Here is a 54,062-nt window from a genome sequence, read left to right as displayed (position 1 = left end):
CGTGGAAGTACCTCATGGCGCTGTTCAGCTCCAAGGTCGACGAATACGCCGATCCGAAGGTGCAGATCCAGCAGGCCATCGAAGAAGCGCAGCGCCAGCATCAGGCGCTGACCCAGCAGGCGGCCCAGGTGATCGGCAATCAACGTCAGCTGGAGATGCGGCTGAACCGTCAGCTTGCCGACATCGAGAAGTTGCAGGCCAACGTGCGGCAGGCGCTGACGCTGGCTGATCAGGCCGTCGCGGCCGGTGACGCCAACAAGGCCACCGAGTACAACAACGCCGCCGAGGCGTTCGCCGCGCAGCTGGTCACCGGTGAGCAGAGCGTCGAAGACCTCAAGACGCTGCATGACCAGGCGCTGCAGGCCGCTTCGCAGGCCAAGAAGGCCGTCGAGCAGAACGCGATGGTGCTGCAGCAGAAGATCGCCGAGCGCACGAAGCTGCTCAGCCAGCTCGAGCAGGCGAAGATGCAGGAACAGGTCAGTGCGTCATTGCGCTCGATGACCGAGATCGCCGCGCCCGGCAACACCCCCAGCCTCGACGAGATCCGCGACAAGATCGAGCGGCGGTACGCCAACGCGATGGGTTCGGCCGAGCTGGCGCAGAACTCGGTACAGGGCCGCATGATGGAGGTCCAGCAGGCCAGCGTGCAGATGGCCGGGCATTCCCGGCTGGAGCAGATCCGGGCGTCGATGCGCGGCGAGCAGCTGCCCTCCGGCGGCACCACGGCCCCCGGCCAGGCCGCCCCCAGTCAGACGCCGGCCACCCCGGCCGCCCCTCCGAATCCGGCACCGGAAAATCCGTTGTCGCAGTAACCCGCACAGGACCGAACAGTGGCTACACACGCCGGCAAACGCCATCCGGGACGCTCGCTGACCCAGCGCGGAATCGACACCGCGGCGGAGTGGTCGGGCCTGCTGGCCGACAAGCTCAACGCCGTGGCCGACCCACGCGCCAAGCTGCTGCGCAAACGCCGTTGGGCACTGCGGTTGGGCGTGTTCTTCGCGCTGTCGTCGGTGTTCTGGATCGGCGTCACCGCTCTGTTGGCGTCCTGGAGCACCCCGGTATGGGCGCTGTTCATCCCGTCGCCGATCGCGGTCGGCGCCGCGTTCCTGGCCACCCTGGCCCTGCTGCGCTATCGGTTTCTGCGTGGCGAACCGCTACCGCCGGCACGCACGAACGCCGCGCGCCGGCTGCCGCCCTGGGGTTCAGCGGCCCGCCAGCCTATGATGTCGCTCGCCGAATCGCAGCGGGGGTTGTACTCGCTGCTCGGCGTGCTCGAACGGGGCCGGATGCTGCCCGCTGACGAGCTGTGGGAGATCCGGGCGGCGGCCGAACAGACCGCGGCGACGATGGCCGCCACGGCTTCGGAGGTGGCCTCGATGGAGCGCACGGTCAAGGCCACCCCGCAGTCGCGTCCGCACCTGGCCCCGACGATCGCCGCGTTCGCCGCGCAACTGGACCGCGGCGCCCGCCAGTACACCGAGATGGTCTCTGCCGCTGCCCAATTGGTCTCGGCGACCAACTCCGGGGCATTGTCCAGCTCGCCGATGTCGCAGCGCCGCTACCGCGAACAACTCACCTCGGCCACCGACCGGTTGAGCGGCTGGGCGCAGGCCTTCGACGAGCTGGGCCGGCTCCGCGGCGCGTAACCCCGCGTTCTAGAAGGTGGGGCGCAGCGACGGGAAGACCGTTGCCGCGAGCGCCCGCAGCGGCGCCTTGACCAAGCAGTCGACGAGGTCGAAATAGTCTCGCCACAGCGTGATCTGGCCGTCGTGCACCTCGAACCGCCCGCACACCCAGAACTGCAGCCGCAGGGGACCGAACACGATGGCGTCGGTGCGTTCGGTCAACACCGTCTCACCCTCGGCGGCGATGCTGTGGAACTTCACCGCGAACCCCATGCGCCCTTCGGAGCGGCGCAGCAGTTTCATGATCCGGACGCGTCCGCGCAGCGACGGCAGGCCGACGTTCTGCCACAGCAGATCCGGCGCCGCCAGCGACTCGAACGTGTCGAGATCCGAGTCGGCGAGCGCGAACAAAAACGATTGGACGATGTCGGCGTTGTCGGATACCGCCACCGACGCAGCGGAGGGAGCCGGTGCGGGCGGATGGGAAGCCTGGTCGGTCATATCGCGTCAGCCTAGTGCCGCGGGCTGTGGCAGGGTAGCCCGCATGCGTGTAGCCGTGGTGGCGGGTCCCGACCCCGGACACGCGTTTCCGGCCCTGGCGCTGTGTGTGAAGTTCGCCGGCGCCGGGGACACTCCGACCCTGCTCACCGGCACTCGCTGGCTGGACCTCGCGCACGAGCACGGCGTCGATGCGGTGGAGCTGGCCGGCCTGGACCCGACCGCAGTCGACGACGACGCCGACGCCGGGGCCAAGATCCATCAGCGCGCAGCCCGGATGGCGCAGCTGAACCGGCAGGCCGTCGCCGACCTGCGTCCCGACCTGGTGGTGTCGGACTCGATCACGGTGTGCGGGGGACTGACCGCTGACCTGCTCGGAGTGCCCTGGGTCGAGTTGAACACCCATCCGCTGTACCGGCCGTCGAAAGGGTTGCCGCCGATCGGCAGTGGGCTGGCGCCGGGCAGGGGAGTGCGGGGCCGGTTACGCGACGCGGTGCTGCGGACGCTCAGCGCCCGCTCATGGCGCAAAGGACTGCGCCAGCGCGCCGAGGCGCGCGTGCAGATCGGGCTGCCGGCCCATGACCCAGGGCCGCTGCGCCGCCTGATCGCGACGTTGCCGGCGCTGGAGGTGCCGCGCCCGGACTGGCCCGCCGAGGCGGTGGTGGTCGGTCCGCTGCACTTCGAGCCGACCACCTCGGTGCTCGAGCTGCCGGCCGGTGAGGGACCGGTGGTGGTGGTGGCGCCGTCGACGGCCACCACCGGGGCCGGCGGGCTCGCCGAGTTGGCGTTGCGGACGCTGGTGCCGGGTCGGGTGTTGCCGGCCGGGTCGCGGGTGGTGGTCTCGCAGCTGGACGGGCTGGACGGCGAGGTGCCGTCATGGGCGGTGGTCGGTCTGGGCCGGCAGGACGAACTGCTGGCGGTGGCGGACCTGCTGATCTGTGGCGGTGGTCACGGCACGGTGGCCAAGGCGCTGCTTGCCGGGGTGCCGATGGTGGTGGTGCCCGGCGGCGGCGACCAGTGGGAGATCGCCAATCGTGTTGTGCGGCAAGGAAGTGCTGAACTCGTCAGGCCCTTGAGCGCCGATGCGCTGGCCGGTGCCGCGCGCAAGGTGCTGGGATCGCCGCGCTATCGGGCCGCCGCGCGCCGGGCCGGCGCGACGGTGGCCGAGGTCGCTGATCCGGTACGGGTGTGCCATGACGCCCTGCGCGGCACAGCGTAGTTTCGGGGCTGTGCGGCTGACGGAATTCCACGAACTGGTGGAGGGGCAGTTCGGCGCTATGCGGGCGTCGTCGATACTGGTCGACCACGTGCTCACCGACCTCGGCGGGCGGACGGCGGCGCAGGCGATCGAGGACGGAGTCGAACCCCGGCAGGTCTGGCGGGCGCTGTGCGCGGACTTCGACGTCCCGCGTGCGCAGTGGTGAGGACGGTCACGCGGGTCGCGGTACGGCCGCCAGCGTCGATTGACCGATCCACGTCGGCAACGCCCGCCGCACCTCGGTCGGCGCGTTGATCGTCACGGCCCCCTCGCGCAAGGCCTCGGACCAGGACACGTCGCCGCGCCAGATCTCGGTCAGCGTGCGCAAGCTCGTCGCGACGGTGGCCGTGGTGTCGAACCCCGGGTCGAAGTCGCAGACATCGGCCTGCCCGTCGGCGACGACGAGCCACCACGACGATGCCTTCGGGGGCGTTCCGGTCAATCTGAAATTCAGGACCGTGCGCGCCCGGGGCCACTCGTCGACCGGCACGGTGCGGCGCATGTCCCACAGCAGCAGGTGCGGATCGAGGTCGCGGTCACCGAGTTCGCCGATCCAGCGGACGCCCCACGCGCCCAGTGCATCCACCACATCGGCGAGCTCACGGCCGCACTCGGTCAGCGAGTAGGAGCTCCGGCCGCCGACGTCCCTGCGCTCGACGACGCCGGCACGCGTCAGCGTCTGCAGCCGCTTCGACAGCAAGGCAGGCGACATCTTCGGTACCCCGCGGCGAAGATCGTTGAAATGTCTACTGCCCAGGAGGAGTTCGCGCACCACCAGCATAGTCCAGCGTTCGTCGAGCAACTCCATGGCCTTGGCCACCGGACAGAACTGCTGATACGAGGACACCGCGGCGCTCCTTCCCGAGTCCTATTACACCGCTGAGCAGCCGATTTGACCAGTACACATGCAGAACTGCCGGCGGTACACATCTGTGACTGGATGGCAGCGCCCGGCGCGGAGGACCGTGTCTTGCAGCGCACCGCAAAGGAGAACGACATGAGCAGTGACACCGCCACCATCGACACCACGCTGGCCGCCAAGCACCGCGCGGTGTGGGCATCGGGTGACTATCCGGCGATCGCCGCCGACCTCGTCGCACCGCTGGGACCCCTCCTGGTGGAGGCGACCGGTATCGGACCCGGCGATCGGGTCCTCGACGTCGCCGCCGGAACCGGCAACGTGGCCATCCCGGCGGCGCAGACCGGAGCGTCCGTCGTGGCCAGCGACCTGACACCCGAACTGCTGGCGGCCGGTCAGCGGATCGCCGCCGACCGGGGCGTGGTCCTGGACTGGCGACAAGCCAACGCCGAAGAACTGCCGTTCGCGGACAACGAGTTCGACGTCGTAACCTCCGCCATCGGCGTGATGTTCGCGCCGCACCACCAGGCGGCGGCCGACGAACTCCTGCGGGTCTGCCGACCGGGCGGCCGCGTCGGACTCCTCAGCTGGACGCCGGAAGGGCTGGTCGGGCAGATGTTCGCGGCCATGAAGCCGTTCGTTGCCCAGCCGCCACCGGGCGTGCAGCCACCGCCGCTGTGGGGACGGGAGGACCATGTCCGTGAGCTGTTCGCCGGCCGGGTGCACGGCTTCGCCGCCCGCCGGGGAACGCTGGATGTCGACCGGTTCCGCAGCGGCGCCGCCTTCCGCGACTACTTCAAGAGCACCTACGGGCCGACGATCTCGGCCTACCGCGCCATCGCCGGCGACCCGGACCGGGTCGCCGCGCTGGACACCGCACTCGCCGAGCTCGGCGACCGGTTCCTGACCCGGCCGTCGGTGATGGCGTGGGAATACCTGATCATCACGGCCGTCAAATCCGAGCCCGGGACACGGCATGACCGTTCCTGAGTCGACGACGCCCCGGCGACGTGGACGCGCCCGGCACACCGTGTTCGGTGCGGCGGCAATCGCTGTGATACTGGGCGGGCTCGCGCAGCCGGCGATCGCGAATGCGCTGTGGGACATCGGGAAGTACGACTCCTGTCAGCGGGTGGCGGACGAGCTGCTTTCGCGCGGCAAAGCGTCCCCCGCGGAACATCTCGCCGACAGCTTGGTCTGCTGCGCGGAATCGGGCGGGGAGTGGAGCGCGGCCGCCGAGAAGTGCACGGCGCCTCCGCTGACCGGTCCGCCGGCGCAAAGCCCGGTCATCCAGGCGCCCGGGACCGGCACCGCGACGCAGAGTTCACCGGTCGGCGAGGCCCAGACGCCCGGGACGGGCGGGATGCCGCCGGCTCCGGTGGCACCGCAGCCGGCGGCCGACGCCCACCCGGCGCCTGCCTGCCGGTGGGGGATCTGCGGCCTCTGACCGGGTCACGACGGGCCGTCCGCGAGCTGCGGACCGAGCACACGGCGCAGGAATGCGACCTGGTCGGCCTTGGCGCGGGGGTCGTGGTAGATGTCGAAATGACCGTACGGGTAGCGGCGCAGTTGGCCGTGCGGCGCCCGGTGGACCGCCGTCACCGAGGGGCCCGGCGGGGTGACGACGTCCTCGTCGCAGACGCACAGCAACACCGGCATGTGGAGTTTCGCGGTTTTGCGTCCGGGGCGGTAGAACGGGAACCGGAGCATCAGGCGGGCGGCGAACTCATTGCGCCACAGGGAATTCGGCCCAAGAATCGCTTCGAATCCGACCTTGGCGTCGGGGGAGGTCATGGCGGCGACGGTGCCGGGTGCGCCGACGGCGGCCACGGTGCGGGGCGGCCGGCCGCGCCAGGCGCCGGCCTGGTCGCGCACGGCCGCGGCGAGGATGCGCGGGACGGTTCGCAGCGGTACCTCGCGCAGGCTGGCGACGGCGTCGGTGAACGGCGCCTGGGCGATGACCGCCGCGATCCGCGGATCCTGGGCCGCCACGGCGAGCACGTGCCCGCCGCTGAACGACGAACCCCACACCACGATCCGGTCCGGGTCGATGCCGTCGAGCCGGCGGGCCCACGCGATCACCGCGTGATAGTCGCGGTGCTGCTCGGCGATGTCGAGCAGTTGGCGCGGCTCGCCGGATGACGCGCCGAAGCACCGGTAGTCGAACAGCACGACGGCGCAGCCGGCCTCGCAGAATGCCTCGGCGTACTCGGCCAGCCCGTCGTCGCGGGTGCCGGTGAAGCCGTGCGCCATCACCACGCATGGCACGTCACCGCCGCTGACCTGCGGGCGGTACAGATAGGCGGCGATCTGCTCCCCGTGGGCGGGGATGCGGAGGTCTTGCCGGGTCATGCGGGAAAAGGTAGTCCGTCGGCGTGTCCACTTGTATCGAACACCTGTTCGTCTACTGTGGGTGGAGTTCGACCCATTGACTTGTCAGCCCGAACTTGTCGTAGCCCTGATCTAGCGTCGCGGCCAACCGACCGAGAACCGGTCAACAACGACTACCGGAAGAGGTATCACCATGGCACCACAGGCCCCTGATCGCGAGAAGGCCCTCGAGCTGGCGCTCGCGCAGATCGACAAGAACTTCGGCAAGGGCTCGGTGATGCGGCTCGGCGAAGAGGTGCGCCAGCCGATCTCGGTCATCCCCACCGGTTCGATCGCCCTCGACGTCGCTCTCGGTATCGGCGGGCTGCCGCGCGGCCGCGTCATCGAGATCTACGGCCCGGAGTCGTCGGGTAAGACCACCGTCGCGCTGCACGCGGTCGCCAACGCCCAGGCCGCGGGCGGCATCGCGGCGTTCATCGACGCCGAGCACGCGCTGGACCCGGAGTACGCCAAGAAGTTGGGTGTCGACACCGACGCGCTGCTGGTCTCCCAACCCGACACCGGTGAGCAGGCGCTCGAGATCGCCGACATGCTGATCCGCTCCGGCGCGCTCGACATCCTGGTCATCGATTCGGTGGCCGCACTCGTGCCGCGCGCCGAGATCGAAGGCGAGATGGGCGACAGCCACGTCGGCCTGCAGGCCCGCCTGATGAGCCAGGCGCTGCGCAAGATGACCGGCGCGCTGAGCAACTCGGGCACCACGGCGATCTTCATCAACCAGCTGCGCGAAAAAATCGGAGTGATGTTCGGCTCGCCCGAAACGACCACCGGTGGAAAGGCATTGAAGTTCTATGCCTCGGTGCGCATGGACGTACGCCGGATCGAGACCCTCAAGGACGGCACCGACGCCGTCGGCAACCGCACCCGCGTCAAGATCGTCAAGAACAAGGTGTCGCCGCCGTTCAAGCAGGCCGAGTTCGACATCCTCTACGGCCGGGGCATCAGCCGGGAAGGATCCCTCATCGACATGGGTGTCGAGCACGGCTTCATCCGCAAGTCCGGCTCGTGGTTCACCTACGAAGGGGAGCAGTTGGGGCAGGGCAAGGAGAACGCCCGCAACTTCCTGCTCGAGAACGTCGACGTGGCCAACGAGATCGAGAAGAAGATCAAAGAAAAGCTCGGTATCGGTGCCGTCGTGACGGACAACGATGACGTCCTTCCCGCTCCCGTCGACTTCTAGTGGCACGGGCTCGCCGGACGACCCCGTCCGGCGAGCCGAGCAGGCGCGGGCCGTGTGTCTGCGCCTGCTCACCGCCCGGGCGCGCACGAGAGCCGAATTGGAAGCGCAGCTGGCCAAACGCGGCTATCCCGACGACATCAGCACACCGGTTTTGGACCGGCTGACCGACGTCGGGCTGATCGACGACGAGGACTTCGCCGAGCAGTGGGTCCGGTCCCGGCGCGCCAATGCCGGAAAGGGTAAGCGCGCGCTGGCTGCCGAACTGCGCAACAAAGGCGTCGACGGCGAGGTCATCGACGCGGCACTGGCCGACATCGATGCCGGCGCCGAACGGGTCCGTGCCGAGCAGCTGGTCCGCGACAAATTGCGGCGCGAGAAACTCGGCGATCCGCAGGACCGTGATGCTCAGAACAAGGTCACACGCCGGCTGGTCGGGATGCTGGCCCGACGCGGCTACAGCCAGTCGCTCGCTGTGGACGTAGTGACGTCGGAGTTGGCGAACGAAAGGGAGCGACGCCGGGTCTGACGGGGGACCTAGCCGGACGTCCCGGTGGCCCGCGAGGCCGCCGTCATATCGGCGGTGAGACGGCCGGCCAGCAGATGCCGCAGCCCGATCAGAGCGGCCACACCGAGCAGCGCCGCCCACGACAGATCGGCGGTGAGGTGCAGCAGACCTGCCGCGGTGAAGAAGTCGAGCATCACGCGCAGTGCCAGAGTCGGCCGCAGGAACGTCGCCCATGCTGCCAGGGCCAGCAGGATGCCGGCCATCACCAGGCACCAGGCTGCGGCGTCGACCGGGCTCACGGCGCCCGCGACCTCCGCGCGGCTTCGATCTCGCGCTGCTCCTGAGCGATCTCCCGGTTGAGGAAGTAGTTCAGCAGCGTCCGGATCGCGGCGATCGCCGCGAGCTTGCCGATCTCCTCGAAGGACGGCGAGATCGCCGTGCGCAGCACGTCGGCGGCCAACTGGAATTCCAGCCCCAGCACCAGGAACCGGGCCAGCGTCAGCCGCACCGAGGAGAACGCCGCGATGTCGCGCCGTACCAACGCCACGGCGAATTTGACGGTGGCCACGACCGCGCCCACCATGATGACGACCGCGCCGCAGCCCTCGATGAGCCGGACCATCAGATCCACCATGCTGCGCAGCGCGGACTCCGACAGCAGCTCGAAGGCCAGTGTCGACTCCGTCATCGGTCTGCGTCGACCATGTCGATCAGGTGCCTCTGCTCTGGTCCCCGGCGGCTTCCATCGCCGCTTCGGCCGTGGGGTCCTCCCGACCCTTGCGGGACTGCCGGAGCCGGCGTTCGAGCCAGGTGGCAAACCACGACAAGGTGAAGTTCAGGCTGATCATCAGGAGCGCGATGACCATCAGTGCCGGGATGTAGTTGCCATAGGCCGAGCCGACCGCAGTGCCCTGACGCACCATCTCCACAAAGGTGATCTGGTAGCCGATTGCGGTGTCCTTGAGCACCACGACCAGCTGTGAGATCAACACCGGCAGCATCGAGGTGACCGCCTGCGGCAACAGGATCGCGCGCATCGTCTGTCCCCAGGTCAGGCCCAGCGCCGAGGCGGCCTCGGTCTGGCCGCGGGGCAGGGCCTTCACGCCGGCGCGCACGATCTCGGCGATCACCGCGCCGTTGTACAGCGTCAAGCCGGTGATCACGCCGGCAAGTGCCAACTGCCCGGACGGGAACACCGCGTAGAACGCGTAGAGGAAGTAGGCGAAGATCATCATGATCAGCACCGGCACGGCGCGGAAGAACTCGACGATCACCCCACACGGCCACCTGATGGCGGTGTGCGCCGACAAGCGCCCCACCCCGAGGACGAACCCGAGGATCAGCGCCAGCACGATCGACACCGCGGCCGCGGTCAGCGTGCCCTTCACGCCCGGAAGTACGTAGGTGGTCCACAGATTCGACGTCAGGAACGGCTCCCACTTGGCCGCGGTGAGTTGTCCGCGTTCCTGCAGTTTGCCGATCACCACCCAGGCCGCCAGCAGGACCACGACCACCGTGGCCGCCGAGATAAGCCGGTTGCGGACCCGCGCGCGGGGACCCGGGGCGTCGAACAGAACCGAGGATCCGGCGCTCACTACCGCACCACCGCCAATCTCTTGCCCAGCCAGCCGAAGAACAACCCTGTCGGCAGGGTGAGGATGACGAACCCGAGGGCGAAGATGCCGCCGACGACCATCACCGCCGCGGTGTCCTCGATCATCTCCTTCATCAGCAACGCCGCCTCGAAGACACCGATCGCCGAGGCGATGGTGGTGTTCTTCGTCAGTGCGATCAGCACCGAACCCAGCGGAATGATCACCGCGCGAAAGGCCTGCGGCAGCAGCACGATTCGCAGGTTCTGCGAGAAGGTCAACCCCAGCGACCGGGCCGCCTCGGCCTGACCCAGCGGCACCGTGTTGACTCCCGAGCGCACGGTCTCGCACACGAAAGCCGCGGTATAGACGGTCAAACCGAGGGCGGCCAGACGAAAGTTGCTGTCCTCGATGAACGTCGGGGACTGCCGGCCCGCCAGCGTGATGCCCAGCGTCTGGGACAACCCCAACGAGCAGAAGATGATGATCAGCGTCAACGGGGTGTTGCGCACGACGTTGACGTAGCTGGTGCCCAGCCAGTTCATCATCGGCACCGGTGAGAGCCGCATCGCCGCCAGCACCGTGCCCAGGATCAGCGCACCGACGCCGGAGAACACCGTCAGCTGAATCGTCGTCCAGAACGCCTCGAAGATCTGGTCCCGATACTCGCTGAAAATCTCCACGGGGCGCGCCTGTCTACCTGTCTAGTTGTCCAGCGGCGGCGGGCTGGGCGCGGTGATGCCGGCCGGGCCGAGGTTCTTGTCGAAGGCCTCTTTCCACGCACCGCTCTCCTGCATCTTGAGCAGCGCGTCGTTGATCTGGCTGCGCAGTTCGCTGTTGCCCTTCTCCAGGCCGATTCCGTAGCGCTCTTCGGAGAACTGCTCGCCGACGATCTTGAAGGCGCCGGGGTCTTGCGCGGCGTACCCGGCGAGAATGACCTCGTCGGTGGTGACGGCATCGACGGCCCCGTTCTTGAGGGCTTCGATGCACGCCGAATAGGTGTCGTACTGCTGCAGCTGCACCGCGTCGTACTCGTCCTTGATCTTCTGCGCCGGGGTCGAACCCGACACCGAGCACAGGATCTTGTTGTTCTGCAGGTCGGCGGGGCCGTTGATGTCATTGCTGTCCGAGCGCACCAGCAGACTCTGCCCGGTGATCAGGTAGGGGCCGGCGAAGTCCACCTTCTCCTTACGGGAGTCGGTGATCGAATACGTCGCGGCGATGAACTCCACCTGCCCGTTCTGGATCAGCGTCTCGCGCTGTGCCGACGGAGCTTCCTTCCACTCGATCTGCTCCGGTGTGTAGCCGAGTTCACCGGCGACATAGGTCGCGACGTCGACGTCGAATCCGCTCATCGTGCCGTCGGGATTGCGCATGCCCAGACCGGGCTGGTCGAACTTGGTGCCGATGACGATGCCGTCACCGCCACCGCCACCGCCACCGCCGCACGCGGTGGCGGCGAGAGGGAGTGCGGCGGCCAAGGCGACAGCGCCGAGGACACGCTTGGACAGCGAGGTCGAGAACATGACGGTGGTTTCCTTTCAGAGGCTCTGCGGATGGTCGGATCAGTGGTGAAGAATCTTGCCCAGGAATTCCTTGGCTCGGTCGGATCGCGGGTTGTCGAAGAACTCGACGGGCGGGGCGTCCTCGACGATCGCCCCGTCGGACATGAACACCACCCGGTTGGCGGCGCGACGGGCGAATCCCATCTCGTGGGTGACCACCACCATCGTCATGCCCTCACCGGCCAGCGACGCCATCACCGCCAATACCTCGTTGATCATCTCGGGGTCCAGCGCGCTGGTCGGTTCATCGAACAGCATCACCTTGGGGTTCATCGCCAGCGACCGGGCGATGGCGACGCGCTGCTGCTGCCCGCCGGAGAGCTGAGCGGGGTACTTGTCGGCCTGATTGGCCACGCCGACGCGGTCGAGCAGGGCCATCGCCTTCTCGCGGGCCGCCGCCTTCGACAGCTTGCGCACCTTCATCGGTGCCAGCGTGACGTTGTCCACGATCGTCTTGTGGGCGAACAAGTTGAACGACTGGAAGACCATCCCGACGTCGGACCGCAGCTGCGCCAGCCGGCGGCCCTCTTCCGGCAGCACCTCGCCGTCGATGGTGATGGTGCCCGAATCGATGGGCTCCAACCGGTTGATGGTGCGGCACAAGGTGGACTTGCCTGACCCGGACGGCCCCAGAACGACAACGACTTGGCCCTTGCCGACCTCGAGGTTGATGTCGCGGAGGACGTGGAGATCGCCGAAGTGCTTGTTGACCGCCTTCATCGAGATCATCGGCACATCAGGGGACTCCCTGGGGCTGTCCATGCGTGATGACCTTACCCAGGGAACGCCCAGCGTGCCGGGAACTGAGCAATCCGCGCAGATCACCCGGCCAAACCACGCGTTTCGGCCCGGATCGGCACGTCCGTAGGATGGGGCCGGTGACTTCCATGGTGACGCAGCAGACGTACGGGGCCGACCCCGCGCGCGACACGCGCACCTTCCAGGTCAGAACCTACGGCTGTCAGATGAACGTGCACGACTCCGAACGGCTTGCGGGCCTGTTGGAGGCGGCCGGTTACCGTCGCGCCGATGACGGCGCCGACGCCGACGTCGTGGTGTTCAACACCTGCGCGGTGCGGGAGAACGCTGACAACAAGTTGTACGGGAACCTCAGCCATCTGGCTCCGCGCAAGCAATCCGACCCGCGGATGCAGATCGCGGTCGGCGGGTGTCTTGCGCAGAAGGACCGGGACGCGGTCCTGAAGAAAGCGCCGTGGGTCGACGTGGTGTTCGGCACGCACAACATCGGCTCACTGCCCGCGTTGCTCGAACGCGCCCGGCACAATCGCGTCGCGCAGGTCGAAATCGCCGAGGCATTGCGGGAATTCCCGTCTGCGCTTCCTGCCAGTCGCGAATCATCTTATGCCGCCTGGGTTTCCATTTCGGTCGGCTGCAACAACACCTGTACGTTCTGCATCGTCCCGTCGTTGCGCGGTAAAGAGGTGGACCGCCGTCCGACCGATGTGCTGGCCGAGGTGCGGTCGCTCGTCGAGCAGGGGGTGTTGGAGGTCACCCTCCTGGGCCAGAACGTCAACGCCTACGGCGTCTCCTTCGCCGACGGGGATCAGCCGCGGGACCGGGGTGCGTTCGCGAAACTGCTGCGCGCCTGTGGCGACATCGACGGCCTCGAACGGCTGCGGTTCACCTCGCCGCATCCGGCGGAGTTCACCGATGACGTGATCGAGGCGATGGCCGATACGCCGAATGTGTGCCCGACCCTGCACATGCCGCTGCAGTCGGGCTCGGACCGCATCCTGCGGGCCATGCGGCGGTCCTACCGCGCCGACCGCTTCCTGGGCATCATCGACCGAGTGCGGGCGGCGATTCCGCACGCCGCCATCACCACCGACCTGATCGTCGGGTTTCCCGGCGAGACCGAAGCCGACTTCCAGGCGACACTCGACGTGGTGGCCGCGGCGCGATTCGCGAGCGCGTTCACCTTCCAATACTCGAAGCGGCCCGGCACCCCCGCGGCCGAGCTCGACGATCAGATCCCCAAATCCGTTGTCAGCGAACGTTATCAACGATTGATCGCACTACAGGAGAAGATCTCGCTGGACGAGAACGAGGCCCAGGTGGGCCGCACCGTGGAAGTGCTGGTCGCCACCGGGGAAGGCCGTAAGGACGCCAGCACCGCCCGGCTGTCCGGCCGCGCCCGAGACGGCAGGCTGGTGCACTTCGCGCCCGACGACCTGCGCGAGCAGATCCGGCCGGGCGACATCCTCACCACCACCGTCACCGGCGCCGCACCGCACCATCTGATCGCCGACGCCGGCGTCCTCAGCCACCGGCGCACCCGGGCAGGGGACGCGCACGCCGCCGGGCAGCGGCCGCGTACCGGCGTCGGTCTGGGTATGCCGGGAATCGGAGCGCCCGCACCGGCGGAGCCGGCGGCACCGGGGTGTGGGCTGTGAGCACCCCGAACGAACACGACGACTTCGAGTCCTACAAGGGCGACATCGAAGACGTCGAGCGCCGGGTCGCCGGGGAGTTCGACGCCGGCATCCGGGCGTTGGTCGTCGCGGTGCTGGTGTTCATCGTGTTGCTGTCGTTCCTGCTTCCGCACACCGGTGGGGCCAGGGGCTTCGACGTCCTGGCCTTCACCGAGGCGGCTGACCGCGAGGGCGTTGCGCTGCCCTCGCGGGTGTTCGCCGTCCTGGCCATCGTGTTCTCGGTCGGGTTCTCGATCCTCGCGCTGCTCACCCGCCGCTGGGCGGTGGCCTGGGTGGCGCTGGCGGGGTCGGCGGTGGCGTGTGTGATCGGGATGCTGGCCGTGTGGTCACGCCAGACCGCCGCCGAGCCGTATCCGGGGCCCGGCATCGGGCTCGTGATCGGCTGGCTGGCGGTGATTCTGCTGACCTTCCACTGGGCCCGCGTGGTGTGGACGCGGACCGCGCTGCAGATGGCCGCCGAAGAAGAGCGTCGCCAACGGGCGCGCGAAAACCAGGGCAAAGGGCTGCTGGATCTGGGCAAGGACGACCGTCCCGAGGATCCGGACCGGCCGGCCGGCTGATCCGGGCGGTCCGTCAGTTGCGTCGCTTACCCAGCGCCTCGACGGCGGCCTCGGCCCACTGACGCCACTGCTGGGCGCTCGCGCGCGCCTCCTCGGCGTCTTTCGTCCGGCCCGCGGCGTCGGCTTTGGCGGCCTGGCGTTCGAACTGCTCGGCACGGGCGCGGAACTGGTCGGCACGCGCCTGCGCCTCCGGGTCCACACCGCCGGTGGGGGCGTCGCGGATCTTCTTCTCCACGGCGCGCAGCCGGCGCTCGAGGTCGGCGGCGCGTTCGCGCGGCACCTTACCGATCGCATCCCACTTGTCGCCGATGGTGCGCAACGCGGCGCGCGCCGCGTCCAGGTCGGAGCTGTCGATCTTCTCGGCCTCGGCCAGCAGCGCCTCCTTGGCTGCGGCGTTGGCGCGGAACTCGGCGTCGCGTTCGGCTGACGCGGCGTTGCGGGCGGAGAAGAACGTGTCCTGGGCGGCCTTGAACCGCTGCCAGAGTGCATCGTCGACATCCTTGGCGGCGCGGCCGGCGGCCTTCCACTCGGCCAGCAGCTCCCGGAACAGCGCCGAGGTGGGCCCCCACTCGGTGGAGTCGCACAGCTCCTCAGCGCGCACGCACAGCGCCTCCTTGGCCTGCTTGGCGCCGGCGCGCTCCCGGTCGAGTTCGGCGAAATGCGATCCGCGCCGCCGGTTGAAGGTGTCGCGGGCCGCCGAATAGCGCTTCCACAGCGCGTCGTCGGTCTTGCGGTCCAGCCCGGTGATCGTCTTCCACTCGTCGAGGATCGCGCGCAGCCGGTCACCGGCGGCCTTCCACTGCGTGGAGTTGGCACCCAGCTCCTCGGCCTCGGCGGCCAGCGCCTCCTTGCGGGCGGTCTGGGCGGCGCGCTGCTCTTCGCGGCGCGCCTTCTCCTGCGCGCTGGCATGGTCGGCCCGTTCGACGATGTCGGCCAGCCGCGCCGCCAGTGCGTCGACATCGCCGAGCACGTGCGCGTCGGGCAGGCTCTCGGCCAGCGCCTTGGCCGCCGACCGGATCTTGCGGGCATCCCCGGACCCCGAGTCCAGACGGTTTTCCAGCAGCACCACCTCGGTGTGCAGGTCGTCGAAACGGCGGCCGAAGTGCGCGAACGCGGCCTCCGGGTCGCCGGCCTGCCACGACCCGATGCTGCGTTCACCTGCGGCGGTGATCAGCCACACGGTGCCGTCGGGATCGACGCGGCCGAAGCGGTGCGGGTCGCTGGACGGGACGGTGACCACCGGTGCCTTGGCCGCGGCAGGCCGCGGCATGGGCTTGGCGGCAGGCCGCGGGATGGGCCTGGCGGTGGGTCGCGGGATGGGCCTGGCGGCGGGCGGCGGGATGGGCTCGGCGTGCTGGTCGGCCTGCTGGTCGCCTTCGTGTGCTCCGCCCGGTTCGGTGGTCGTCATCTCCGTCACCTCATGCCCTTTCGCGCGATATCGCGCACGTGCCGCGCAGCGCGGCGCCCTACAGCCGTTCGTCCGCTATTGAAACAGGTACTCCGGCACTGCGCCCACGGCTTCGGCAGGCCCGCTCTCTAGGCTTCGGTGCGACAACCGGGAGGAGGCCGATGGCCACGGCCGATATCGCAGCGCTGCTCGCGCTCGCCGCCGCGTTCTTCGTCGCCGTCGGAGACGTCATCCACCAGAGGTCCGCGCAACAGGTCACCGACGAACCGGTCGGCCACGTGGCGCTGTTCGCCCAGCTCCTGCGTGACCGGCGCTGGTGGGTCGGCAGCGCGGTCGCCGCAGGAGGCTTCGCGTTGCAGGCCGCGGCGCTGGGGCTGGGGTCGGTGCTGCTGGTACAGGCGTTGCTGGTCACCTCGCTGCTGTTCGCGCTGCCTCTGCACGCCCGGCTCGACGACCGCCGGGTGTCGCGCTGGGAATGGGCGTGGGCCGCACTGCTGGCCGCCGCCGTGGGCGTGGTGGTGACGGTGGGCAATCCCACCGCCGGCCAGACGCGGGCGTCGGTGGAGGCCTGGCTGGAAGTGGCGGCGGTGCTGGGCCCGGTGCTGGTCCTGTGCCTGCTCGGGGCTCGGTGCGCGTCGGGGCCGGTCAGCGCGGTGCTGCTGGGGGTGGCCGCCGGAGCGCTGTGGGGGGTGTTCGCGGTGCTGACCAAAACGGTGGTGCACCGGCTCGATGTGACCAGCTGGGACGGGGTGGCCACGCTGCTGGCCACGCCCGAGCTCTACGCGTGGGTGCTGGTGGCCGTCGGCGGCACCATCCTGCAGCAGGCGGCGTTCCGGGCCGGCGCGCTGACCGCCTCGCTGCCGGCGATGACGATCACCGAGCCGATCGTGGCGTGCGGGCTGGGGGTCGCGGTGCTCTCCGAAACGTTGCGTCCCGGCGAGGCGGGCTGGTTCACGCTGGTCGTGGCGGTGGCCGTGATGGTCGTGGCGACCACCGCGTTGGCCCGCGGGGAGGCCGCCACCCACCAGCCGGCATGAACGGCTGCGGTTAACTGGTGACGTGCTGAGCGCCATCGCGATCGTCCCGTCGGCACCGGTCATGGTCGCCGAGCTGGCCGGAGCGGCCGCCGCGGAGACCGCCGACCTGCGGGATGCTGCGACTGCCGCCGCGGCGACGCTGGGCCGGCGCTGGATCGCGGTCGGCGCCGGCGAGGGCGACGGAGGGTACGGTCCGGCATCGCGCGGCACGTTCGCCGGGTACGGCGTGGACCTCCCGGTTGCCCTGTCACCGGCTCCGGTGGGTGGTGCGCCGACACCCCTGCCGCTGTGTGCGCTGATCGCCGGGTGGCTGCGCGGTGTGGCGGTTCCCGACGCCGAGGTCGAGGCCCACGTGCTGCGTGCCGATCAGGAGTGTGACGCCGCGCGCCGGCACGGGCAGGCGCTCCGCGCCGACCTCGACGGCCATCCCGAACCTGTCGGTGTACTGGTGGTCGCCGACGGCGCGAACACCCTCACACCCGCTGCGCCGGGCGGTCACGACCCGGATTCGATCTCGGTGCAGGCGGCCCTGGACGACGCGCTGGCCGCCGGCGACACGGCGGCGCTGCTGCGGCTGCCGAGCTCGATCGTCGGCCGGGTCGCCTACCAGGCACTGGCCGGGCTGGCCGGGCCCGGGCCCGCGTCGGTGCGGGAGCTGTACCGCGGCGCGCCGTACGGCGTCGGCTATTTCGTCGGTGTCTGGACCCCGTGACGGTGCGGCCGCTGGCCCTCGTCGGACCGACCGGAACCGGTAAGTCCGACCTGGCGCTCGCCGTCGCCGAGCGGGTGGGCCTGCCGGTCGAGGTGGTCAACGCCGACGCGATGCAGCTCTATCGCGGCATGGACATCGGTACCGCAAAGCTGCCGGTCGCCCAGCGCCGTGGGATTCCGCACCACCAGCTCGACGTGCTGGAGGTCACCGAGACCGCCAGCGTGGCCCGCTATCAGCAGGCCGCCGCCGCCGACATCGAGGCCGTCCTGGCCCGCGGGGCGCTGCCGATCGTCGTCGGCGGGTCCATGCTCTACGTCCAGTCGCTGCTGGACGACTGGGCGTTCCCGGCCACCGACCCGGCGGTGCGGGCCCGGTGGGAGGCCCGGCTGGCCGAGGTCGGTGTCGGCGAACTGCACCGCGAACTCGGCCGGGTCGACCCCGCGGCGGCCGCGTCGATCCTGCCCACCGACGGCCGGCGCATCGTGCGCGCGCTGGAAGTGGTCGAGCTGACCGGGCAACCGTTCGCTGCGTCGGCGCCGCGGATCGGACCGCCGCGGTGGGGCACCGTGATCATCGGATTGGATTGGCCCACTGAGGTTCTCGATCGGCGGCTGGCTCGGCGCACCGAGAAGATGTTCGCCGACGGGCTGGTCGAGGAGGTGCTCGGGCTGCTGCCGCGCGGGTTGCGCGGCGGGGTGACCGCATCCCGTGCGCTGGGTTACGCGCAGGTGCTCGCCGACCTCGATGCCGGCGGTGACGGCAGCGGTGCGCGCGAACCCACGTTCGTGGGGACCCGCCGCTACGTGCGCCGCCAGCGCTCCTGGTTCCGCCGCGACCACCGGGTCACCTGGCTCGACGGCGGCGCCGACGACGTGGCGGACGCGGCTGTTCGATGCTGGCGCGCCGTATCCTGACCAGGTGAAGTTCGCGAAGGGGCACGGCACGCAGAACGACTTCGTCGTGCTGCCCGACCTGCCGGCCGCGATCGACCTGGCGCCGTCCGCGGTGACCGCGTTGTGCGACCGCAGGCGCGGGCTGGGCGCCGACGGGGTCCTGCGGGTCACGACGGCCGGTGCCGCGCTGGCCGCCGGGGTATTGGCCCGGCTCCCCGACGGACTGGCCGCCGAGGACTGGTTCATGGACTACCGCAACGCCGACGGGTCCGTCGCGCAGATGTGCGGCAACGGGGTGCGGGTGTTCGCCCATTACCTGCACGCCAGCGGGTTGGAGAAACGTCGGGAGTTCGTCGTCGGGTCGTTGGCCGGGCCGCGCCCGGTGCTGTTGCACGACGCCGACGACCTGGCCGCCGACGTGACCGTCGAGATGGGCAAGGCCAACCGGTTCGGCTCCGGCCACGCCGTGGTCGGGGGTCGCCGGTTCGCCGGGGTGGCCGTCGACGTGGGCAACCCGCACCTGGCGTGTGTCGACGACACCCTCACCACCGACGAGTTGCGGGCCCTCGACGTGGCTGCCGCCGTGCAGTTCGACCACGCCCAGTTTCCCGAGGGCGTCAACATCGAGGTGCTGACCGCGCCGACCGACGGTGCGGTCTCGATGCGCGTCCACGAGCGGGGAGTGGGCGAGACGCGGTCGTGCGGTACCGGTACGGTCGCCGCGGCCGTAGCCGCGCTGGCCTACGCGCAGGCACAGACCGGGCAGGTGCGGGTACTCGTCCCCGGCGGGCAGGTGCAGGTCACGGTCACCGAAGCCACCAGCTTCCTGCGCGGGCCCTCGGAGCTGGTCGCGTACGGAGAGCTGTCACCGGAATGGTGGAGAGCCCACGGACGTTAATTGGGGTGCATGAAAAGTGATCTCCGTGCGAACCTTGATTCGCCTATGACATATCCCGAATCCCTCGAGACCCCGAGCGCCGGCGAGCTGGCCCTCGAAGACCGCACCGCCCTGCGCCGCGTCGCCGGACTGTCCACCGAGTTGTCCGACATCTCCGAGGTCGAGTACCGGCAGCTGCGACTCGAACGTGTCGTGCTGGTCGGTGTCTGGACCGACGGGAGCGCCGCCGACGCCGACGCCAGCCTGGCGGAGTTGGCGGCGCTGGCCGAGACCGCCGGCTCGGAGGTGCTCGAAGGCGTCATCCAGCGCCGCGACAAACCCGATCCGGCCACCTACATCGGTTCCGGTAAAGCCGCCGAACTCCGCGAAGTGGTGCTGGCCACCGGCGCCGACACCGTGATCTGTGACGGTGAACTCAGCCCCGCCCAGCTCAACGCGCTGGAGAAGGTGGTCAAGGTCAAAGTCATCGACCGCACCGCGCTGATCCTCGACATCTTCGCCCAGCACGCCACCAGCCGCGAGGGCAAAGCTCAAGTGTCGCTGGCGCAGATGGAGTACATGCTGCCGCGGCTGCGCGGCTGGGGTGAGTCGATGTCCCGGCAGGCCGGTGGACGCGCCGGCGGGGCCGGCGGCGGGGTGGGCACCCGCGGGCCGGGTGAGACGAAGATCGAGACCGATCGTCGGCGTATCCGCGAACGCATGGCCAAGTTGCGCCGAGACATCAAGGAAATGAAGAAGATCCGCGACACCCAGCGCAGCGGGCGGCGGCGCAGCGACGTGGCGTCGGTGGCCATCGTCGGCTACACCAACGCCGGCAAGTCCAGTCTGCTCAACGCGCTCACCGGCGCGGGGGTCCTGGTGGAGAACGCGCTGTTCGCCACCCTCGAACCCACAACGCGACGCGGACAATTCGACGACGGCCGGCCCTTCGTGCTGACCGACACCGTCGGGTTCGTCCGGCACCTGCCCACCCAGCTCGTCGAGGCGTTCCGGTCCACCCTGGAGGAGGTCGTCGATGCCGATCTGCTCGTGCACGTCGTCGACGGCTCCGATGTCAACCCACTGGCCCAGATCAATGCCGTGCGCCAGGTGGTCAACGACGTGGTTGCCGAGTACGGCATAGCCTCACCGCCGGAGTTGTTGGTGGTCAACAAGATAGACGCCGCCGACGGGCTGACGCTGGCGCAGCTGCGGCGCGCGCTGCCCGGCGCGGTCTTCGTATCCGCACGCACCGGCGACGGTCTGGACCGGCTACGGTCGCGGATGGCGGAACTGGTGGTGCCCACCGATGTCACCGTCGACGTCACGATCCCGTACGACCGGGGTGACCTGGTGGCCCGAATGCACACCGACGGGCGCGTCGACGCCACCGAGCACACCGCACAGGGCACCCGGATCAAGGCCCGCGTGCCGGTCGCCCTGGCAGCCGGGTTGAGCCCCTTCATCACGCACTGAACTGCACGAATGCGTGAGTCCGGCATTGCTGGGCTAACATGGTGGAGCGTCGGCCGCGGAAGACTCGACAACAAGCCCGCGTCAACACGCCGACCATGACCCATCGACTACGGCGGCCATCCCCCAGGGATGCCACCGCCAATGTGTGCGCATCACCGCTGAACTCTTCCTGTCGCGGCTGCTCGGGCACACAACGCCCGAAACGGCCCTGACAGAAAGAACTCATCATGACCACTGTGTCCTTCGCCGACCTCGGCGTGCCCGCACCCCTGGTGGCAGCGCTGACCGAGCGCGGAATCGCCGAACCCTTCCCGATCCAGACGGCCACGCTGCCGGACTCCCTGACGGGCCGTGACGTCCTCGGCCGGGGCAAGACCGGCAGCGGGAAGACGCTCGCCTTCGCGCTCCCGTTGGTCGCCGCGCTGACCGGCCGGCGCCGCCAACCCGCCCGCCCGTCGGGTCTTGTGCTCGCACCCACCCGCGAACTGGCCACCCAGATCACCGCGACGCTGGACCCGCTGGCCCGCGCGTGCGGCCTGCGGGTGACCACCATCTTCGGCGGGGTCTCGCAGAACCGGCAGGTGGAGGCGCTGCGGTCGGGCGTCGACATCGTGGTGGCATGCCCCGGACGTCTCGAGGACCTGATGCGGCAGAAGCTGATCAGCCTCGACGCCGTCGCGGTGACCGTGCTCGACGAAGCCGACCACATGGCCGACCTCGGCTTCCTGCCCGGCGTCACGCGCATTCTCGCGGCCACCCCCGCCGACGGTCAGCGTCTGCTGTTCTCTGCCACGCTGGACAACGGTGTCGACAAGCTGGTTCGCCGCTTCCTGCGGGACCCTGTGCTGCACTCCGTCGACGAGGTCGACGAAGCGCCGGTGCAGATGACCCACCACGTGTTCCACGTCGGCGGGGCGCAGGAGAAGAAGGCGTTGGTGCACCTGCTGGCGTCCGGGACCGGGCGACGAATCCTGTTCATGCGCACCAAACACCAGGCTCGCAAGCTGGCCAAGCAGCTCACCGAGGCGGGGGTTCCGTCGGTAGATCTGCACGGCAACCTGTCGCAACCGGCACGCGACCGCAATCTTGCCGCGTTCTCGGACGGTTCGGCGCGGGTGCTGGTGGCCACCGACATCGCCGCGCGCGGCGTGCACGTCGACGGTGTCGAGTTGGTGGTCCACGTGGACCCGCCCATGGAGCACAAGGCCTATCTGCACCGCTCGGGTCGTACGGCCCGCGCGGGCAGCGATGGCGATGTCGTCACGGTGGTGCTGCCCGAACAGCGTCGCGACACTCAACAGCTGCTGCGGCGCGCCGGAATCACCGTGCGCCCGAAAGAGGTCGACGCAGACTCCGCGGAAGTGCAGACGCTGGTCGGGGAGATCGCGCCCCGGCGTGCGCCGCAGGCCGTGGCCGCACCGGTGGCCCGGACCGCCGAGCGTCGCCGTCCCCCCGCCGGCCAGGCCCAGCGCCCGCGCCGGCGCCGGTCGCGTCGGCCCGCTCAGCGCTCCGCGACCACCGGCGCCTGAGTCATCCTGGGTCGGCGGCGGAGTGCGTCGAGGACACGCGCCGGTCACCGTCAGGTGACCGGCGCATATTCTTTCGATGAATCGGCGCGGGTCCTTGGTTATCGAGGCCTTCTCAAGCACAGTGAACGCACGCGGTAACTTCGCAGGACCGAGTCGCCGACCGCGGGGAGGATGAATGATCCGGCAGCCGATGCTGCGCCAACGTCTGGTCGGTCGTCTGACGATCGGCCTGTTGGGAATCGCCACGGCGTTCCTGCTGGCGCCAATCGCCACCGCCCAACCCGAGGTGGAGGCCGGCGGCGCGATCACCGCCGCGTGGGAGGCCACCGGCGGCGACGCCGGCCCGCTGGGGCCGCGCGCCGGCGACGTCTACCCCGTCGGGGACGGCTTCGCGCAGAACTTCGCGGCAGGCAAGATGTTCTTCACCCCTGCCACCGGGGCGCACTTCATGCAGGGCGCCATCCTGGAGAAGTACGAGTCGCTGGGCGGTCCCGCCGACAGTGACCTCGGGTTCCCGGAGATCGACGAAGGCCCCGGCCGGGCGCCCGGCAGCCGAAACAGCACCTTCAGCGCGCCCGACAATCCGGTGATCTTCTGGACCCCGGACACCGGTGCGCGCGTCGTCCGCGGCCCCATCAACGCCGCCTGGGACCGGCTCGGCGGATCGTCGGGGGTCCTGGGCGTGCCGGCAGAGGACGAGACCTACAGCGGCTCGGTGGTGCGGCAGCGGTTCACCGGCGGTGAGCTGTCCTACGACTGGAGCACCGAGGCCTTCACCACGGTGCCGCCCGAACTCGCCGATCAGCTGACCGACCTGGCGGTGCCGAACGACCCGATCTCGGCGATCAACGCCGCCCGCCGGGCGGCCGGAGGGCCGCTGGGTCCGTTGGGCGCCGCCGAGGGTGAGCCGTATCCGATCGGCGACGGCGGTCTGGGCCAGGACTTCTCCGGAGGCAAGATCTTCTACAGCCCCGAGACCGGCGCCAGCGTGGTGACGGGACAGGTACTCGAAAAGTACGAGAGCGTGGGCGGCCCCGAAGGCGATCTGGGGTTCCCGACCGCCAGCGAGGTCGACGGCGGAGTGACGCCGAGCCGGATGAGCACGTTCGCCGCTGAGGACAACCCGGTGATCTTCTGGACTCCGGACCATGGCGCCGTCATCGTGCGGGGCGCGATGAAGGCCGCCTGGGACAAACTAGGCGGCGCGGCAGGGGAGCTCGGTGCCCCAGTGGCCGACCAGACCCAGAACGGCGCGGTGATCAGCCAGCGGTTCAGCAACGGCGCGATCTCCTATGACACCGCGAACCAGACGTTCACCGCCGAGCCGGGCAACCTCACCAGCCAACTGGCCGGCCTCGAAGTGCCCGGCCAGCAGAACCAGGGCGCGCCGGCGGCGACCCAGGCCGCACCCCAGGACGATGAAGGCACCGGTCTGCAGTGGTCGCCGTGGTGGCTGCTCGCCATCGTGGCGCTGCTGGGCCTGCTCGGCGTGGTCGCTTTCCTGATCATGCGCAACCGCGGCCGCACCGCCGACGAGTCGTTCGGCACCCCTGACGCCGGCTACGGAGACGGCGCAGAATACGACCGCCCGCGCGAATCCTTCGCCGAACCTGGCGCCGCGTCGTTCGCCGCGCCGGCCGACGGCGAAGACGAGTTGTTCGGCGATCGCTATGCACGCGAAGGTCTGACCGCGGTGTCGACGGCCACTCCGCCGGATGTGCCGACATCCTCGGCGATCTCGGAGGAGGTCGCGCCGACGCCGCTGAGCTTCTGGGGGGTGCCCACCGCCCCGCCGGCACCTGCGGAGCCCGAAGACTCCGACCTCGGAGAGGACGAGAACCCCGACGCGGTGGACACGGCGCCGACTCGCGTTCCGACCGCGAGGGAAGTCGACGGTCTCGACCACTACGGCGATTTCGACCAGGTGGGCGGTGATGAGGAGCCGGCCCTCGAAGCCGACAGAGAACCTCTGGTGGTCGCAGAGCACACGCCCGAACCGCTTGTCGAGAGAGACGCAATGATCGATACCGGCCGCCACGCTCGCATCGACGACGACGAGCCGACTCCGGGAGGGACAGCGGTGCACATGCCGCTGGACGACCCGCACCAAGTGCCCGACGGCTATCCGGTCAAAGCCGACACCCGCTCGGGGCTGTATTGGATCCCCGAGGACGCCGAGTACGCCGACGCGCCGGCTGAACTCTGGTTCGCCAGTGAGGAAATGGCGATCACCAACGGCTTCGTGCGGAGCCGCTGAACAGCGAACGCCCGCACGCGTCACCGGCGATCAGATTTTGCGGATGACCGTGACGACCTTGCCGAGGATCGCGGCATCATTGCCGGGAATCGGGTCGAAGACGGGGTTGTGCGGCATCAGCCAGACCTGACCGCGGGTGCGCTTGAAGGTCTTGACCGTAGCTTCCCCGTCGATCATCGCAGCGACGATGTCGCCGTTGTCGGCAACATTCTGTTGGCGCACCACCACCCAGTCGCCGTCACAGATCGCCGCGTCCACCATCGAGTCGCCGACGACCTTGAGCAGGAACAGCGAACCTTCTCCGACGAGTTCGCGGGGGAGGGGGAAGACATCCTCGACGGCTTCCTCGGCCAGGATCGGACCGCCCGCGGCGATCCGGCCGAGGACCGGCACGAAGGTCGGCTCGGGCAGCACATCGGAGCCGGTGACGTCGGTGGCGGCCACGGTGGCCGCAACGCCGTCTTCCAGGCCGCGCACGTCGACGGCACGCGGACGGTTGGGATCGCGCCGCAGGAAGCCCTTGCGCTCGAGCGTGCGCAGCTGATGGGCCACCGACGAAGTCGACGTCAGCCCCACCGCGTCCCCGATCTCGCGGATGCTGGGCGGGTAGCCGCGCGTGGTCACGGAGGCCCGGATCACCTCGAGGATGGTGCGCTGACGCTCGGTCAGACCTGAGCCCTTGTCCCGTCGTGCGCCCGCCGCGGCGGTGGTCGTACCGGAGCCGGCGGTGCTGTCGCTGTCGTCGCTCATAGGCCCGAATGTAGCCCACGATCCGCCGTTGATCAAACATGTGTTCGACCGCGTGTCCGCTTCTGGCCGTCGCGATCTGCGGGAGCGGACTTGTCGGTGCCGACCGCTAGCCTCTGCAACAGTTCGATCACACGTTCTATCAATCGAACGTGTGATCGACTAAAGTTCGAACACAGTAGCGAATGCCGGGTAGCGATCAACGATCGGAAGGTGGGGCGAAGATGACTGTCATCTACACATACGAGGCAGGCCGTACGGAACGCCGGACGGAACACGACGTGCCGCGCCAGCGTGCGCAGGCCCGGGCGGCTCGTCCGGTGCGGGTGCCGGGCAGCACTCGTCCGTCGGGTTCTGCGCGGCCGCGCGTGGCACCCATGCGCTACCGCGGCGCGGGGGTGAGCGTGTCGCGTGCGCCCCACCGTCGCCGTCCCATCACCCCGGCCACGACCGTCGTCCTGGCGCTGGTCGCCGCGGCCATCACGGTGTGGCTGGGGCTGGTCGCCGAGGCCGGCGGTGTGGTCGGCCGGGAGGCGGCGGTGCCCAGTCGACTGGCGGTGGTGCAGGTGCAGGCAGGCGAGTCGCTGCAGCACGTGGCTCGCAGGGTCGCGCCGGAGGCGCCGGTGTCCGAAGTGGTCGCGAAGATCCGCGAGCTCAACGCGCTCGATACGGTGGCTGTCGGAGCCGGGCAGACGCTGATCGCGCCGATCGCCTGATCGCCGATGTCGAAACGCCATGTGCCGATCGGGCTCGCGACGGGTCGTCGCACCCGCGCGCAGGTAGGCTCGAGGTCGTTCGAAGCGGTTGTCTGTCGAAGCGGCGAAGGAGCGGGCATGCACTGTCCTTTCTGCCGTCATCCTGACTCCCGCGTTGTCGACTCCCGAGAAACCGACGAGGGCCAGGCAATCCGTCGTCGCCGGTCGTGTCCGGAATGCGGTCGACGATTCACCACCGTCGAGACCGCCGTGCTGGCCGTCGTGAAGCGCAGCGGGGTGACCGAACCGTTCAGCCGCGAGAAGGTCATCAAGGGTGTGCGGCGCGCCTGCCAGGGTCGGCAGGTCGACGACGATGCGCTCAACAAGTTGGCGCAGCAGGTCGAGGACGCGGTCCGCGCCACCGGCTCGCCGGAGGTGCCCAGCCACGAGGTCGGCCTGGCCATCCTGGGTCCGCTACGGGATCTCGACGAGGTCGCGTACCTGCGCTTCGCGTCGGTGTACCGCTCGTTCTCCTCGGCCGAGGATTTCGAGCGGGAGATCGAGGCGCTGCGCGCCCACCGTGAGGTTTCGGCCCAGGCGTAGCGACCCCGTGGTGTGTCAGTCGATCTGGCGCGTCTCGTCCTCGACCACACGGCCGGCGACCAGCACCCAGCCGTCGGGACTCCACGTGGTGTGGATGACTGACCCCTGCCCCTGGACGATGGTCAGGTCGCGGCTGAGGTACTCGGTGATTCGCACCGCGGCCGCACCGGTGGCTTCGTCCTCGCGAATCCCCAGATGCGGAGCGAACATCCGTGCGCGGATGGTGTCCTTGGCTTCGTCGAGCCACGTCCACAGATAATGCTCGGCCTCGTCGCTGTACTCGTCGGGGTCGGCGTCGAGCAGTGCGTCGACGGTGGCGATGTCGTGAATCGCGAAGTCTGGGGCCCACGCCGCGCGCACGCTGACCGAGGTCACCTCGTCGCGGTAGGTGACCTGCACGACCCCGGCGGGCACCTGCAATGTCTTGATGGGTCGGCCCCGGCTCTTGAGCCACCACGAGGCGCCCACGGTCGGGTGTCCGGCGAACGGCATCTCGGCGGTCGGCGTGTGGATGTGTGCCTGTGCAGAATGCAGGTGTTCGGCGGGCACCGTGACGAAAACGGTTTCGCTGAAACCCAATTGCGTGGCGATGCGCTGACGGTCATCGGGCTCGACGGTCGCGGAGTCGACCACACCAAGCGGGTTACCGAACCTGCCGTCCCGATCGGTGAACACCCGCAGGACCGTCACATCGATGGCCATGGGGCCGATGGTACGTCGCCGGATGTCCGGGCAGGTCAGGTTGCGCTGCGTTCGTCGGTGCCCAGCGCGTCGAGCACCGCGACGCGGGTACCGACGGGCCCGGTGATCGCCGCCTCGCGGATCCCGTCCCGGAGCAGGTCCCGGAGATAATCCTGGTCATAGACCGCCGGTTCGGTGGAATCGATGAAGTGCTCCACCACCTCGACGAAACGGTCCGGGTCGTCGTGAAACGGGAAGTGGCCCGAGTCCTCGAAGATCTCCAGTCGAGAGCCAGGCATCGCGGCGTGGGCGAGGTCGGCGTGCGCGACGGGGATCACCGAATCACAACGGCCCCAGACCAGTTGCACCGGAACGGACTGCGTCAAGTAGCACCGGTCGAGCATCGTGACCACTTGTCCGCGCCAGTCCACCACTGCGCGCAGAGTGCGGGCGAATGCCGAGGACGCGGTCGGTTCGGGCAGATCGGCCAAAATGCGCAACATGTTCGGGATGTCGCGGCCCAGACCGGTGGAACCGAACGCGGCACCGCCGAGGCGACCGAGCAGTTGCAGCGCAGGCAGGACCAGCGGCAACCGCAGCAACGCCAGAGCTTCGCTTCCCAGCGGTAGCGACGCGGCGCGTAGCGCGACGTTGACGTCCTTGGTAACCCCGCCGGCCCCGACGAGGACCAGTCGTTCCACCAATTGCGGGAACTGGTAGGCGAACTGCATGGCCACACCACCGCCGAGAGAGTGACCCACCACGGTCACGCGGTCGATATCGAGCACGCTGAGCAGGTCGCGCATCCCGTTGGCGTATGCCGCCACCGAGTAGTCCGCGCGCGGTTTGTCGGACCGGCCGTGACCCAGAAGATCGGGTGCGATCACCGTGAAGCGCTGCGCGAGCGCGCCCTGCACGGCGCTCCACGTCGTGGAATTGTCGCCGATGCCGTGGATCAACAGGATCGCCGGCCCGGTGCCCGCGATCCGGAACGCCCTGCGGTATCCGTGGATGGTCCGGTAGTCGAGCGTCGGTGTCAGGTCGCGCACGCGCCGCAGACGGGGTGGCTGTCCGGTCATCGCGGCCGGTCGTTCGTCGCGGTCACGTCGCCCCCCGTCGGGTCCGATCAGGGAGAATCGGTGGGATTTTCCCCGTCCTTGCGGTATTTGTCACCGGTCTGCTGGGCGAGGAATCGCTCGAACTCGGCGCCGAGTTCTTCTCCGCTGGGCAGTTCTTCGTCGTGGGCCAGGAGGGATCGGTTCTCCTGAGCGGCGACGAATGCATCGTACTGGCGCTCCAGAGCGTCCACCACTTGAGCAACCTCGGGACTCCCGGCCACCTGCTCGTTGATCTTCTCGTAGAGCTCGGCGGCGGCCTGTGCCAGTTCGCCGGTCGGGATGTCCAGCGAGGCTGATCGGGCGATTTCGGAGATCAGGCTCTCCGCGGCAGCCGGATAGTCGGTCTGGGCCAGGTAGTGCGGCACGTGCACGGTATAGCCGACGACTTCGTGGCCGTGCTGAGCCATCCGGAACTCCAGCAGGTTGGACACGCTGCTGGGCACCTGCACTTCACCGACCCACGGCTGGTGATCGGCGATGAGCTCTTTGTCGTTGGAGTGCGCGGTCATCGTGATCGGCCGGGTGTGGGGGACGGCCATCGGGATGGAGCCCAGTCCGATCACCCGACGCACGCCGAGGCGTTCCGACAGCAGCCGCACCGCGGTGATGAATCGCTCCCACCGCAGATCCGGTTCGAGACCGGCCAACAGCAGAAACGGTGTCCCGACGCTGTCGTGCAGTGCATACAGGTTCAGTTCGGGTTCTTCGTAACCCGTGAAGTGATCGGTTTTGAACGTCATCAGAGGACGCCGCGACCGGTAGTCGAGCAGGTCGTCGATGGCGAACGACGCCACCAGCTCGGTGTTCAGCGTGTTCTTCAGGTGTTGGGCGGCCAGCTTGATGGCGCGGCCCGCATCCGAGAAGCCCTCGAGGGCGTGGATGAGCACCGGTCCCCGGCCGTCAGGCGCGGTGAGCTGCGGGGACGGGAACTCCAGTTCGTACATGCCGGTCTGCTCAGGCTGATAGTGCTGGCTGGGATCTTCGTCATGATCACCCATGGTTCTCGCCTCCTCGCCCACTTAGCTGTGACGGCGGCACCGTCTCAGGTCTGGCGGTACCAGTGTCTCGCATGCGCTGCCTGGTCGTCTGGTATGTCGAACGTACACATGCCGGTGCGACATTCCCGCCGGGGTCCTGTGCGTTTACCCTGCATCGGCGGGGTGGAAACGGGTCGTGACGGCCCGGATCAGCCGGGCGGGCCGCGGAGCGCGGTGTTATCCCCAATGTCGGGTTCATCCCCAGTTCGCGCGCGCGGGCCCGGCGACGTCGCCGTGGCGTCGGAGCCGGTTGGGAAGTTTGCGCTATGACCACTTCTTCGCCGTCTGACTATCCGATCGACCGCCCTGGTTCCCTCATCGCGGCACTGCCTGCCGTGCTCGGATTCGTCCCCGAACGATCGCTCGTGCTCGTCACCGCCGCCGACGGTCAGATGGGGGCGGTGCTGCGTGCCGACCTCGATGACGAGCTGCTCGGCTCGCTGCCCCGACTGGCGGAGCTGGCCGCCATGTCCGGGGCCGAAATCGCCATCGGTGTCCTCGTCGACGAGGTCGGCGCCGGCTGCCTGGTGTGCGCCGACGAGCATCGCGAGCTGTCTCAGCTGCTGGACGCCGAGTTGCGGGAACGCGACGTCGATCTCTTCGCGGTGCACGTCGTCGAGCAGGTGGCCGCCGGTGCGCGGTGGCACTGCGCTGACGGCTGCGGCAGCTCGGGTGTGGTGGAGGACCCCCATGCCTCTCCGATCGCCGCGGCCGCCGTGCTCGACGGCCGCCGCCTCTATTCCCGGCGCGCTGAACTGGTGGACGTCGTCGCTGTCGCCGATCCGGTTCGGAGCGCCGCACTGGGTGCTGTCATCGTCGAGTCCGGCGCGATCGATCCGCAGCGCCCGCAGTCCCAGGCGCGCGCGGACATCGAGCACGCGCTGGAGTGTGCCGCCCAGATCGACGACGGACATGCTCTCAGCGACAAGGACTCGGCGCGCCTGGCGTGGGCGGTGACCGATCCGCGGGTGCGGGACACGCTCTATGCACTCGCCGTCGGCGACAAGGCCGGGGTCGCCGAGGCGCTGTGGGCCGATCTGTCACGCCGGCTGCCGGCGCCGTGGCGAGTGGAAGCACTGGTGTTGCTGGCCTTTTCGGCCTATGCGCGTGGCGACGGTCCGTTGGCCGGCATCGCGCTGGACGCGGCCCTGAGATGCGAACCGGAGCACACCATGGCGGGCATGCTCGATACTGCCCTGCAGTCCGGGATGCGACCCGAGCAGATCCGCGAATTGGCACGCACCGGGTACCGGCTGGCTCGGCAGCTGGGGGTACGGCTACCGCCGCGGCGCCTGTTCGGACGCCGCGCGGGCTGAACGGCTCAGACCTTTTCGACCTTCACGGCATGCGCCATGTCGTGAGGCAGTTCGACCTGCTCGTGGCCGGGGATGACGATCATGACCCCGCCGTGGTCGTTGAGCTGAACCGTCACGCGGGCGTTGGGCACAACGCCGGCGTCCTTGAGCCGGCTGATCAATTCGACATCGCCCTGGACGTGCTCGGTGAGTTGGCGAACCACCACGGCGACGGGCATACCCGCAGGCAGCTCGGTCAGGCGCACCAGGTTGAACGCTTCGTCGATGAGCTGGTCGCCAAGACCGAGTTCGGACAGTCCGGGAATCGGGTTACCGAACGGCGACGTGGTCGGGTTGTCGAGCACCTGCACCAGACGCCGCTCGACATCGACGCTCATCACGTGCTCCCAGCGGCAGGCCTCGGCGTGGACTTCCTCCCAGGGCAGCCCGATCACGTCGACGAGCAACCGTTCGGCCAGCCGGTGCTTGCGCATCACGGCCACCGCCAACGCCCGACCTTTGTCGGTGAGCTCGAGGTGCCGGTCGCCGGCGACGTGCAAGAGTCCGTCGCGCTCCATGCGGGAAACGGTCTGGCTGACGGTGGGGCCACTCTGTTCGAGACGCTCGGCGATGCGCGCGCGCAGTGGGATCACGCCCTCCTCTTCGAGGTCGTAGATCGTGCGCAGGTACATCTCGGTGGTATCGACTAGATCATTCATGGCACACCCTCCGTCCCGGGCGAGTCTACCGTTTCGCACACCTGAACAGCGCGCTTCGTGTGGCGACGCGCGCCACATCGCAGGTACAGCACGAGGGCCCGCCGATCGGCGGGCCCTCGTGATGAAAAAGGTCAACTCGCGTACGAGCGTAGGCGGTCGGCCCGCTCACCGTTGCGGAGCTTGGCCATCACTTCACGTTCGATCTGACGCACACGTTCGCGCGAGAGGCCGAACAACTTGCCGATCTGATCCAGCGTGCGGGGCTGGCCGTCGTCGAGCCCGAACCGCAGCCGGATCACCTGCTGCTCGCGCTCGTCGAGTGTCGCCAGCACGTAGCGGATGTCGGTGTGCAGCAACTCCGAGATCACCGCGTTCTCAGCCGACATGGCCTCGGCGTCCTCGATGAAGTCGCCCAGCGGAGCCTCCTCGTCACTGCCGACCGGCATGTCCAGGCTCACGGGGTCGCGGCTGTGCTCGAGCAGGTCGTTGATCTTCTCCACCGGAATGCCCGACTCCTCGGCCAGTTCCTCGTCGGTCGCCTCGCGGCCCAGGTGCTGGTGCATCTCCCGCTTGATCCGGGCCAGCTTGTTGACCTGTTCGACCAGGTGCACAGGCAGTCGGATGGTGCGGCTCTGATCGGCCATGCCGCGCGTGATGGCCTGCCGAATCCACCAGGTGGCATAGGTGGAGAACTTGAAACCCTTGGCGTAATCGAACTTCTCCATCGCGCGGATCAGACCCAGGTTGCCCTCCTGGATCAGATCCAGCAGCGGCATACCGCGACCGGTGTAGCGCTTGGCCAGCGAAACCACCAGGCGCAGGTTGGCCTCCAACAGGTGCCGCCGCGCCGCCTCGCCATCCCGCACGACCGCGGCCAGATCGCGTTTGCGGTTCTCACCCAGGCGTTTCCGCGTCTCGAGGAGATGCCGGGCATACAGCCCCGCCTCAATCCGCTTGGCCAACTCGACCTCATCGGCGGCCGTGAGCAACGCGGTCTTGCCGATTCCGTTCAGGTACACCCGCACCAGGTCTGCGGCTGGGCTCTGAGCGTCCAGGTCTTGGTCAACGCGGCTGGTGGTGGCATTTGCCATGACGGCCTCCTGATCGGGTGGAACATTCGAGACTTACAACGCCCTAGACGCGCATTGAGTTCCCGGCTTTGGAGGCCTTCACACGTTCTGATCTGCGGTTTTTCGCCGACGACCTGAGAATGTGCTGAGAAAGGGAAGAGAAGCGGCTCAGCTCGGACGATCGTCGCGGAATTCCGCGGTGCCCGATTGCGGCGTCTCGGTGACCGAGCGGCTGTAGATCGCCGGTTGCTCGGCAGTCGGAAACAGCGGGATCCGGCGCGGCGAGTCGTAGCGTCGCGGCTCCTCGGCCGTGCGCGGCGGCCTGTCGTTGGCGATCAACACCGCCATCCACGGCAGCGGAATCGCGGCGACGATGATGGCCAGCGAGATCAGCCCGTTGTGCCAGATGCCGTAGGCGACCGCGGCCAGGATCAGCGAGGGGATGCGGAACGACATCAACGTCAGGTACTTCCGTACTCGCTGACGGTGTTGCTCTTCGTAGGCGGGTGCGGCCCGGGTGATCAGGACCGGGCGTCCGTCGTCGTCGAAGTTCAGATCGTGGTCACGCACGCGTGACCCTGATCCGGTCGCGATGTCATGACTCCACTGTCGCATATTTGCAGCGGTGCGGACCCGCCGCATTTCTTACCGATCGACAGCCGGGCACAATAGGCGCATGGAGACCCAGACGATCGAGCGCACCGACACCGACGAACGCGTCGACGACGGGACCGACGATGACACCCCGAAGTTCTTCCACTATGTGAAGAAGGACAAGATCGCCGAGAGCGCGGTGATGGGCACCCACGTCGTCGCCTTGTGCGGTGAGGTGTTTCCGGTGACGCGCTCTGCGAAGCCCGGCTCGCCGGTGTGCCCGGACTGCAAGCGCATCTACGAGCAGCTCAAGAAGTAGCGCGACCGGTCCCTCCGCTGTCGTCGGAAACCGTGGCACCACGGCCCTCCAGCCAGTTGCGCAGCCGGTTGGCGTGGGTGTCGGGGGCCGGCCATTCCTCTTCGACCGCGGCGTTGAGTTCGGCGCCGATCATGATCGCGAAACCGAGGAAGAAGGCGAACAACAAGAACGCGATCGGAGTGGCCAGTGCGCCGTAGGTGTAGCCGGTGCTGGTGATCCAGGTCAGGTACAGCCGCAACCCCCACGTGGCGATCAGGAAGACCACGGCCGCCAGCACCGAGCCGAGGAGCAGGCGATGCGAGGGCAGGGGTCGGGGCAGCGAAACCCGGTACAGCACGTTCACCGCGACCAGCAGCCCGAGGAACAGCACGGGATACGTACCGAACTGCAGCGCGCGGTCCCAGCTGTCGGGGATGAACTCGGCGACCTTGCGCGGACCCAGGGCCAGAAACGGCGCCGCGAGGATCGCGCCGATCAGCATCACCACATACAGGCCCAGGGCGTAGAACCGCTGCCGCACCGGGTGCCGCAGTTCGGTCTGGCCGTGCGCCTCGGTGATCGAGTCGACGAACGCCGAAATCGCCGAGGAGCCCGCCCACAGCGAGATCACGAAACCGAGCGACACGACCTCCCCCCGGGCGCCCAGGATGATGTCGCGCACCGTGGGTTCGATGATCTCGACGACCACATTGGGGGAGAAGAACCGGTCGGCCAGGCTGATCAGCTGGCTCTCGATGGTCGGCAACGTATCCGGGCCGAACAGCGGAGCCACGTAGGCCAGGCTGCCGAGCATGCCCAGCAGCAGCGGCGGCAGCGACAGCGCGCACCAGAACGCAGCCTGAGCTGATTCCGAGAAGATGGAATCGTCCCAGCTTTTCGACAGTGTGCGGACGGTCAGGTGACGAAGGTGGTGACGGGATGACGACCGCTTCGCCTGCGCCGCTGACTGGTCACCCATGACCAGACCAGCATGGTCGATCGACGGCTAGGCCTCCACCGGGCTCACCTCGAGGACGGCGGCCATGGCGATCAACTTGGCCTCGTGCTCATTGGCGTGATGTTGGCAGAACAGCAGTTCCGCCCCCGACGGCAGCTTGGCGCGAACCCGTGCGGCGGCGCCGCAACGATCGCAGCGATCAGCCTTGGTCAGTTCGGGACTGGTCAGCGTTGCGGTCATGGCACCTCCATGGGGTGTAGCGACGTATCTCTTACTCTGTCAGACGTTTGGGCTTCCGGCGTTGTTCCCCGGGGGTTTACAGGTGTGTCGTGTTTCACCGGCAGCCGAATTGCGACAGGGACGGAACGGCAGTATGAACCAAACTCGCGCCGGGGGCGTGCTGGTGCACCTGTGCAGCACCGCCGACTGGGCGAAAGCACAGGAACGCGGCGTGCACCGGCCCGAGTCGCTGGCTTCGGTGGGATTCGTTCACCTGTCCACACCCGCTCAGGCGCATCTGCCCGCCAACCGCCTCTATGCCGGTCGCACAGACCTGCTGTTGTTGCGCGTCGACGCGGCACGGCTCACCTCTCCTGTTCGGTGGGAACCAGGGGTCCCGACCGATCCCGATGGCATGGTGTTCCCGCATTTGTACGGAGAACTGCCCATCCAAGCTGTGATCCGCGTCACTCCCTACCTGCCCGGCCGAGACGGGCTGTTCGGCCCGATCGCGCCGGCGTGACGCAGGGCATGTCCGCGGCGGTGTCGTGACTCAATACACTGCCCACCTGTGGGCATTCTTTCTGGCTTTGCACCCTGGATCGTCTACTGGGTTCTGGTCGGCAACGTACCTTTTGGTACGGCCGTCCTGGTCGCGCTCGCGGTGGCGGTCGCCGTATTCGTCGTCGCGCAGATTCGGAACGCGGCCGGACGGACCCTGGAAATCGGTGCGCTGGCAACGTTTCTGCTGCTGACCGTACTGACCTTCGTCGGTAGCCAGTCGTTTCTGGAGCGCTGGCTGCAGCCGCTGAGCAGCGCCGGCATTTTCCTGGTGGCGCTGGTGGGAGCGCTGATCGGCAAGCCGTTCGTGCGCGAGTTCGCCGAAGTGGGCCAGCCCAAAGAGGTGGTGGAGAGCGACGTGTTCGCGCGCATCACCGGTGTCCTGACCTGGATTTGGATCGCGGCATTCGCCGGCATGACGGTCTCGTCGGCGATCCCGCCCCTGGTGTACGGCGACGCGACCATCCTCGACACCCGAACGCCACTGTCCTTCATCTGTTACTGGGTGGTGCCGTTCTCGCTGTTGGGTGTCGCCGCTCTGCTGAGCCGCGTGCTTCCCGACCGGATGGTGCCCCCAGCCGAGGAGATCGTCCGCAAGACCACGTTCGTCGCGTTCGCCGAAGCCGAGATCGACCAATTGATCTATCTGGCCACCGAGCACGCCAACCGCGAAGCCGGTCCGGGCAAGGAAGCCTACGACGTCCGGATCGGCAGCAAGGGTGTGCCTCTGGTCGGCGACGAGACGCGGGAATCGTGGCCCTCGACGTACAAAGTGCGCGAACGCAAGCGCTGAACTTCGACGCGCCGACCCGCTGAGCCACGCCTGCGTTGACGGCATGGACAATTTGCCATGTTAAATTCCAGCAAGCGATGGTGCTCAGCGGAGGGGAGAGCAGCGCATGGCGCTTCGGCCGGAGGCAGGACAGGCGAACGACGGGCGCGCGATTCGGCACTGGCTTCTTGCCGGGACCGGCGGCGCAACCGTGATCGGGGTGGGTTTGCTTTTCGGCTTCGATCCCAGCCCGGCTGACATCAGCAGAGCCGAGATCGCGCTGGCGTCCGCCGATTCTGTGCTCGAGATCGAATCGGCAGCTCAGCCGGCATTCTGGTGGCTCGAGTCGGCGGGCGCCGGGAACACTCGGGACTCCGACTCCGCCGGACAGCTGACTTTCGCCGCGGCGCCCGCACGTCCGATGGTCGGCCCGGGGGGCTGGCTGATCGGCGACGGACTCGATGCCCCCGACGACTGCGAGGGTGCTGCCTGCCGGGGTGGCAACGGCGGGCTGTTGTTCGGAAACGGCGGCGACGGTGCACGGGGCGGCAATGGTGGCAACGGGGGCCTGTTTGGCGGTAATGGCGGTCGCGGTGGCGACGGCTTTCACCCCGGGCAGGACGGCGGCGACGGCGGCCGGGCCGGACTGTTCGCGACGACCGGCGACGGCGGCGACGGCGGACACGGCGCGGACGGCACCGTCGGGATCGCCGGCGGCCACGGCGGCGCCGGCGGGGCCGCGGGACGCTTGCACGGCAACGGCGGAAAAGGTGGCAACGGCGGCGCCGGGGGCGCGGGCTTCGACGGGGTGAACTTCGCCGGTCGCGGGCAGGCCGCCACCGGACTTCCGAACTATCTCGGCGACACCGGCGTGCCCTACTCCAACGACGTCGTCGACGATGTGCTGACCGGGCGCGACGGCGGGCGGGGTGCGGACGGTCGGCCGGGCTCGGACCAGGCCGGCGGCCGGGGCGGCAAGGGCCAGGGCACGACCTCATGGTTCAGCCCCCGCCACACCTGGACGATCGGCGGCGCCGGCGGCGACGGCGGCAACGGGGCCGGCTACGGCGCGGGCGGCGACGGTGGGGACGCCGGGCTGGCCCAGGACACCGGCCCGGGCGCCGGGGTGTTCGGCAACGCCGGTGGCAACGGCGGCGCCGGTGGCACCGGGGCCCGCGGCGGCAACGGCGGGGCCGGAGGCGACGTCAAGATCGGCCAGGGCCTCGGCTTCGGCGGCGTCGGCGGCGACGGCGGCGCCGGCGGAACCGGTGCGGCCGGCCTCAACGGCACCCCCGGCGGCAACGGCGGAGCGGGCGGCCGCGGTGGCCGCCTCACCGGCGACGGCGGCGCCGGCGGCCTCGGAGGTGCCGGCGGCACCGGTGGCGACGGCGCCGTGGGCGGTACCGGGGGTGATGGCGGCAGGGGCGGAGCCGATGTGTCCGACCCGGACGCGGGCCCGGTCGAGGCCGGTGCCGGCGGCAACGGCGGACGCGGCGGAGTCGGCGGTGTGGGCGGCGACGGTGGCATCGGCGGCACGGGCGGCCGCGGCGGCGCAGGAAGCGAACAGGGCGCTGCCGGCGCAGACGGTGACGACGGCGCGGTCGGTGGCGGAGGCCGTGGCGGCGCCGGCGGTCGCGGCGGTGACGGCGGGCCTTCGGGTGACGGCGCCGCAGGAACCTCGGGCGCGTCCGGCTCGTCGGGCAGCGGCCCGGCGGGCAGCCGTGGTGGCAGTGGCGGCGACGGAGGATCGGCCGGCAGCGGCGGCGGCAGCCGGTCCGGCGACGCGAGGTGAGCCGACCCGGCTGAACCGAAAGTCGTTCGGCTCAATGCTGTTCCGCTGCCCTCATGCGCGACGAGGGCAGCGGAGTCTCGTCAGTCCAGGTAGTCGCGCAGGACCTGCGAGCGGCTGGGGTGACGGAGCTTGCTCATGGTCTTGGACTCGATCTGGCGGATGCGCTCGCGCGTCACCCCGTAGACCTGGCCGATCTCGTCGAGTGTGCGGGGCTGGCCGTCGGTGAGGCCGAATCGCAGCCGCACCACGCCGGCCTCGCGTTCGGAGAGCGTCTCCAGCACCGACTGCAGCTGGTCCTGCAGCAGGGTGAAGGACACCGCATCGACGGCCACCACGGCCTCGCTGTCCTCGATGAAGTCGCCGAGCTGGCTGTCACCCTCGTCGCCGATCGTCTGGTCCAGCGAGATGGGCTCCCGAGCGTACTGCTGGATCTCCAGCACCTTCTCGGGTGTGATGTCCATCTCTTTGGCCAGCTCCTCAGGTGTGGGCTCGCGGCCCAGGTCCTGCAGCAGCTCGCGCTGGATGCGGCCCAGCTTGTTGATGACCTCGACCATGTGCACCGGGATACGGATGGTGCGGGCCTGATCGGCCATCGCGCGGGTGATCGCCTGCCGAATCCACCAGGTGGCGTAGGTCGAGAACTTGTAACCCTTGGTGTAGTCGAATTTCTCGACGGCGCGGATCAAACCCAGGTTGCCCTCCTGGATGAGGTCCAGGAACGCCATGCCGCGACCGGTGTAGCGCTTGGCCAACGACACCACCAGACGCAGGTTCGCTTCGAGCAGGTGGTTCTTGGCGCGGTCACCGTCGCGGCAGATCCACATCATGTCCCGGCGCTGCGCGGCGGGCAGCTTCTCGCCCTTCTCCGCGTACTCGGCCATGAGCTGGGTGGCATACAGGCCGGCTTCGATGCGTTTGGCGAGCTCCACCTCCTCCTCGGCGTTGAGCAGCGCGACCTTGCCGATCTGCTTGAGGTAGGCGCGGACCGAGTCGGCCGAGGCAGTGAGTTCGGCGTCCTTACGGGCCTGCCGCAGCGCTTCGGATTCCTCTTCGTCCCAGACGAAGTCGCCCGACGCCTTGTCCTTGTCCGACGGCTCGTCGATGTCGTCGTCGGCGTCGTCGGTCTTGGCCGCCGCGCCCGCCTTCGGCGTGGCGTCGGCGTCACCGTCGGCGGACTCTTCCTCGGAGCTGTCGCCGGCGTCGTCGACGTCGATGTCGGCGAGATCGATGTCGGTGTCCTCGGCCTCGAGGTCGTCACCGGGCTCGGCGTCGAGGTCCTCGGCGGCCCCACCAGCGAGGTCGTCGTCGGCGGCTTCCGGGGTCGCCGACGCGGTCGCTTTCTTGGCGCGGCCGCGCGATGCGGGTGCGTCGGCCGACTTGGCGGCACGCGACTTGGCGGATTTGGCCGGGGCGGCCTTGGCGGCCTTCTTCGCCGGCGCGGAACCGTTGGCCGATTTCGCCGGGGCAGCCTTCTTCGCTGGTGTCTTGGTGGCGGTGCGCTTCACCGGCTCGTCGGTTGCCGGGCTTGCCTTTGTCGCTGCCACGTACACCCTCTCGGTCGTGCGGTCTCGGGGCGCAGTCATGCGCCACCGAAATTGGGTCGGCTATGTCGATGTCGGCGTGATCTCAATCTCGGGATGCTCCGCCGCGGTGTGGGCTGGGCGGTCGCCGATGACCATTGTAACGACAGTGCGGGCCGGTCCGTGCCCGGCGGCGAAATCCGCGCGCCGCCTCGCACCGGCCTCCGTGCGGATTTGCCGGAGTTACCGCGCAGTAGCGGTGACGTCGGCCTCCGCGGCCATCGCAGCGCCGACGATGCCGGCGCTGTTCCGCAGCGCCGCGGCGACCACCGGCGTGCGGTTCTGCAGCAGCGGGATCCACTTGTCGGCCTTGCGGCTGATGCCTCCGCCGGCGATGAACAGATCTGGCCAGATCGCGTTCTCGATGGCCACCAGCACCCGGGTGACCTCTTTGGTCCACCGCTCGTAGGACCAGCCCTGCGCTTCCTTGACCGAGCTGGCCGCGCGGTGCTCGGCCTCCTTGCCGCCCACCTCGAGGTGGCCGAACTCGGTGTTGGGCAGCAGGGCGCCGTTGTGGATGACCGCCGAGCCGATCCCGGTGCCGAAGGTGAGCAGCACGATGACGCCGGTGTGGCCGCGCCCGGCGCCGTAGCGCTCCTCGGCGAGACCGGCGGCGTCGGCATCGTTGAGCACGGTGACGCGCTGGCCCGGCAGTGCATCCCCGATCACCTGTGCGGCGTGGCAGCCGATCCAGGCCTTGTCGACATTGGCGGCGGTGCGCACGATCCCGTCGGCCACCACTCCGGGGTAGGTGACCCCGAGCGGCCCGTCCCACCCGAAGTGCTCGACCACCTCGGCGATGGTGGCCGCGACCGCCTCGGGAGTGGCCGGTTGCGGGGTCAGCAGCTTGTACCGGTCACCGATCAACGACCCGGTGTCGAGGTCGACGATCCCGCCCTTGACCCCGCTGCCGCCGACGTCGATCCCGAACCCGCGGCGCGGTGCCGACCCTGTCGCCCCCATGCAAGCTCCTCTGCCGGTGTGTTGAGTGCCCGCCACACTATCGGCTCGGCTCGGCCGGCGGTGGCGGTCACGCATGCCGGTCCGGTGTGCTGCGATGGCTCCATGACCCCTCTGGACAGCCGACCGGATCTCTTGCGCGACGTGGCCGAGCAGTTGGCCACGGAGGCGGCTCAATTCGTCCTGCGGCGGCGTCAGGAGGTATTCGGCGACGATGTCCGACCGGCCTCCCGGGCAGCTGACGCCGTCCGCACGAAGAGCACGCCCACCGATCCGGTGACCGTCGTCGACACCGAGACCGAGCGGCTGCTGCGGACACGGATCAACGAACTCCGACCGGGGGAGCGGATTCTCGGCGAGGAGGAGGGCGGACCCGCGGGCGGCGACGGCGAACTGACGTGGGTGCTCGACCCCATCGACGGCACCGTGAACTTCCTCTACGGGATCGAGGCCTACGCGGTGTCGGTCGGCGTGCAGCGCGACGGCCTGTCGGTGGCCGGGGCGGTGGCCGACGTGGCCGGCGGCGCCATCTACTCCGCCGCGGCGGGCCGCGGTGCCCGGGTGCGCCGGCGCGGGATCAGCACCACCCTGCGGTGCAGCCGCGCCGATGACCTGGCGACCGCGCTGATCGGGACCGGTTTCTCGTATGAGCGTGCGCGTCGCGAGCGCCAGGGGCGCGTCGTCGCCGAACTGCTGCCGTCGGTGCGTGATCTGCGCCGGATCGGTTCGTGCGCGCTGGATCTGTGCATGGTCGCGGCGGGCCGGCTCGACGGCTACTACGAGGACGGCGTGCAGCGCTGGGACTGGGCCGCCGGCGCCTTGATCGCCGCGGAGGCCGGCGCCCGGCTGCGGCTGCCGTCCGACCCGACCGGTTCCGGTCTGGTGGTGGCCGCCGGGCCGGGCATCAGCGCCGACCTCCACGCTCTGCTGCAGCGGTGCGGCGTGACCGACACCGCGTGACCGGGGGTCAGCAGGTGCCGGTGTGGATCTTGCTCAGCAGCGACGGGTCCGCGGGCTGGGTTGCGTCGGGCAGCAGACTGGCCAGCACGGCTTCGATGTCGTCGCTGCGGGTCAGCTCTTCGAAGTCGGTGCCGATGGCCAGATCGACCGAGTCGTCGGTGCGCTGGTCCCGGTAGAGCTCGGTGCACGGGGCCACCAGCCAGACCGCGGCGGCCGCGGCCTGCCCGGCCGGGCCGAACCGGATCTGGCCCTGGCACTGCAGCCGCGCGGTCGCGTAGAGGGGATCGTTGGCCGCCTCGGGTTCGGCGAACCCCAGATCGCGCAGGGCGCCTGCCACCTCGGCCGCCTGACCGCCCTGCCCACTGGCGTTGAGCACCCGGATCCTGGTGTCGGCGAGTTTGGCCGGCATCACGTCGGTCATCGCCTGGCGGGACACCGGTTCCAGTTGGGGCATCTCGGCGTTGGGCTCGGCGGGGGCCGGGGGCGGATTGCAGGCCGCGGCTTCCCGGACGTCGGCGGGCCGGGACAGGGCGATCACCCACACCAGCACCGTGATGACCGCGAGCACGGCGAACAGCACCGCTGCGGGCATGAAGTTGCGGCGACGGAACGGCCGGCCGTGTTTGTCGAACGCCGTCCCGGCGGTGATTTGCGCGACCACGTTGAGCACTCTAGAGGGCCGGGCGCGAGGCCCCGACCGGCGTGAACGCGCGTAACCCGACTAATGTGAGGTAAATCACAGTGGATGGGGTGGAAATTCGGGCACGAATCGTTTTGCGGATGCGTTCGACGCTGGTACAAAGCAACGCTGCACAAGCTTCACGTGAGCTTCCAAGAGGGGACGAGGATGGCTACCGATTACGACGCCCCACGGCGCACCGAGACCGATGACGTTTCCGAGGATTCCCTCGAGGAACTGAAAGCGCGGCGCAACGAAGCTCAGTCGGCTGTCGTTGACGTCGACGAATCCGAGACGGCCGAATCCTTCGAGCTGCCCGGTGCCGATCTCTCCGGCGAGGAGCTCTCGGTGCGGGTGATTCCGAAACAGGCCGACGAATTCACCTGTTCGAGCTGCTTCCTGGTGCATCACCGCAGCCGGCTGGCCAGCGAGAAGAACGGGATGATGATCTGCTCGGATTGCGCGGCCTGACCCGAACATCTGCAGCGCGCTACTTCAGCGCCGCCAGCACCCGGTCCGGCCGTCTGGTGCTGATGAGCCAGTACGGGGTGGGGTCCTCGGGGTCGTCGAGCACCACCAGGACCATCGGGCCCACCCACGGGCGGTGCACCACGTAGGCGGCCGGATCCAGCTGCCGGCCCAACGCCGCGGACTTGGCGGTCGTGGGCACCTCGGCTGTGCGGGCCATCACCGATGCCGGCAGATGCGCGTCGCCCACCCACAGCTGGGTCTGGCCGGCGGTTTCGACGACACGCACGTCGAGGCGCCCCAGCCGCAGCAGGACCACAGCGGTCACCGCCCACAGCACGACGAAGGGCACCCAGTCGGGCAGGGCGGGAAGGCCCCGCTGGAACACCACCGCGATCAAGGCGGCCACACCCATCGCGGGCGGCCACCACCACCAGGGAACGCGCAGGCGCTCGCGGTAGCGCAGCGATTGCGTCGTGGCGCGCGTGTCGGACACGCGGCCAAGAGTAGTCTTTGACGTCGTGTCCACCTCTCTCGCGGTTGTTCGGCTGGATCGCGGCTTGCCGCTGCCCAGTCGTGCGCACGACGGTGATGCCGGCGTCGATCTGTTCAGCGCCGAAGACGTCGAGCTGGCGCCCGGGGCGCGGGCGCTGGTGTCGACCGGAATCGCTGTGGCGATACCGCATGGCATGGTCGGTCTCGTGCACCCCCGGTCCGGATTGGCTGCGCGCGCGGGTCTTTCGATCGTGAACAGTCCAGGCACCATCGACGCCGGTTACCGGGGTGAGGTCAAGGTGTCGTTGATCAACCTGGATCCGGTCACCCCGATCACGATCCGGCGCGGGGATCGCATCGCCCAGCTGCTGGTGCAGCGCGTAGAGCTGCCCGAGCTGGTCGAGGTGACATCGTTCGACGAGGCGGGGTTGTCCGGTACCACGCGCGGCGACGGTGGTCACGGGTCATCAGGGGGACACGCGAGCCTGTGAGAAGTGAGGAAAGCGCGAAATGGCAGCACTGAAACGACATCGCGACGGGGATGACGGCGCGCCGACGGCCCAGGAAGAGGCGGGCGAGGAGCTCGAAGGCCCGTTCGACATCGACGACTTCGACGACCCGGCGGTCGCCGCGGTGGCCCGCCTGGATCTGGGGTCGGTACTGATCCCGATGCCCGAGGGCGGCCAGGTTCAGGTGGAGCTGAGCGAGAGCGGCGTGCCCAGCGCGATCTGGGTGGTCACCCCGAACGGGCGGTTCACCATCGCGGCCTACGCGGCGCCCAAGTCGAGCGGGCTGTGGCGGGAAGTGGCCGCTGAACTGGCCGAGTCGCTGCGCAAGGACGTGTCGCGGGTCAGCATCGAGGACGGCCCGTGGGGCCGGGAGGTCGTGGGCACCGCCGGAGACGGTTCGACGGTCGTCCGCTTCATCGGGGTCGACGGGTACCGCTGGATGGTTCGCTGCGTGGTCAACGGACCCGCCGACCATATCGGCAAGCTCAGCGAACAGGCGCGAAATGCACTGGCCGACACCGTCGTTCGTCGTGGCGATACGCCGTTGCCGGTGCGCACCCCGCTGACCGTGCAACTGCCCGAGCCGATGGCCGCGCAACTGGCCGCGGCGCAGGAGCAGGCCGCCGCGCAGCAGGCGCAGGCCGCCGGTCAGCCTGTGCCGCCGCCCCAGGAGCAACAGCCGCCTCAGCCGGCTGCCCGCCAGGGCACGCTGGGGTCGGCGATGCAGCAGTTGCGCACCAGCATGGGCGGCTGAGGCGCGCAGCCGCGATCAGGCCGCGTCGCCGCCGTCGGCCTCGGCCAGGGCCGCCAGGCACTGCACCCCCAGGATCGCCGGATCGTCGCCGATCTGCTGGAGCGTCACGGTGCGCAGCGCCGCGTGCGGAGCCGCCGTCACCCACTCGACCCCGACCCGCAGCGGGTGCACCGCGTCATCGCTGGCCGACACCACCGCCAGGGGCACGCCGAGACCGTGCAGCTCTGCGGCGGTGGGGGCGGTGTAGCCGGCGGCCTCGTCCATCGCGTCGGGCAATGCGGGCCACTGCGCGGCCCACGACCGGGTGAGGTCGTCGGCCAACCACCGCGGGCTCGAGGCCCGCATCTGCGCGGTGGTGGCGGCCAGTCCGTCGCGGCGCAGCGCCTGGGCCGAATAGCGCGCCGCCTGTGCGGCGGGGGCGGGCTCCGGTGCGCCGGTCCACGCCGGCAGCGCCGCCAGCACCGCGACGGCCCGCGTCGGATTGGCCAGTGCCCACGCCAGCGCGACCGCGCCGCCGATCGACACCCCGCCCACCGCGATCGGTCCCGACCGCGCCGCCGCATGCGCCAGCGCGTCGAGGTACCCGGCGATCAGCCGGTGCGGCTGCGGTTTGGGCGTCACCACGTGCGCGCCGGCGGCCCGGAGAGGAGTCCGGAAGGCCCGGTCCACGAAGTCGTCATCGGAGCCGGTGCCGGGGAGAAGAACGGTGGTGACACCGCGCAGATCGACCGCCATGACCACGATCGTGCCCGGTCGGGAACCTCCCGGTGTGTCGACCCCACCCGTAGTTAGCATCTGGGAACCAACAGGTCTAGCGTGGCGTTTGTTGGGGTAATACCCCACAGCGGATTGACAGAAGGTCAGGAGAAGCCATGGCCACGGCCGAGGGTTACCTGCGACGGCTCACCCGCCGGTTGACCGAGGACCCGGAACAACTCGACGTCGAGGAGCTGTCCGAGGACGTCGCCCACACCGGCGCGCAGAAGGCGATCGATTGCCAGCGCGGCCAGGAGGTGACGATGATCGGCACGCTGCGCAGCGTGGAGTGCAACGGCAAGAGCTGCGCCGGTGGCGTCAAGGCCGAGCTGTTCGACGGCACCGACTCGGTGACGCTGGTCTGGCTCGGCCAGCGCCGCATCCCGGGCATCGAATCCGGACGGACACTGAAGGTGCACGGCCGGGTGGGCAAGCTCGACAACGGCGCCAAGGCGATCTACAACCCGCACTACGAGATTCAGAAGTGAGCGACCCGGACACCGAGCCGGGCACGCAGAGCTCCCCGCCGCGAGGTGCGGCGGTTCTCGAGCAGATGGGCGGCGTCAGCGGCCTGATCTACTCGTCGCTGCCCGTGGTCGTCTTCGTACCCGTCTCGTCGGCGTTCGGTCTGATGCCCGCGATCGGCGCCGCGATGGGCGTGGCGACGCTGATCCTGGTCTGGCGGCTGATCCGGCGCGAGTCGGCGCAGCCGGCCATCTCCGGCTTCTTCGCCGTCGGAATCAGCGCACTGATCGCCTACCTGGTAGGCGCGTCCAAGGGCTACTTCCTGCTCGGCATCTGGACCTCGTTGTTCTGGGCGGTCGTCTTCGCCGTCTCGGTGATGATCCGCAAGCCGATCGTCGGGTTCATCTGGGGGTGGGTCAACGCCGCCGCCCGGGACTGGCGTGAGGTCGGCGCCGCGGTACGCGCGTTCGACTTGGCGACCGTGGTGTGGGTGGTGGTGTTCGCGTCGCGGTTCGTGGTGCAGCGGCACCTCTACGACGCCGATCAGACGGGCTGGCTGGGTGTCGCGCGGATCGCGATGGGGTGGCCGCTGACCGCGGTGGCGGCGCTGGTGACCTACCTGGCCATCCGGTCCGCCCAGCGGGCGCTGCGCGAGCACCGCGCCGTCGACGACCGGGCCGTCGGCGATGACCGGCCCGACGAAGTGGTCAGCGAACAGGACTGAGGCCTCACCGACTCGGTGGGCGCTGCAACTGGGCGCGCAACTGGTCTTCGACCTCGGTGACCGCGACGAACAACAACTCATCGCCGCCCTCGAGTGGTTCGTCGGCTTCGGGCACGATGACCCGCGCTCCGCGCAGGATCGTCACCAGTGCTGCATCGCGTGGCAGTTCCAGTCGTTTGACCGGCTTGCCACCCCACGGCGTGTCGTCCGGCAGCGTGATCTCGACCAGATTCGCCTGGCCTTTGCGGAACTCCATGAGCCGCACCAGGTCACCGACGGACACCGCCTCCTCCACCAACGACGCGAGCATGCGCGGTGTGGAGACCGCGACGTCGACGCCCCAGGCCTCGTCGAAGAGCCACTCGTTGCGCGGGTCGTTGACCCGGGCGACGACCCGGGGCACCGCGAACTCGGTCTTGGAGAGCAGGCTGAGCACGACGTTGGCCTTGTCATCGCCGGTGGCGGCGATCACGACGTCGAACTGCTCGAGCTTCACCGACTCCAGCAGGCTGAGTTCGCAGGCGTCGCCGAGCCGCCAGTGCGCCGCGGGGATGGCCGTGACGTCGATGTGCTCGGGATTGCGCTCCAGCAGGGTGACCTCGTGCGCGTCGACGAGTTCCCGGGCGATCGAACGGCCGACGGCACCCGCGCCGGCGATGGCGACCTTCATCACTAGCCCTCCGGGTCCTCGCTGGGTGGCAGCGCCGCGATGGCCAGCGCCTCGGCGATGTGCCCGGAGATCGCGGCCAGATACACCTGGTCGCCGGACTGCACCACGGTCTTGGCGTCGGGCAGCAGGCCCCCGCCGAACCGGATCAGAAACGCGACCCGCCCCGACGTCGCCGCCTCCAGGTCAGAGATGCGCCGACCGACCCATCCTTCGTGCAGCGCCAGTTCGGTCACCCCGACGTTGCCGCTGGGGTCGCGCCATTTGGTGGTCTCGGTGTCACGCATGAGCACGTTGAGCAACCGGTCGGTGGTCCATGGCACCGTGGCCACCGTCGGGATACCAAGGCGCTCGTAGACCGCGGCGCGTTTGGCGTCGTAGATGCGCGCCACGACGCGCTGTACGCCGAACGTCTCCCGGGCCACCCGCGCGGAGATGATGTTGGAGTTGTCGCCGGAGGACACTGCGGCGAACGCGGACGCGCTCTCGATGCCCGCACGCACCAGAACGTCGCGGTCGAAACCCATGCCCAGCACGCGCTCACCCGAGAAGTCGGGGGAGAGCCGGTGGAAGGCCGTGCTGTCCCTGTCGATCACCGCGACGTCGTGACCGATCCTGGCCAGACCGTCGGCCAGCGACGCGCCGACGCGGCCACACCCCATCACCACTACGCGCACCTGCTGCGTCCTTCCCGGCCTGCGCCCGCGGCGCCGGCGAGCTGCTGGATACCTGTGCTCGAGTGCACGCTACAGCTTTGCGGCGGTCCGGGGTGGGCGGGCTTACTCTTGGCACTCGTGTCCAAGCTTTCGACCGTCGCGCGTCGGCTCGTCCTCGGCAGGCCGTTCCGCAGCGACCGGCTGTCGCACACCCTGCTGCCCAAGCGCATCGCGCTGCCCGTGTTTGCCTCCGACGCGCTGTCGTCGGTGGCCTACGCCCCCGAGGAGATCTTCCTGGTCCTCTCGGTGGCGGGGCTGGCGGCCTACTCGATGGCGCCGTGGATCGGGCTCGCGGTCGCCGCGGTCATGCTCATCGTGATCGCCAGCTACCGGCAGAACGTGCACGCCTACCCGTCGGGGGGCGGCGACTACGAGGTCGTCACCACCAACCTCGGGCCGACCGCCGGGTTGACCGTCGCCAGCGCGCTGCTCATCGACTACGTGCTGACGGTGGCGGTGTCGATGTCTTCGGCGATGTCGAACATCGGCTCGGCGGTGCCGTTCATCGGCGAGCACAAGGTCTGGTTCGCCGTGGTGGCGATCGTGGTGCTGGCCTCGTTGAACATGCGCGGCATCCGCGAGTCCGGCCGGGCGTTCGCCATCCCGACCTACGCCTTCATGATCGGCATGTTCGCCATGCTCGGCTGGGGGTTCTTCCAGATCTACGGGCTGGGCCACGAGTTGCGGGCCGAGTCGGCCGACTTCGAGATGCATGCCGAGCACGGCGACGTCCTCGGAATCGCGCTGGTCTTCCTCGTCGCCCGGGCGTTCTCGTCGGGCAGTGCGGCCCTGACCGGTGTGGAGGCGATCAGCAACGGGGTGCCCGCGTTCCAGAAGCCCAAGTCGCGCAACGCCGCGACCACGCTGCTGCTGCTCGGCGTCATCGCGATCACGCTGTTCATGGGCATGATCATGTTGGCCAAGGCCACCGGAGTGCAGATCGCCGAGCGGCCCCTCGAACAGCTGGACGGCGCGCCCGAAGACTATCGGCAGCGGACGCTGATCGCTCAACTCGCCGACGCGGTGTTCCACGACTTCCCGGTCGGACTGTTCCTGATCGCCGGGGTCACCGCGCTGATCCTGATGCTCGCCGCGAACACCGCGTTCAACGGCTTCCCGGTGCTCGGTTCGATCCTGGCGCAGGACCGCTTCCTGCCGCGTCAGCTGCACACCCGCGGCGACCGGCTGGCGTTCTCCAACGGCATCCTGTTCCTGGCCTTCGGGGCGATCGCGTTCGTCGTGGCATTCCAGGCCGAGGTCACCGCCCTGATCCAGCTCTACATCGTCGGGGTCTTCGTGTCGTTCACGCTGAGCCAGATCGGTATGGTGCGGCACTGGTCACGACTGCTGCGCATCGAAAACGATGCCGCGATGCGCAGCCGGATGATGCGGTCGCGGTTGATCAACACCATCGGCTTCCTGTGTACCGGCTCAGTGCTGATCATCGTCGTCGTCACGAAATTCGTCGCGGGCGCGTGGATCACGATCCTGGCGATGGGCGCACTCTTCGGCATGATGAAGCTGATCCACCGGCACTACGCGGCGGTCAGCCGCGAGCTCGAGTTCCGCGCCGAAGAAACCGAAGACGTCGTGCTGCCCAGCCGCAATCACGCGATCGTGCTGGTGTCCAACGTGCACCTGCCCACGCTGCGGGCGCTGGCCTATGCGCGCGCGACCCGGCCGGACACGCTCGAGGCCATCACGGTCAGTGTGGACGACGCCGAAACCAGGCAGCTGGTGCACAAATGGGAGAACAGCGACATCAGCGTGCCGCTGAAGGTGGTGGCCTCGCCGTACCGCGAGATCACCCGCCCGGTACTCGATTACGTCAAACGGGTCAGCAAGGAGTCCCCGCGTACGGTGGTCACCGTGTTCATCCCGGAGTACGTGGTCGGACACTGGTGGGAGCAGGTGCTGCACAACCAGAGTGCGTTGCGGCTCAAGGGCAGACTGCTGTTCGAGCCCAACGTGATGGTGACGTCGGTCCCCTGGCAGTTGTCCTCGTCGGAACGGCTGAAGAAGCTGGGTCCGCAGTCGGCGCCGGGGGACGCACGGAGAGGTTTCCTGGATTGAGCGGGGTCATCGCACCGGACGACCTGGTGCTGCACACCGACGCCGCCGCCAACGGCGGCAGCTGCGTGGCCCGCCACGACGGCCGGGTGGTCTTCGTGCGCTACGCACTGCCGGGGGAGACCGTACGGGCGCGCATCGTCGAGCAGCGCGCGTCCTACTGGACCGCCGAGGTGACCGAGGTGCTGGAGCCCGCTCCCGGACGGATCGACCCGATCTGCCCGATCGCCGGCCCCGGTCGCGCGGGCTGCTGTGATCTGGCGTTCGTCGAACCCGCGGTCGCGCGTCGCATCAAGGGTGCGGTGGTAGCCAATCAACTTGCCCGCCTTGGTGGTTACCGGTGGCGCGAGGAGGACGAGGCGACCGCCGAACCGCTCGGTGCGGGCGAGGCCGCGGGCTGGCGAACCAGGGTGCGACTGGCCACCTCGGCGGATGGCCGCGCGGGCTTTCACCGCTATCACAGTGCCGAATTGGTACACCGTCTGGACTGTGCGCAACTCCCGCACGGCATGCTTTCCGGGATCGCCGACGCCCACTGGCCGCCCGGGGCGGCGGTGCACGTGGCCGTCGACGACGACGGAGTGCGCCATATCGTGACGGCGGGCCGGCGCGGCGGCCGCAAGACCGCCGTCGTCGAAGGGGGATATGAGGCGGTGCAACGGGTGTCGGGACGTACCTGGCGGATCCCGGTCACCGCGTTCTGGCAGGCGCACCGCGAGGCGCCGGATCGCTACAGCCAGCTCGTCGCCGAGTGGGCCGGGCTGGCGGCAGGGATGACCGCGTGGGACCTCTACGGCGGCGCAGGTGTGTTCGCCGCGGCGCTGGCCGGTGCCGTCGGGGACAGCGGCCGGGTGATCAGTGTCGACACTTCGCGGGGCGCCTCCCGAGCCGCGCGCACCGCGCTGGCCGACCTGAGCTGTGTCACCGTGGTCAACGATTCGGTACGCCGCGCGCTGCGCACCTTCGGGCGCGGCGCCGACGTCGCGGTGCTCGACCCGCCGCGCACCGGTGCCGGTCGCGAGGTGATCGAGCAGTTGTCGGCGGCCAACGTGCCGCGAGTCGTTCACATCGGCTGCGAGGCAGCATCTTTCGCCCGCGACATCGGCCTGTACCGGTCGCAGGGATATGCGGTGGAGGCGCTGCGGGTGTTCGACTCGTTCCCGCTGACCCACCACGTCGAGTGCGTCGCCGTGCTGACCCGGGCGGCGCAGCGATGACGCGCGGGCTCGGCCCGGTGCGGCGGGCCTGGCTGGAGTTCGTGGGCCCGGAGACGACTCCGGTGGGTACCGCCACGACGTTGACGCTGGCCGGACTGGGTGGGGTGGCGGCAGTGCGCCGCGCCCGCGCGCGCCGGCTGACGGCGTCGAGGACGGCGCTGCTGGTGGTTGCCGCGGTGGACCTGTGGGGCGGCGCCTGGGCCAACAACACCGCCGCCTGCGCCCGCTGGTACGAGCGGCCCGGCCAGTCCGACGCCGACCACCTGCGCTTCGCGGTCGTGCATGTGCATCCGCTGGTTCTGGCGTGGGTCGACGGTGCGTCGCGCCGTGGCTGGGTGCACTCCGGGCTGCGATACGGCTACCTGCTGGGGGCCACCGCGGTGATCCGCCGGTTGCGCGCGCACCGAAGGCCGTTGGGGTGGGTGCTCACAGCCGCGGGGATCGCGCTGGACGCGGCGCTGGAGCCGTACCCGTCGGCGCGGTGGTTCGGCCCGGTGTTCTATCTCAAACTGCTGGCCGGTCACGCGGCGGCGGCCCGCTGGCCCGACGACGTGCTGGCCGGCGCGCCCCGGGACGTCGGGTGATCTCACCGCTCCTCGAGCACCGCCCGCAGGAATGTGCGGGTGCGTTCGTGCTCGGGATCGTTGAAGATCTTCGACGGCGGACCGTCTTCGACGATGACGCCGTTGTCGAACATCAGCACCCGGTCGGAAACGTCTCGGGCGAAGCGCATTTCGTGGGTGACGATCAACATGGTGATGTCGGTGTCCTCGGCGATGTCGCGCAGCACGTCGAGCACGTCGACGACGAGCTCGGGATCCAGTGCCGAGGTCACCTCGTCGAGCAGCAGGATGTCGGGCGACATCGCCAGCGCCCTGGCGATCGCCACCCGCTGTTGTTGCCCGCCTGACAGCCGGGTGGGGTGCGCGTCGACGAAGTCGGCCATGCCGACGCGGTCGAGGAGTTCGGTGCCGCGGGTGCGTGCTTCGTCCTTGCTCAGACCCAGCACCGACACCGGTGCCTCTATGACGTTCTCGATGACCGTCATGTTCGGGAACAGGTTGAACTGCTGGAACACCATGCCGATGCGGCGGCGCACCCGCCGCAGGTATTTCTCCGAGGCCGGCACCAACTTCTCGCCGCGCTGCTGGTGGGTCAGCGGCTGACCGTCGACCCAGATCACCCCGTCGGTGACCCGCTCCAGGGTCATCAGCAGCCGCAGGATCGTGGTCTTGCCGGAGCCGGACGGGCCGATCAGGGTGACGCGCTCCCCGGGCGCGACGGTGAAGTTCATCCCGTCGAGGACGGTCTTGTCACCGAATCGTTTGACCACGTCGGCGAATCGGACCATCGGGGTGGCCGGCTGCTCACTGGGCAAGGCGAATCTCCAGCTTTCTCATCAGGACCGAGGTGGGGTAACTCGCCGCCAGGAAGATCAGGCCGGCGATGGTGATGGGTTCGATGTAGCGGTAGTTCTGGCCACCGAACTGGTTGGCCACCGTGACCATCTCGGCCACTCCGATGACGATCAGGAACGGTGTCTCCTTGAACAGCGCGATCACCTGATTGCCCGTCGACGGCAGAACGCGGCGGATCACCTGCGGCAGGATCACGGCTCGCCAGGTTCGGTAGGGCGGCAGCGACAACGCGGTGGCGGCCTCCCACTGGCCCGGCGGGATGGCATCGATGCCGGCGCGGTAGACCTCCGACATGTAGCAGGCATAGTGCACGCCGAGCACCGCGATGCCGGTGATCAACGCGCTGGGCCGGATGCCGAGCACCGGGAGCCCGAAGTAGACGAAGAACAACTGGATCGGGATCGGGGTGCTGCGCACGAATTCAATCACCGCATACGCCGGCCAGCTGATCCAGCGGCTGTCGGCGCGACGCAGCAGCACCAGCGCCAACCCCGCCACGATGGCCACCGCCGACGCCGCCGCGGTGATCCCCAGGGTCAGCTTCAGGAACGCGGTGAGCAGTCCCGGCAGCACGTCTGCCGCGTAGTCCCAATCCCACAGGCTGCGTTCGCCGGTCACGCGGTGCCCACCGCCCCGGGTGCGCTGACGACGACGGCTTTCGGACCGCGGCCCACGCGGGCGGCCGTGCGCACCTCGACCCACCGCGTCGCCGCGACCAGGGCCTGGGCCAGCAGGAAGTACACCACCAGCGCGATGCTGAAGGCAGCCATGCTGCCGATCTCGAACTGCAGCTGTTTGACCTCGAAGGTCAGCTCGGTGATGCCGATCAGGTACAGCAGCGACGAGCTCTTGAGGATCTGGATCCACAGATTGCCGAACGGCGGGATCATCTCGGGCAACGCCTGCGGCAGGATGACCCGCCGCATCCGCTGGACCCGCCCCAGCCCCAGAGCGACGGTGGCCTCCCACTGCGGCGTCGGTACCGAAGCGATTGCGCCGCGGACGATTTCCGACCCGTAGGCCCCGAAGTTCAGCCCGAACGCGATGGTGGCGGCCGCCATCGGCTCGAACCTCAGCCCCAGCTGCGGCAGCACGAAGAAGATCCACAACAGCTGGATCACCAGCGACGTGCCGCGAAAGAACTCCACGATGGTGCGGGAGACGCCGCGCACGAGCATCGAACCCGACAGCGCCATCAGCCCGAACACGAACGAGACCAGCAATGCTGCCAGCGCGCCGAGCACCGTGTACAGCAGCGTCACCCAGGCGCCGTGTAAGAACAGCGGCGCGGCGTCACCGAGCTCGGTGAGCACCGGCTCAGCCTTGGCAGAGCTGTTCGGCCGTCAGTTCCGGGTCGGGACGCTCGGCCTCGGTGAACCCGTAGGGTTCGACGAGCTCGAGCCACTTGGGGCTCTGGATCAGCTCGGCAAGCTGTTCGTTGAACGCCTCACGCAACGCGGTGTCGTTCTGCCGGAACACCGCGGCGCCGGCACCGATCTGCTCCTCGCCGTCGATGACCGGCACGAACGCCTCACTGACCTCGACCGTGTTGTCGTCGGCGGCGAGTGCGCGCAGCGAGATGCTGGTCAGCGCGAACGCGTCCGCGCGACCGGACTTCACCGCATCCAGTCCGGCCTGCTGGTCGGCGACGATCTGCAGCCGGTCGTCGGGGATGCCCGAACCCTTGGCCTGGTCGACCTCGACGGCGCCGTTCATCACCGCGAGCCGGGCGTCGCCGTCGGCGACGGAGCTGTAATCGCTGAGCCCCTTGGGGTTTCCGGTCGGCA

63 protein-coding genes (2 of these 63 only partly in view) are annotated in these 54,062 nt (G+C 69.2%); 33 read left to right on the top strand and 30 right to left on the bottom strand.

What is annotated here, in order from left to right; genetic code table 11:
• Together pspA and pspM are read left to right on the top strand one after the other, a co-directional pair.
• Positions 1-812: the 3' portion of a phage shock protein PspA gene (gene pspA / locus G6N31_RS10680; RefSeq protein ID WP_098001918.1), read on the top strand. 22 nt of this gene lie to the left of the window's left edge; the window shows 812 of its 834 coding nt (coding positions 23-834); its start codon lies beyond the left edge, outside the window; its stop codon occupies positions 810-812.
• 18 nt (positions 813-830) lie between these two features.
• A complete protein-coding gene (gene pspM / locus G6N31_RS10675; RefSeq protein ID WP_098001917.1) occupies positions 831-1,649 on the top strand; it encodes a phage shock envelope stress response protein PspM in 819 nt (272 codons plus the stop codon).
• Positions 1,650-1,658: 9 nt separating this feature from the next.
• On the opposite strand, the gene G6N31_RS10670 is transcribed toward pspM, so the two are convergent.
• Entirely contained in the window at positions 1,659-2,129 is a 471-nt protein-coding gene (locus G6N31_RS10670; RefSeq protein WP_098001916.1) for a limonene-1,2-epoxide hydrolase family protein, read from the bottom strand.
• Positions 2,130-2,172: 43 nt separating this feature from the next.
• Between G6N31_RS10670 and G6N31_RS10665 the strand changes: the two genes are divergently transcribed.
• Positions 2,173-3,345 (top strand): glycosyltransferase, encoded by a 1,173-nt coding sequence (locus tag G6N31_RS10665; RefSeq protein ID WP_098001915.1) that lies wholly within the window; start codon positions 2,173-2,175, stop codon positions 3,343-3,345.
• A 10-nt stretch (positions 3,346-3,355) separates the two neighbouring features.
• Positions 3,356-3,550, top strand: coding sequence for a DUF3046 domain-containing protein (locus G6N31_RS10660; RefSeq protein WP_098001914.1), 195 nt, complete (start codon positions 3,356-3,358; stop codon positions 3,548-3,550).
• A gap of 6 nt (positions 3,551-3,556) precedes the next feature.
• Here the strand turns inward: G6N31_RS10660 and G6N31_RS10655 are convergent, their stop codons facing one another.
• A complete protein-coding gene (locus G6N31_RS10655) occupies positions 3,557-4,231 on the bottom strand; it encodes a winged helix-turn-helix transcriptional regulator (RefSeq protein WP_098001913.1) in 675 nt (224 codons plus the stop codon).
• A 150-nt stretch (positions 4,232-4,381) separates the two neighbouring features.
• Between G6N31_RS10655 and G6N31_RS10650 the strand changes: the two genes are divergently transcribed.
• Together G6N31_RS10650 and G6N31_RS10645 are read left to right on the top strand one after the other, a co-directional pair.
• Positions 4,382-5,233 carry a class I SAM-dependent methyltransferase gene (locus tag G6N31_RS10650; RefSeq protein WP_098002045.1) on the top strand — a complete coding sequence of 284 codons (852 nt, stop codon included), beginning with the start codon at positions 4,382-4,384 and terminating at the stop codon, positions 5,231-5,233.
• Positions 5,220-5,690 carry a hypothetical protein gene (locus G6N31_RS10645; RefSeq protein WP_133117654.1) on the top strand — a complete coding sequence of 157 codons (471 nt, stop codon included), beginning with the start codon at positions 5,220-5,222 and terminating at the stop codon, positions 5,688-5,690. Before G6N31_RS10650 ends, G6N31_RS10645 begins: the two co-directional genes overlap by 14 nt.
• A gap of 5 nt (positions 5,691-5,695) precedes the next feature.
• On the opposite strand, the gene G6N31_RS10640 is transcribed toward G6N31_RS10645, so the two are convergent.
• The gene (locus G6N31_RS10640; protein WP_098001911.1) at positions 5,696-6,595 is read right to left on the bottom strand and encodes an alpha/beta hydrolase; all 900 of its coding nucleotides are present in this window, start codon (positions 6,593-6,595) and stop codon (positions 5,696-5,698) included.
• Positions 6,596-6,767: 172 nt separating this feature from the next.
• On the opposite strand from G6N31_RS10640, the gene recA reads away from it, so the two are divergent.
• The gene (gene recA, locus G6N31_RS10635) at positions 6,768-7,814 is read left to right on the top strand and encodes a recombinase RecA (protein ID WP_098001910.1); all 1,047 of its coding nucleotides are present in this window, start codon (positions 6,768-6,770) and stop codon (positions 7,812-7,814) included.
• Positions 7,783-8,340 (top strand): recombination regulator RecX, encoded by a 558-nt coding sequence (gene recX, locus G6N31_RS10630; RefSeq protein ID WP_098001909.1) that lies wholly within the window; start codon positions 7,783-7,785, stop codon positions 8,338-8,340. The genes recA and recX overlap by 32 nt, the downstream gene beginning before the upstream one ends.
• An 8-nt stretch (positions 8,341-8,348) precedes the next feature.
• Here recX and G6N31_RS10625 read toward each other — a convergent pair whose 3' ends face one another.
• Genes G6N31_RS10625 through G6N31_RS10600 form a run of 6 tightly spaced genes read right to left on the bottom strand, consistent with a single transcriptional unit; the run spans position 8,349 to position 12,205 of the window.
• Positions 8,349-8,618 carry a hypothetical protein gene (locus G6N31_RS10625; protein ID WP_098001908.1) on the bottom strand — a complete coding sequence of 90 codons (270 nt, stop codon included), beginning with the start codon at positions 8,616-8,618 and terminating at the stop codon, positions 8,349-8,351.
• On the bottom strand, positions 8,615-9,007 hold the full coding sequence (locus G6N31_RS10620; RefSeq protein WP_098001907.1) for a DUF1622 domain-containing protein: 393 nt from the start codon (positions 9,005-9,007) through the stop codon (positions 8,615-8,617). The genes G6N31_RS10625 and G6N31_RS10620 overlap by 4 nt, the downstream gene beginning before the upstream one ends.
• A gap of 22 nt (positions 9,008-9,029) precedes the next feature.
• Complete coding sequence (locus G6N31_RS10615) at positions 9,030-9,914, bottom strand: amino acid ABC transporter permease (RefSeq protein WP_098001906.1); 885 nt, start codon at positions 9,912-9,914, stop codon at positions 9,030-9,032.
• The gene (locus G6N31_RS10610) at positions 9,914-10,594 is read right to left on the bottom strand and encodes an amino acid ABC transporter permease (protein WP_098001905.1); all 681 of its coding nucleotides are present in this window, start codon (positions 10,592-10,594) and stop codon (positions 9,914-9,916) included. Before G6N31_RS10610 ends, G6N31_RS10615 begins: the two co-directional genes overlap by 1 nt.
• A 21-nt stretch (positions 10,595-10,615) precedes the next feature.
• Positions 10,616-11,437, bottom strand: a complete 822-nt coding sequence (locus G6N31_RS10605; protein ID WP_098001904.1) for a glutamate ABC transporter substrate-binding protein — start codon at positions 11,435-11,437, stop codon at positions 10,616-10,618.
• Positions 11,438-11,476: 39 nt separating this feature from the next.
• Positions 11,477-12,205 (bottom strand): amino acid ABC transporter ATP-binding protein, encoded by a 729-nt coding sequence (locus G6N31_RS10600; protein ID WP_098002044.1) that lies wholly within the window; start codon positions 12,203-12,205, stop codon positions 11,477-11,479.
• Positions 12,206-12,345: 140 nt separating this feature from the next.
• On the opposite strand from G6N31_RS10600, the gene miaB reads away from it, so the two are divergent.
• Together miaB and G6N31_RS10590 are read left to right on the top strand one after the other, a co-directional pair.
• Positions 12,346-13,890: a tRNA (N6-isopentenyl adenosine(37)-C2)-methylthiotransferase MiaB gene (miaB, locus tag G6N31_RS10595; protein WP_098001903.1), complete on the top strand. Its 1,545-nt coding sequence runs from the start codon at positions 12,346-12,348 to the stop codon at positions 13,888-13,890.
• Positions 13,878-14,489, top strand: coding sequence for an Rv2732c family membrane protein (locus G6N31_RS10590; protein WP_098001902.1), 612 nt, complete (start codon positions 13,878-13,880; stop codon positions 14,487-14,489). The genes miaB and G6N31_RS10590 overlap by 13 nt, the downstream gene beginning before the upstream one ends.
• A gap of 13 nt (positions 14,490-14,502) precedes the next feature.
• Here G6N31_RS10590 and G6N31_RS10585 read toward each other — a convergent pair whose 3' ends face one another.
• Entirely contained in the window at positions 14,503-15,897 is a 1,395-nt protein-coding gene (locus G6N31_RS10585; RefSeq protein ID WP_098001901.1) for a DUF349 domain-containing protein, read from the bottom strand.
• A 161-nt stretch (positions 15,898-16,058) separates the two neighbouring features.
• Here G6N31_RS10585 and G6N31_RS10580 point away from each other — a divergent pair, with 161 nt between their 5' ends.
• The 7 genes from G6N31_RS10580 to G6N31_RS10550 all read left to right on the top strand — a co-directional run bounded on the left by G6N31_RS10580 (position 16,059) and on the right by G6N31_RS10550 (position 24,678).
• Positions 16,059-16,934 (top strand): DMT family transporter, encoded by an 876-nt coding sequence (locus tag G6N31_RS10580; RefSeq protein ID WP_098001900.1) that lies wholly within the window; start codon positions 16,059-16,061, stop codon positions 16,932-16,934.
• Between the two features lie 22 nt (positions 16,935-16,956).
• A complete protein-coding gene (locus tag G6N31_RS10575; RefSeq protein WP_098001899.1) occupies positions 16,957-17,646 on the top strand; it encodes a class III extradiol ring-cleavage dioxygenase family protein in 690 nt (229 codons plus the stop codon).
• Positions 17,647-17,648: 2 nt separating this feature from the next.
• A complete protein-coding gene (miaA, locus tag G6N31_RS10570; RefSeq protein WP_098002043.1) occupies positions 17,649-18,560 on the top strand; it encodes a tRNA (adenosine(37)-N6)-dimethylallyltransferase MiaA in 912 nt (303 codons plus the stop codon).
• Positions 18,561-18,564: 4 nt separating this feature from the next.
• Positions 18,565-19,437 carry a diaminopimelate epimerase gene (dapF, locus tag G6N31_RS10565; protein WP_098001898.1) on the top strand — a complete coding sequence of 291 codons (873 nt, stop codon included), beginning with the start codon at positions 18,565-18,567 and terminating at the stop codon, positions 19,435-19,437.
• A 45-nt stretch (positions 19,438-19,482) separates the two neighbouring features.
• Positions 19,483-20,892 (top strand): GTPase HflX, encoded by a 1,410-nt coding sequence (gene hflX / locus G6N31_RS10560; protein ID WP_098001897.1) that lies wholly within the window; start codon positions 19,483-19,485, stop codon positions 20,890-20,892.
• Between the two features lie 227 nt (positions 20,893-21,119).
• Complete coding sequence (locus G6N31_RS10555) at positions 21,120-22,421, top strand: DEAD/DEAH box helicase (RefSeq protein ID WP_098001896.1); 1,302 nt, start codon at positions 21,120-21,122, stop codon at positions 22,419-22,421.
• A 175-nt stretch (positions 22,422-22,596) separates the two neighbouring features.
• Positions 22,597-24,678 carry an LGFP repeat-containing protein gene (locus G6N31_RS10550; protein WP_098001895.1) on the top strand — a complete coding sequence of 694 codons (2,082 nt, stop codon included), beginning with the start codon at positions 22,597-22,599 and terminating at the stop codon, positions 24,676-24,678.
• A 30-nt stretch (positions 24,679-24,708) separates the two neighbouring features.
• Here G6N31_RS10550 and lexA read toward each other — a convergent pair whose 3' ends face one another.
• Complete coding sequence (gene lexA, locus G6N31_RS10545) at positions 24,709-25,428, bottom strand: transcriptional repressor LexA (protein ID WP_098001894.1); 720 nt, start codon at positions 25,426-25,428, stop codon at positions 24,709-24,711.
• Between the two features lie 221 nt (positions 25,429-25,649).
• Between lexA and G6N31_RS10540 the strand changes: the two genes are divergently transcribed.
• Complete coding sequence (locus tag G6N31_RS10540; protein WP_098001893.1) at positions 25,650-26,141, top strand: peptigoglycan-binding protein LysM; 492 nt, start codon at positions 25,650-25,652, stop codon at positions 26,139-26,141.
• Positions 26,142-26,258: 117 nt separating this feature from the next.
• Complete coding sequence (gene nrdR, locus G6N31_RS10535; RefSeq protein WP_098001892.1) at positions 26,259-26,723, top strand: transcriptional regulator NrdR; 465 nt, start codon at positions 26,259-26,261, stop codon at positions 26,721-26,723.
• Positions 26,724-26,738: 15 nt separating this feature from the next.
• Here the strand turns inward: nrdR and G6N31_RS10530 are convergent, their stop codons facing one another.
• Genes G6N31_RS10530 through G6N31_RS10520 form a run of 3 tightly spaced genes read right to left on the bottom strand, consistent with a single transcriptional unit; the run spans position 26,739 to position 29,520 of the window.
• A complete protein-coding gene (locus tag G6N31_RS10530; RefSeq protein WP_098001891.1) occupies positions 26,739-27,425 on the bottom strand; it encodes a PhzF family protein in 687 nt (228 codons plus the stop codon).
• Between the two features lie 35 nt (positions 27,426-27,460).
• The gene (locus tag G6N31_RS10525; protein ID WP_098001890.1) at positions 27,461-28,483 is read right to left on the bottom strand and encodes an alpha/beta fold hydrolase; all 1,023 of its coding nucleotides are present in this window, start codon (positions 28,481-28,483) and stop codon (positions 27,461-27,463) included.
• A 47-nt stretch (positions 28,484-28,530) separates the two neighbouring features.
• Positions 28,531-29,520 carry a proteasome assembly chaperone family protein gene (locus G6N31_RS10520; protein ID WP_098001889.1) on the bottom strand — a complete coding sequence of 330 codons (990 nt, stop codon included), beginning with the start codon at positions 29,518-29,520 and terminating at the stop codon, positions 28,531-28,533.
• Positions 29,521-29,825: 305 nt separating this feature from the next.
• Here G6N31_RS10520 and G6N31_RS10515 point away from each other — a divergent pair, with 305 nt between their 5' ends.
• Positions 29,826-30,875, top strand: a complete 1,050-nt coding sequence (locus G6N31_RS10515; RefSeq protein ID WP_098001888.1) for a DUF4192 domain-containing protein — start codon at positions 29,826-29,828, stop codon at positions 30,873-30,875.
• A gap of 5 nt (positions 30,876-30,880) precedes the next feature.
• On the opposite strand, the gene G6N31_RS10510 is transcribed toward G6N31_RS10515, so the two are convergent.
• From G6N31_RS10510 to G6N31_RS10500, 3 genes are all read right to left on the bottom strand, one after another.
• Complete coding sequence (locus G6N31_RS10510; RefSeq protein WP_098001887.1) at positions 30,881-31,573, bottom strand: iron-dependent transcriptional repressor DtxR; 693 nt, start codon at positions 31,571-31,573, stop codon at positions 30,881-30,883.
• A gap of 131 nt (positions 31,574-31,704) precedes the next feature.
• Complete coding sequence (sigB, locus tag G6N31_RS10505) at positions 31,705-32,664, bottom strand: sigma-70 family RNA polymerase sigma factor SigB (RefSeq protein WP_098001886.1); 960 nt, start codon at positions 32,662-32,664, stop codon at positions 31,705-31,707.
• Positions 32,665-32,811: 147 nt separating this feature from the next.
• Positions 32,812-33,213: a DUF3099 domain-containing protein gene (locus tag G6N31_RS10500; protein ID WP_234815174.1), complete on the bottom strand. Its 402-nt coding sequence runs from the start codon at positions 33,211-33,213 to the stop codon at positions 32,812-32,814.
• 106 nt (positions 33,214-33,319) lie between these two features.
• Here G6N31_RS10500 and G6N31_RS10495 point away from each other — a divergent pair, with 106 nt between their 5' ends.
• Entirely contained in the window at positions 33,320-33,556 is a 237-nt protein-coding gene (locus tag G6N31_RS10495) for a DUF3039 domain-containing protein (RefSeq protein ID WP_098001884.1), read from the top strand.
• On the opposite strand, the gene G6N31_RS10490 is transcribed toward G6N31_RS10495, so the two are convergent.
• Together G6N31_RS10490 and G6N31_RS10485 are read right to left on the bottom strand one after the other, a co-directional pair.
• A complete protein-coding gene (locus G6N31_RS10490) occupies positions 33,546-34,514 on the bottom strand; it encodes a YihY/virulence factor BrkB family protein (protein ID WP_098001883.1) in 969 nt (322 codons plus the stop codon). The two genes, G6N31_RS10495 and G6N31_RS10490, sit on opposite strands and share 11 nt — an antisense overlap.
• Positions 34,515-34,541: 27 nt before the next feature.
• On the bottom strand, positions 34,542-34,733 hold the full coding sequence (locus G6N31_RS10485) for a DUF7455 domain-containing protein (protein WP_098001882.1): 192 nt from the start codon (positions 34,731-34,733) through the stop codon (positions 34,542-34,544).
• A 133-nt stretch (positions 34,734-34,866) separates the two neighbouring features.
• Between G6N31_RS10485 and G6N31_RS10480 the strand changes: the two genes are divergently transcribed.
• From G6N31_RS10480 to G6N31_RS27640, 3 genes are all read left to right on the top strand, one after another.
• The gene (locus G6N31_RS10480) at positions 34,867-35,235 is read left to right on the top strand and encodes a DUF952 domain-containing protein (protein WP_098001881.1); all 369 of its coding nucleotides are present in this window, start codon (positions 34,867-34,869) and stop codon (positions 35,233-35,235) included.
• A gap of 48 nt (positions 35,236-35,283) precedes the next feature.
• Complete coding sequence (locus tag G6N31_RS10475; RefSeq protein WP_098001880.1) at positions 35,284-36,066, top strand: hypothetical protein; 783 nt, start codon at positions 35,284-35,286, stop codon at positions 36,064-36,066.
• 199 nt (positions 36,067-36,265) lie between these two features.
• Entirely contained in the window at positions 36,266-37,837 is a 1,572-nt protein-coding gene (locus G6N31_RS27640; RefSeq protein ID WP_272938766.1) for a hypothetical protein, read from the top strand.
• An 80-nt stretch (positions 37,838-37,917) separates the two neighbouring features.
• Here G6N31_RS27640 and G6N31_RS10465 read toward each other — a convergent pair whose 3' ends face one another.
• Complete coding sequence (locus G6N31_RS10465; RefSeq protein ID WP_234815173.1) at positions 37,918-39,381, bottom strand: RNA polymerase sigma factor; 1,464 nt, start codon at positions 39,379-39,381, stop codon at positions 37,918-37,920.
• Positions 39,382-39,600: 219 nt separating this feature from the next.
• Complete coding sequence (gene ppgK / locus G6N31_RS10460; protein ID WP_098001878.1) at positions 39,601-40,380, bottom strand: polyphosphate--glucose phosphotransferase; 780 nt, start codon at positions 40,378-40,380, stop codon at positions 39,601-39,603.
• A gap of 102 nt (positions 40,381-40,482) precedes the next feature.
• On the opposite strand from ppgK, the gene G6N31_RS10455 reads away from it, so the two are divergent.
• Positions 40,483-41,337: an inositol monophosphatase family protein gene (locus G6N31_RS10455; protein ID WP_098002042.1), complete on the top strand. Its 855-nt coding sequence runs from the start codon at positions 40,483-40,485 to the stop codon at positions 41,335-41,337.
• Positions 41,338-41,344: 7 nt separating this feature from the next.
• On the opposite strand, the gene cei is transcribed toward G6N31_RS10455, so the two are convergent.
• Positions 41,345-41,998, bottom strand: coding sequence for an envelope integrity protein Cei (cei, locus tag G6N31_RS10450; protein ID WP_098002041.1), 654 nt, complete (start codon positions 41,996-41,998; stop codon positions 41,345-41,347).
• 186 nt (positions 41,999-42,184) lie between these two features.
• Between cei and G6N31_RS10445 the strand changes: the two genes are divergently transcribed.
• On the top strand, positions 42,185-42,487 hold the full coding sequence (locus G6N31_RS10445) for a DUF4193 domain-containing protein (protein ID WP_043408120.1): 303 nt from the start codon (positions 42,185-42,187) through the stop codon (positions 42,485-42,487).
• 19 nt (positions 42,488-42,506) lie between these two features.
• On the opposite strand, the gene G6N31_RS10440 is transcribed toward G6N31_RS10445, so the two are convergent.
• Positions 42,507-42,980, bottom strand: a complete 474-nt coding sequence (locus G6N31_RS10440; protein ID WP_098001877.1) for a DUF3093 domain-containing protein — start codon at positions 42,978-42,980, stop codon at positions 42,507-42,509.
• Between the two features lie 25 nt (positions 42,981-43,005).
• On the opposite strand from G6N31_RS10440, the gene dut reads away from it, so the two are divergent.
• Positions 43,006-43,470 (top strand): dUTP diphosphatase, encoded by a 465-nt coding sequence (dut, locus tag G6N31_RS10435; RefSeq protein WP_098001876.1) that lies wholly within the window; start codon positions 43,006-43,008, stop codon positions 43,468-43,470.
• Positions 43,471-43,489: 19 nt separating this feature from the next.
• Positions 43,490-44,242: a DUF3710 domain-containing protein gene (locus tag G6N31_RS10430; protein WP_098001875.1), complete on the top strand. Its 753-nt coding sequence runs from the start codon at positions 43,490-43,492 to the stop codon at positions 44,240-44,242.
• Between the two features lie 15 nt (positions 44,243-44,257).
• Here the strand turns inward: G6N31_RS10430 and G6N31_RS10425 are convergent, their stop codons facing one another.
• Positions 44,258-44,977, bottom strand: coding sequence for an alpha/beta fold hydrolase (locus G6N31_RS10425; RefSeq protein WP_098002040.1), 720 nt, complete (start codon positions 44,975-44,977; stop codon positions 44,258-44,260).
• 137 nt (positions 44,978-45,114) lie between these two features.
• On the opposite strand from G6N31_RS10425, the gene G6N31_RS10420 reads away from it, so the two are divergent.
• Positions 45,115-45,486: an OB-fold nucleic acid binding domain-containing protein gene (locus G6N31_RS10420; protein ID WP_098001874.1), complete on the top strand. Its 372-nt coding sequence runs from the start codon at positions 45,115-45,117 to the stop codon at positions 45,484-45,486.
• On the top strand, positions 45,483-46,187 hold the full coding sequence (locus G6N31_RS10415) for a DUF3159 domain-containing protein (RefSeq protein WP_179964287.1): 705 nt from the start codon (positions 45,483-45,485) through the stop codon (positions 46,185-46,187). Before G6N31_RS10420 ends, G6N31_RS10415 begins: the two co-directional genes overlap by 4 nt.
• Before the next feature lie 4 nt (positions 46,188-46,191).
• Here G6N31_RS10415 and G6N31_RS10410 read toward each other — a convergent pair whose 3' ends face one another.
• Both G6N31_RS10410 and G6N31_RS10405 read right to left on the bottom strand, forming a co-directional pair.
• The gene (locus G6N31_RS10410; RefSeq protein WP_098001873.1) at positions 46,192-46,857 is read right to left on the bottom strand and encodes a potassium channel family protein; all 666 of its coding nucleotides are present in this window, start codon (positions 46,855-46,857) and stop codon (positions 46,192-46,194) included.
• Between the two features lie 2 nt (positions 46,858-46,859).
• A complete protein-coding gene (locus G6N31_RS10405) occupies positions 46,860-47,531 on the bottom strand; it encodes a potassium channel family protein (protein ID WP_098001872.1) in 672 nt (223 codons plus the stop codon).
• A gap of 108 nt (positions 47,532-47,639) precedes the next feature.
• On the opposite strand from G6N31_RS10405, the gene G6N31_RS10400 reads away from it, so the two are divergent.
• From G6N31_RS10400 to G6N31_RS10390, 3 genes are read left to right on the top strand one after another with little or no spacing between them, the layout of a single operon-like run.
• Positions 47,640-49,643, top strand: coding sequence for an APC family permease (locus G6N31_RS10400; protein ID WP_197747169.1), 2,004 nt, complete (start codon positions 47,640-47,642; stop codon positions 49,641-49,643).
• Positions 49,640-50,857, top strand: a complete 1,218-nt coding sequence (locus G6N31_RS10395) for a class I SAM-dependent RNA methyltransferase (protein ID WP_098001870.1) — start codon at positions 49,640-49,642, stop codon at positions 50,855-50,857. The genes G6N31_RS10400 and G6N31_RS10395 overlap by 4 nt, the downstream gene beginning before the upstream one ends.
• Positions 50,854-51,441: a hypothetical protein gene (locus tag G6N31_RS10390; protein ID WP_098002038.1), complete on the top strand. Its 588-nt coding sequence runs from the start codon at positions 50,854-50,856 to the stop codon at positions 51,439-51,441. The genes G6N31_RS10395 and G6N31_RS10390 overlap by 4 nt, the downstream gene beginning before the upstream one ends.
• A 2-nt stretch (positions 51,442-51,443) precedes the next feature.
• Here the strand turns inward: G6N31_RS10390 and ehuA are convergent, their stop codons facing one another.
• The 4 genes in view from ehuA to ehuB are tightly spaced (at most 16 nt apart) and all read right to left on the bottom strand, a layout consistent with a single transcriptional unit that may run on beyond the window.
• Positions 51,444-52,208 carry an ectoine/hydroxyectoine ABC transporter ATP-binding protein EhuA gene (gene ehuA / locus G6N31_RS10385; RefSeq protein ID WP_098001869.1) on the bottom strand — a complete coding sequence of 255 codons (765 nt, stop codon included), beginning with the start codon at positions 52,206-52,208 and terminating at the stop codon, positions 51,444-51,446.
• A gap of 16 nt (positions 52,209-52,224) precedes the next feature.
• The gene (gene ehuD, locus G6N31_RS10380; RefSeq protein WP_098001868.1) at positions 52,225-52,893 is read right to left on the bottom strand and encodes an ectoine/hydroxyectoine ABC transporter permease subunit EhuD; all 669 of its coding nucleotides are present in this window, start codon (positions 52,891-52,893) and stop codon (positions 52,225-52,227) included.
• On the bottom strand, positions 52,890-53,588 hold the full coding sequence (ehuC, locus tag G6N31_RS10375; protein ID WP_098001867.1) for an ectoine/hydroxyectoine ABC transporter permease subunit EhuC: 699 nt from the start codon (positions 53,586-53,588) through the stop codon (positions 52,890-52,892). Before ehuC ends, ehuD begins: the two co-directional genes overlap by 4 nt.
• A 4-nt stretch (positions 53,589-53,592) precedes the next feature.
• Positions 53,593-54,062, bottom strand: partial view of an ectoine/hydroxyectoine ABC transporter substrate-binding protein EhuB gene (gene ehuB / locus G6N31_RS10370; RefSeq protein ID WP_234815172.1) — the 3' portion only. The gene runs 448 nt beyond the window's last position; the window shows 470 of its 918 coding nt (coding positions 449-918); its start codon lies beyond the right edge, outside the window; its stop codon occupies positions 53,593-53,595.

Origin of the sequence: Mycolicibacterium duvalii (genome assembly GCF_010726645.1) — a bacterium.
In the GTDB taxonomy this organism is placed as follows: Bacteria; Actinomycetota; Actinomycetes; order Mycobacteriales; family Mycobacteriaceae; genus Mycobacterium; species Mycobacterium duvalii.
The sequence above is the reverse complement of the archived record's forward strand: the minus strand, read 5'-3'. Positions and strand labels throughout refer to the sequence as shown.

What these genes read in the sequence shown, in the direction of transcription:
- G6N31_RS10670 (WP_098001916.1), bottom strand. Translation starts at nt 2,129, where the DNA reads ATGACCGACCAGGCTTCCCATCCGCCCGCACCGGCTCCCTCCGCTGCG.
- G6N31_RS10665 (WP_098001915.1), top strand. Translation starts at nt 2,173, where the DNA reads ATGCGTGTAGCCGTGGTGGCGGGTCCCGACCCCGGACACGCGTTTCCG.
- G6N31_RS10650 (WP_098002045.1), top strand. Translation starts at nt 4,382, where the DNA reads ATGAGCAGTGACACCGCCACCATCGACACCACGCTGGCCGCCAAGCAC.
- G6N31_RS10645 (WP_133117654.1), top strand. Translation starts at nt 5,220, where the DNA reads ATGACCGTTCCTGAGTCGACGACGCCCCGGCGACGTGGACGCGCCCGG.
- G6N31_RS10640 (WP_098001911.1), bottom strand. Translation starts at nt 6,595, where the DNA reads ATGACCCGGCAAGACCTCCGCATCCCCGCCCACGGGGAGCAGATCGCC.
- recA (WP_098001910.1), top strand. Translation starts at nt 6,768, where the DNA reads ATGGCACCACAGGCCCCTGATCGCGAGAAGGCCCTCGAGCTGGCGCTC.
- recX (WP_098001909.1), top strand. Translation starts at nt 7,783, where the DNA reads ATGACGTCCTTCCCGCTCCCGTCGACTTCTAGTGGCACGGGCTCGCCG.
- G6N31_RS10620 (WP_098001907.1), bottom strand. Translation starts at nt 9,007, where the DNA reads ATGACGGAGTCGACACTGGCCTTCGAGCTGCTGTCGGAGTCCGCGCTG.
- G6N31_RS10605 (WP_098001904.1), bottom strand. Translation starts at nt 11,437, where the DNA reads ATGTTCTCGACCTCGCTGTCCAAGCGTGTCCTCGGCGCTGTCGCCTTG.
- G6N31_RS10600 (WP_098002044.1), bottom strand. Translation starts at nt 12,205, where the DNA reads ATGATCTCGATGAAGGCGGTCAACAAGCACTTCGGCGATCTCCACGTC.
- miaB (WP_098001903.1), top strand. Translation starts at nt 12,346, where the DNA reads ATGGGGCCGGTGACTTCCATGGTGACGCAGCAGACGTACGGGGCCGAC.
- G6N31_RS10585 (WP_098001901.1), bottom strand. Translation starts at nt 15,897, where the DNA reads ATGACGACCACCGAACCGGGCGGAGCACACGAAGGCGACCAGCAGGCC.
- G6N31_RS10580 (WP_098001900.1), top strand. Translation starts at nt 16,059, where the DNA reads ATGGCCACGGCCGATATCGCAGCGCTGCTCGCGCTCGCCGCCGCGTTC.
- hflX (WP_098001897.1), top strand. Translation starts at nt 19,483, where the DNA reads ATGACATATCCCGAATCCCTCGAGACCCCGAGCGCCGGCGAGCTGGCC.
- G6N31_RS10555 (WP_098001896.1), top strand. Translation starts at nt 21,120, where the DNA reads ATGACCACTGTGTCCTTCGCCGACCTCGGCGTGCCCGCACCCCTGGTG.
- G6N31_RS10550 (WP_098001895.1), top strand. Translation starts at nt 22,597, where the DNA reads ATGATCCGGCAGCCGATGCTGCGCCAACGTCTGGTCGGTCGTCTGACG.
- lexA (WP_098001894.1), bottom strand. Translation starts at nt 25,428, where the DNA reads ATGAGCGACGACAGCGACAGCACCGCCGGCTCCGGTACGACCACCGCC.
- G6N31_RS10540 (WP_098001893.1), top strand. Translation starts at nt 25,650, where the DNA reads ATGACTGTCATCTACACATACGAGGCAGGCCGTACGGAACGCCGGACG.
- nrdR (WP_098001892.1), top strand. Translation starts at nt 26,259, where the DNA reads ATGCACTGTCCTTTCTGCCGTCATCCTGACTCCCGCGTTGTCGACTCC.
- G6N31_RS10530 (WP_098001891.1), bottom strand. Translation starts at nt 27,425, where the DNA reads ATGGCCATCGATGTGACGGTCCTGCGGGTGTTCACCGATCGGGACGGC.
- G6N31_RS10525 (WP_098001890.1), bottom strand. Translation starts at nt 28,483, where the DNA reads ATGACCGGACAGCCACCCCGTCTGCGGCGCGTGCGCGACCTGACACCG.
- G6N31_RS10520 (WP_098001889.1), bottom strand. Translation starts at nt 29,520, where the DNA reads ATGGGTGATCATGACGAAGATCCCAGCCAGCACTATCAGCCTGAGCAG.
- G6N31_RS10515 (WP_098001888.1), top strand. Translation starts at nt 29,826, where the DNA reads ATGACCACTTCTTCGCCGTCTGACTATCCGATCGACCGCCCTGGTTCC.
- G6N31_RS10510 (WP_098001887.1), bottom strand. Translation starts at nt 31,573, where the DNA reads ATGAATGATCTAGTCGATACCACCGAGATGTACCTGCGCACGATCTAC.
- sigB (WP_098001886.1), bottom strand. Translation starts at nt 32,664, where the DNA reads ATGGCAAATGCCACCACCAGCCGCGTTGACCAAGACCTGGACGCTCAG.
- G6N31_RS10495 (WP_098001884.1), top strand. Translation starts at nt 33,320, where the DNA reads ATGGAGACCCAGACGATCGAGCGCACCGACACCGACGAACGCGTCGAC.
- G6N31_RS10490 (WP_098001883.1), bottom strand. Translation starts at nt 34,514, where the DNA reads ATGGGTGACCAGTCAGCGGCGCAGGCGAAGCGGTCGTCATCCCGTCAC.
- G6N31_RS10485 (WP_098001882.1), bottom strand. Translation starts at nt 34,733, where the DNA reads ATGACCGCAACGCTGACCAGTCCCGAACTGACCAAGGCTGATCGCTGC.
- G6N31_RS10480 (WP_098001881.1), top strand. Translation starts at nt 34,867, where the DNA reads ATGAACCAAACTCGCGCCGGGGGCGTGCTGGTGCACCTGTGCAGCACC.
- ppgK (WP_098001878.1), bottom strand. Translation starts at nt 40,380, where the DNA reads ATGGGGGCGACAGGGTCGGCACCGCGCCGCGGGTTCGGGATCGACGTC.
- G6N31_RS10455 (WP_098002042.1), top strand. Translation starts at nt 40,483, where the DNA reads ATGACCCCTCTGGACAGCCGACCGGATCTCTTGCGCGACGTGGCCGAG.
- G6N31_RS10445 (WP_043408120.1), top strand. Translation starts at nt 42,185, where the DNA reads ATGGCTACCGATTACGACGCCCCACGGCGCACCGAGACCGATGACGTT.
- G6N31_RS10430 (WP_098001875.1), top strand. Translation starts at nt 43,490, where the DNA reads ATGGCAGCACTGAAACGACATCGCGACGGGGATGACGGCGCGCCGACG.
- G6N31_RS10425 (WP_098002040.1), bottom strand. Translation starts at nt 44,977, where the DNA reads ATGGCGGTCGATCTGCGCGGTGTCACCACCGTTCTTCTCCCCGGCACC.
- G6N31_RS10420 (WP_098001874.1), top strand. Translation starts at nt 45,115, where the DNA reads ATGGCCACGGCCGAGGGTTACCTGCGACGGCTCACCCGCCGGTTGACC.
- G6N31_RS10410 (WP_098001873.1), bottom strand. Translation starts at nt 46,857, where the DNA reads ATGAAGGTCGCCATCGCCGGCGCGGGTGCCGTCGGCCGTTCGATCGCC.
- G6N31_RS10390 (WP_098002038.1), top strand. Translation starts at nt 50,854, where the DNA reads ATGACGCGCGGGCTCGGCCCGGTGCGGCGGGCCTGGCTGGAGTTCGTG.
- ehuA (WP_098001869.1), bottom strand. Translation starts at nt 52,208, where the DNA reads ATGGTCCGATTCGCCGACGTGGTCAAACGATTCGGTGACAAGACCGTC.